Origin of the sequence: Anaerovirgula multivorans (genome assembly GCF_900188145.1) — a bacterium.
Lineage (GTDB): Bacteria > Bacillota > Clostridia > Peptostreptococcales > Natronincolaceae > Anaerovirgula > Anaerovirgula multivorans.
The window spans coordinates 57,672-115,342 of the sequence record NZ_FZOJ01000008.1; the positions used below are offsets into that span (position 1 = coordinate 57,672).

Below are 57,671 nucleotides of genomic sequence, written 5' to 3' on the forward strand. Positions count from 1 at the left end.
TAAAAATGTTTTTGCTTTTTCTAGCTCATTGATCCCTCTATTCAACAGTATTTTTGCAGTGGTTTTAGTTATGTTTAAATCATCCGCCAGCTTCTCTATTTCTGAATTCTGATGATCTCGATAAATCCATTTCTTTTTTTGAACTCCCATGTTGTTTCACCTACAATTTCATTTTTATTAAAATTCAATTCATTGCTTAAAAAATAAATTCTCGAATAATCTCATTGTAGGGAACAGCCCCTGTGTTGTTCCGTCCTGCTATCATCGGAACGCTACCAACCTCCCACATCTAACTTCCAGTTAGGGAGCATTCCCTACAAATTATACCCCATCTATATAACATCATTTTTTTCTAAAGCTGCTAAGTAAAATAGAAATTATAATTGATACGCCTAATATGCTTGCCAATAGATAACCTATGATACCAAAGAGGGATATACCCCACATCATTGGACCGGACGTGTTTTGTATAATTAGAGATGAGCCAACGATAAGAGCTGAACTAATTAAACTTAAAGATAATTTGTTGGTCATCCTATTAACCTCGTCTTGCAGCTTATCGAATCCAATTTGCTCCAGTTGAAATTTTATTTCATTATTTTCAATTTTCTTAATCAAGTTTCTTAGTTGCTTCGGTAAATATTTAACTCCATATAATATTTCCTCTGAATAGTCCTTTACCTCACCCATCAGATTTTTAGGATTCAACCTATTGTAATATATTTCTTTAGCAAAATCCTTTGCAATGTTAGACAAACTAAACTCTGGATTTAGGAATTTTACACTACCTTCAAATGTAACAATAGCTTTTAATAGGACAGTAAACTGTGAAGGAAGTTTAACTTTATTGGTATAGGCTACCTCCATAACCCTTTTTAACGCCTCTGCTAAGTTAAGTTTGTTCAGTGGCATATTATAATAAAGGTTTATTAGAAATGATATATCTTCTTTTAATCTTCTTATATTAGTATTAGGACTTAAAGCATCAATCTCTATTAAATTTGTCACTATTTTTTCAACATCTTTTCTAGTAGCTGCAGTAAATATATTAGAGATAAAGTTCATTGTTCCCTTATCTAAATAACCAACGATACCAAAATCTATAAAAGAAATCTTTGAGTCTCCAATCGCAAAGATGTTGCCAGGATGGGGATCCCCATGAAAAAAACCAAATATGAAAACCTGTTTCATGAAACACTTTGCACTAATTGTTGCTAGGCTTTTTAAATCCCAATGCTTAGATTTTATTTTGGCAGCATCCATAATCTTAATACCATATACCCGTTGTAGTGTTAGTACTTTTCTTGATGTGTAATCCCAATAGACCTTTGGTATTAAAATACTAGAATCATTTTTAAAATTAGCATGAAACTTTTCCGCATTTCTACCCTCTAAAGAATAATCTAGCTCTCTTGTGATAACATGACTAAACTCATCAACAATTTCTAAAAGATTATAGGGTTTTTCTTTGTCCATATGTTCATCTAACAGTTTGGCTAAATTAAATAAGATGTCAAGGTCTCTTTCAATAATTTCTTTTATTAAAGGTCTTTGTATTTTAACAACTACATTCTCTCCAGTTTTTAAAACTGCTTCGTAAACCTGTCCAATGGAAGCAGAAGCTATCGGAGTAAGTTCAAAGCTTTTAAAACAACTTTCTATGGTTGTTTTCATTTCCTTTTCAAAAACTTCTTTAGCTAATTCAAAAGAAAATGGGCTTACGTTATCTTGTAGCTTAGAGAGTTCATTTACAATATCTTCTGGAAAGATATCACGCCGAGTACTCATAATTTGCCCTAATTTAATAAAGGTTGGTCCTAACTCCTCGCAAGCCATTCTCAATTTTTGGCCGTCAGTCAACTGCTGCCCTTGTTGCTTTATTTGTAGCATAAATTTGGGTATATATCCCCTATCACTTAGTTTTTCTGCAGCAAAAGTAAATCCATACTTAACAAGTATTTCTCCTATTTTTTTATAACGTTTCAAATTTTTATACTTTGTTCCAATACCACCCATAAAATCAACTCCAACAAAATACATTCCACAGCGTTAAAACAGTGACCCATGGTAAAAAAATGGTAATAATACCTATGCCTTGTATTATTACCATTTTTTAAAAACTTATCTGTTTGAAAATCTACTTAGGAGATCGTAGTGAACTAAATATTATTCATGATTTGGTTTATAGACAAATTTTCTATTTTGCTTTTCCTTCAGCATTACCCAAACTGGAGCTGCTATAAAAATTGAAGAATAGGTACCACTAAGCACCCCTGCTATCAATGGTAAAGCAAATTCTCTAATTTGTTCAACGCCTAATATATACAGTGCCACAATTGTAACTAAAGTGGTTAAGGATGTATTAATGGATCTTGTAATAGTTTGAGTAATACTATCGTTAGCTACTTGCGCAAAATTAGATTTCTTCATAGTCTTAAGGTTTTCTCTTATTCTATCAAAAACAACGATAGTATCATTGATTGAGTAACCTAATATTGTTAACATAGCCGCAACAAAAGGACTATTTACTGGAATTCTAAAAATAGAGTAAACTGCTACTACCACAAGAATATCGTGTAACAATGCTGCTATAGCAGCTAATCCAAACCTTAATTCAAATCTAAAGGTAATGTAAATCAGCATTCCTATTGCCGAAATAATCATAGAAAGAAAAGCTCTGTTTTGGATTTCTTTACCAATAGCAGGTCCAAATTGCTCTGCTCTTAAAGGTTCGTTTTCTGGCAAATCGTACTTTTCTTTAAATTGGTTGAAGATTTCTGCTCGCACTTGACTATCAAAATCATTGATTGTTCTTATTTGAACAATCGTTCTATCGGGACCTAATAAACTGATATTTGCATTCGTATCATATTGATTTATAATTTCTCTTATTTCTGCTACCTCTATCTGTTGATGTAGTTCTATTTCCATTAATGAACCACCTGTAAAGTCAATTCCAAAGTTCATTCCATTGATTATAGCTAATACTAATCCTAGCACTATAATGATGGCGGATATGGAGAACCATTTCGTTTTGTTTTCTATAATTTTCATCGATTTTTACCCCCCTTATGCTCCAAATAACTTACTATTCTTAGTGAAGTCCATTCCTACAATTAGTTTTAATAGGAATTTTGTAATAATGATAGCAGTGAACATACTTACGAGAATCCCTATAATTAATGTTATAGCAAATCCTCTGATTGGCCCTGTACCAAATTGATATAATACAACGCCTGCAATAAGGGTAGTAATATTAGAGTCAAGTATCGCTCTAGTTGCTCGTTTAAAACCCGACTCTATAGCAGAACGAACTGTTTTACCTGCTCTCAATTCTTCCTTTAATCTTTCAAATATAATAACATTTGCATCTACCGCCATACCGACTGATAAAATCAGTGCTGCTATGCCTGGCAAAGTTAATGTTGCATTTAATGCAACAAGTATTCCTAGTACTAATAAAATATATATTGTTAAAGCTATATTTGCTACAAAACCTGGTATTCTGTAATAAACCAACATAAATAGCAGCACAAGTAGGAAACCAATCGTAGCGGCTGTTATACTTCTTTCAAGTGCATTCACACCTAAAGTAGCAGTAATCGTTGATGTTTGTACTTCTTTTAAGTTAACAGGTAGTGCTCCTCCTCTGATCAAAGCTGCTAATTGTGAAGCAGATTCTACAGTGAAATCTCCACTTATATGGCCTTGTCCATTTGCAATCACGTTTTTAACATTGGGACTTGAAATAATTTCTTCATCTAAAACAATGAATATTGGCTGACCTATATATTCAGCTGTAGCATCAGCAAAGCTTTTAGTTCCTTCACTATCAAATTCTAAGCTAACAACAGGGTTCGCTTCACCTTGTACAAATGTTACATCAGCTTTTTTTACATTGCTTCCTGTTAGAACCACGTCTCCATCAATTGTAATAAACTGTAATTGGGCTGTTCTACCGATCATATCTAATGCTTCCTGTGCATTTTCCACTCCTGGTAGTTCTACTCGGATTCTGTTGTCACCTTCTTTAATAACTAGCGGCTCAGTAAGTCCCATTGCATCTACCCTACGTCTAAAAACTTCAATCGTTTGGCTAATGATTTGATTCAACTCGTCGCTGGTGGCATCTGTTTCCGCCTCGTAAACTACATAAACCCCACCTTTAAGATCTAGACCTTGATTGACTGCTTCTTTAATAGGTCTTATGGTGGTTTCCCCGATTTGCAGACCGTTTAATGCAGTAAAACCTGCCATTGCAACAACTGCTATTATTACAAGAAATATTATTGCATTTTTAAACTTCACTTATTATTCCTCCTATCATTAACTTCATATAATAAATATTATTATATATGGTTGTAGCTTGCTCGTCAACAAGTTGACATTCTGTTTCATTATACTATATTTTTTATGGGTAACCTACTGTGAAAAAATGGTATGCAACTACGCTTTATGCTCTTTTCCATATTGAACATAGCTTTCAGCAGAGTGCACTAAACTTTTCTTTTCTTCTTCCGTTAATTCTCTAATCACCTTCGCTGGCGATCCCATAGCTAATACACCGGATGGTATCTTTTTACCTGGAGGTACTAAACTGCCCGCTCCTATAATGGTTTGATTTCCTACTTCTGCTCCATCCAATATGATAGCTCCCATTCCAATCAGCACATTATTTCCTATGTTACAGGCATGTATAATAGCGCTATGACCTACCGTTACATAATCTCCAATAATAGTAGGATAATGAGGCTCATTGATGTGTACTACTGAGTTATCCTGAATATTGGTATACTTCCCAATTTTTATATAGTTTCCATCGCCTCTAAGAACTGTCTTATACCAGATGCTTGAATTTTCTCCAATGGTTACATCTCCAATGACATCTGCTGTTTCCGCAATAAAGCAGCTTTCATGTGCTTTTACTTTTTTCCCCTCTAAATCCTTAATCATCGTTCTTCCTCCTCCATCAGCCTAGCTTTTATTGTTAATGCGCATTCAATACGTTTTTTTTCCATTTCACATCCAACACTGTAGGGGATTAATATATCTTTGTTGAAATTGTATGCATTAGCGTGACAGCCTCCGCTACAATAAAATTTAGCCCAACATTGATTACATGCTTCTTTATTATATACATGTGCATTAGCAAAGCTGTTATATATGCTGGTATCTAAGTTATCTTCTAAAACATTCCCTAAATTAAAATCATCATTTCCCACAAATTGATGACAGGGATATAAATCCCCCTCTGGAGTAATGGCTAAATATTCTGCCCCAGCACCACAACCAAGTAATCTTTTAACCACGCATGGACCTTGATCTAAATCTATCATAAAATGAAAAAAGTTGAAGCCGCTTCCTGCTTTTTCTCTCTTTATACAGGCTTCAGCAAGATACTCATATTGCTGAAATATTTTTGATAAATCCTCTTCTTGTATTGCATAATCGTTTTCTGCTGCAGCCACAACAGGTTCTACAGAAATATGTTTAAAGCCTAAGTCTGCTAAATGAAGTACGTCTTCCGCAAAATCCAGATTGAATCTTGTAAAGGTACCTCTTACATAATAATTTTCATGATTTCTTCTTTCTGCCATTTTTTTTAGTTTCGGTAGGATGATATCATAAGTGCCATCACCATGTATAGTATATCTCATGGTATCATTAGTTTCTTTTCTGCCATCAATACTTAAAACAACATTATACATATGCTGGTTGATGTAATCCATAATGTCATCATTTAGTAGTACGCCATTGGTTGTTATGGTAAATCTAATGTTTTTATCATATTTTTTTTCTATGCTTCGGCCATACTCGACAATTTCTTTTATTACTTGAAAGTTCATTAATGGTTCTCCACCAAAAAAGTCCACTTCTAAGTTTTTACGGTTTTCTGAATTGTTTATTAAAAAGTCTATTGCTTTTTTTCCAACCTTAGCAGTCATAAGACTTCTATCGCCCTTAAAATCCCCTTGAGATGCAAAACAATATTTGCATCGAATATTGCAATCATGAGCTATATGTAGGCATAGGGCTTTAACTATAGTTTTTTTGTTTTTAAAAGCCGCATGTTTCATATAGTTTTCTTCAGTATATAATAAATTGTTTTTTTTCAAATTATCTATTTCATCAATAGCCTCCAATATACTATTGCCGTTATACTTGTCCTTTAAAAAATCAACGACGATTTCTTTAGTATGATCAGGATAGTAATCTAAAACATCATATACCAATTGATCCACCACATGGACAGCTCCACTATTTACATCTAACACTATGTTGACATTGCCTTGAGAAAATTTATGAATCATTATTTCAAAGTGCTCCCTTCTAATAAATACCTATAATTAATTATTTATATAATATGCGCTTATAAATTTAAATACACGAAAAGCTATAGATATATATCCATACTCAAGAAAAAACAGCAGTGGATACAACTGCTGCCTCTCTTTTATGTATTTATTTGTTTTCACATTGTTGATTAGCAACAGTGCACGAGGTTTTACATGCTGATTGGCAAGAGGTTTGGCATTCGCCACATCCACCCTTTACTGCACTTTTAGGTAGATTTGCTCCTGTTAATGTCTTGATATGCTTCATAATGAAAGCTCCTTTCCAATATAATGTCCCATAAAATTATATCATAATCTATAATGAAAAAAAAGAAAATTATTTCATATTTATACCTATCATACCACCTATTACTCCTGTTATCATACTGATCCCAATTCTATAGTATACAACTCTATCTATTACATAATCGGTAATAAAAATTTTACTTAGTAGCATCAATAGAAGAATATAAATTAAACCTATAGCAGCTCCATGAAACCAACCTCTTTTCTTGATGTGAATTGCTACATAAATGGCAGCATATGCAATACTTAAAACCATTATGATAGAGGTCAAGATTGGTATAATTCCTTCACCTATTCTAGTATAAGTAATTATTACTGCACTAATTAGAAACATGATTAAGGAAACTATATATCCTCTTATTAAACCTTTCCCATAGGTCCATATATTTAAAGTACCTGTTCCACCTCGAATTATACTTCCCTTCATACTCACACCTCCATAAATATTTTTATTAATAGATATGCTTGTGTAGTATAAATATTCCCTTATAATATAAAAACTCAAAAAACCTTAAAGCAGCGGAGAACATCCACTGCTAGTTTAAAAGAATTCATTTTTTAAGAATTTTCATCGTTTAGAACATTTCCAACTGCCCATTTAGCGATTGTTAGTTTTGTTTTATCAGCACCAATTTCAATAGTAAGAATATCATCTTTGATTTTTAAGATGCTACCATGAATTCCTCCAATCGTTACAACCTTATCCCCTACTTTAAGACTATTTCGCATATTTTTTGTCTTCTTTTCCCTCTTCTGTTGAGGACGTATGATTAAAAAGTAGAAAATCGCTAAAAACCCTAAAGGTATAATTAAACCTCCGAAATTTGCTGGCATATCTCTCCCCCTCTCTAGTTTCTAAATTAATTTATTCAACATTTGTATTGAATTTCCTTTTTTTTGATCCAACTTATTTGAAGTTATGACTCTTTTTTATTAGATTATTACTGATAATTTGCCACATTTATCTACTTACTATACTTCATAACCATATTTTTCAAAGAAATTTTTTCTGTAATCTAATAATCTGTCTTTTTTGATAGCTTCACGTATTTCTTCCATTAATTTAAGTAGAAAATATAAGTTGTGATAGGATAACAAACGAAGTCCTAATACTTCGTTTGCTTTAAATAAATGTCTTAAATATGCCTTAGAATAATTCTTACAGGTATAACAACTACATTCTAGGTCTAGGCCTTCAAAATTCTCAGTATATTTAGCATTTTTGATAACAACCTTCCCATGACTAGTCATAGCAGTACCATTTCTAGCTATTCTAGTTGGCAGAACACAGTCAAACATATCAATACCTCTAATAACCCCTTCTATCAAAGCATCTGGGCTCCCTACACCCATTAGATACCTTGGCTTATTTTTAGGCATTAGAGGTGTTGTGGTTTCCAACACTTCATACATAAGAGGTTTTGGTTCTCCTACGCTTAACCCGCCTAATGCATATCCAGGAAAGTCAAGTTCTATCAATTCTTCAGCACTTTGTTTCCTTAAATCAGCATACATTCCACCTTGGATGATGCCAAATAGGTTTTGAGTTTCAGTATTTTTGTGGGCTTCTTTGCACCGTTTTGCCCATCTAGTTGTTCTTTCTAATGAACTTTTTACATAAGAAGTATCAGCAGGATAAGGAGCACACTCATCAAATACCATCATAATATCAGATCCTAAAGCATTTTGAATTTCTACAGCTTTTTCAGGACTAATAAAATGTTTTGACCCGTCAAGATGAGACCTAAACTCTACCCCTTCTTCAGATATTTTTCTAAGGTCTCCTAAGCTAAATACTTGAAACCCCCCGCTGTCGGTTAAAATTGGTTTGTCCCAATTCATGAATTTATGTAATCCACCAGCCTTTTCAATTAGATGGTGCCCAGGTCTTAAATATAAATGGTATGTGTTACTTAATATAATTTGAGATTTTATTTCCTTTAATTCTTCTGGTGCCATTGTTTTCACGGTTGCTTGAGTGCCTACTGGCATAAAAATGGGTGTTTCTATTATACCACGGCTAGTATGGATCTTACCTAGTCTTGCACCACTCTGTTTACACTCTTTTATCAATTCATAAGTTAAAGCCATAAAGCTACCTGCCTTTCTACTTAATAAACATTGAATCCCCAAAACTAAAAAAACGATATTTCTGTTCTACTGCAACTTCGTAGGCTCTGAGGACATTATCTTTTCCTGCTAGTGCGCTTACCAGCATGATTAATGTTGACTCTGGTAAATGAAAGTTAGTAATAAGTTGATCAATTATTTTAAATTGATATCCAGGATAGATGAAAATATCTGTCCAACCGCTACTTTCATTAAGTATACCCTTTTCTATTGCTGCAGATTCTAGAGTCCGACAGCTAGTTGTTCCTACAGCAATGATCTTGCCGCCCTGACATTTAGTTTCGTTAATGGTCTTTGCTGTTTCACTATCAATCATGTAATATTCTGCATGCATTTTATGGTTTTGTAGATCTTCTACTTTCACAGGCCTAAAGGTTCCTAGTCCTACATGTAAAGTAATATATACAATTTTAACACCTTTTCCTTCAATTTTATTTAATAGCTCTTCAGTAAAATGCAGTCCAGCAGTAGGTGCTGCTGCTGAGCCAGTATGTTTTGAATAAACTGTTTGATAACGTTCATTATCTTCAAGACTTTCAGTGATATATGGGGGGAGTGGCATTTTTCCAAGTTGGTCTAAAATATCTTCAAAAATCCCTTCATATAAGAATTTAACTATTCTTGAACCCTCTTCCCGAATATCCATTACCTCTGCTACCAGTAGTCCATTGCCAAATTGAAATTTACTTCCTATCTTAGCTTTCTTCCCTGGCTTTACTAAGGTTTCCCAGGTGTTCAAATCAATTCTTTTCAACAATAAAAATTCTATTTTTCCTCCAGTTGATTCTTTTTCGCCTATAAGTCTTGCAGGTATTACTCGCGTATCATTTAAAACAAGACAATCTCTTGGATTTAAGTAATTAATAATATCATAAAAATGAGTATGATTCATCTCTCCTGTAGTTTTGTCTAATACCATAAGTTTAGAATGATCTCTTTTTTCCAGTGGCCTTTGCGCAATTAACTCTTCTGGCAATTGAAAATCAAAATCTTTTGTTTTCATCAATATTACTCCACCTTTGTTCCTGTATAATAATGGGTTAGTATTTGTACATAATTATAGCCTTCTTCTGCCATTTTTTTTGCTCCCCACTGGCTCATCCCTAACCCATGTCCAAAGCCTTTTCCATCAAACACAAAGGAGTCAGAAGCAACGGTCGAAGATTGTATTGTCTCCCTATAGTTTGTTCCATTATATATTTTTATATTAGATGGATTTGAAATTTGTGATACACCAGATGAAGAAATAATATATTTATTATTTAATGTAATAGGATTAGTCTCACTTGTATTATTTCTTATCATAATATCGTTTGAATTACCTGCACTACCTCCTGTCCCATTAACAGTAAACCAAGTACTCTTCAATCCAAAGATTGTTCTACTTCTTTCTTTTACAAATACTTCTTGTCCATTTGTACCAAACACAGTTAATTCTAATACTCTACCATTCTGAGAAACCGAGGTAACTTTTAGATCTATAACCTCTCCAACAAAAACATTGTTATTTTCTAATAGTGTTTTCACTTGACTTTTCGTCAATACTTCTGTCCAAGTTGAATTTTGATGACCTAAAGAAAAGTCATCCTTTACCCCTCGAATATATGCTACGGTTGAAGACCAAACATTTTCGCTGTTTTCTGTGTATCCACCACTATTTGAATGGTAAAATGCATTAACAAGCTCTCCATTATAGGTCAATACTTTTGAATGGGTTTCATCTACAGCGCGATTACTGTTGGGATGTTCTCTATCAAATCCCCCATAAGCCTGTGATGTGGTTGTGCTACATAAATCAAAGCCTACATTTCTAAATCTGTTCATATTTGCTATAGCATATCCTCTAACCGCTACCGCTTGAGCTTTTAGAGCTTCTAACGACCATAGCGCCGGCATCTCACTTGGTACCACGCCATATAAATACTCTTCTAAAGGTAATTTATTGACAATAGACATATCGCTGTTACTTAATCTTTTAGCAGTAATAGCGCCTCTATAGTTTTTGCCTTCCACGCTAACCACCGATACTGCTCCTTTATTGTCAACTCCCCGAAAATAGACATTTTCAGTCGAATCAAACATAAATAATGGTCTCCCTGATAAATCTAATATCTGTACTCTAGTTATTGATGGCGGAATAACCGTTGTGGCTTGCCCTGTATAATCATTGATTTCATTAGCTTTTATTTGTGCAATCTCCTGCTGAACATATAAACCAATAAAAACCTTCCAACCATTTTCATAAACAAGATAAGGTTGTTCCTCCATAGTGCCTAAGGAAAGGAATTGAATTAGCTGGGTTGCTTCGTTTCTATTGTTAAATAGACCCCCAATTTGAACATGATATGGCCCTTGAATATTTGTTTGATTTTCTATGATGGCTCCTGTATATTCTACATAATTGCCACCTGATCCAATATAAAATGAATCCTTCCGCAGTATAATGTCTTTTTTATCAGATAAATCTAATAAAGGTATAAACTCATCTTGTAGAAATTCCCCTACCTCAAATCCATTATTTGACTTTAAAAGCACTGTGGATTTAGCAGCCCCTTGAAAAAACAGTCCTATTTCTATATTCATAGGGATTTGTGATTTGTTAAAAGCAAAGGCTAATTCGTGGCCAAGCATAACTGTAATTATTGTTAGAAGTATTAATATCATTTGTCTGCTTCTTTTCATTGAATAATTCATCCCCCTTTTATGAACAGCATATCCTTCTACAAACAATTTAATATCATTTCGACAAATGTCAGCAATATTCCTTTATATTGTTTAAATATAAATATGTTGTAACATTATAAATATCCATCGCTGCACTTTAATTTTAATACCTATGGTCTACAGTTTCTTCCTTGACTAAAACACGAAAAACGTTCTTTACACCTTACCTTCTAAAGAACAAGTTAAGGATAGCTGTTAAAAGCAGACTTAGTATGATACTTGAAACTACAGGAAAATAGAAGGTTGTGTTTCCTTTTTGAAAGAACAAATCACCTGGCAATTTTCCTAATCCAAGTTTACCTCCAAACAACAGCATGACACCGAAAATAGTGACGGCTAGACCGATAATTATTATCAACCTTCCAAAGGATTCCATTTCAATCTACTCCTTTTTATATGGAATATTAAAATGTTTGTAAGCTCTTTCTGAGACGATACGTCCTCTTGGCGTTCTATTTATAAAGCCTATTTGTAATAAATATGGCTCATAAACATCTTCAATTGTATTTTTTTCTTCTCCTGTTGAGGCAGCTAAAGTATCTATCCCTACGGGGCCTCCATTAAAGTTGTCGATAATTACTTGTATAACTTTTTTATCGACATTATCTAAACCTAGTTCATCTATTTCTAATAAAGCTAAAGCTTCTTTAGCAACAGATTTTGTGATTCTTCCGTCAGCCCTCACCTCTGCAAAATCCCTTATTCTCTTCAATAAACGGTTAGCTATCCTAGGGGTTCCTCTTGACCGGGAAGCGATTTCTACAGCCCCTTCCTCCTCAATATCTACCCCTAATATATTGGCTGACCGTTTAACAATATCTGTTAATTGTTGTATGTTATAAAGTTCTAGCTTGCAAATAACACCAAATCGATCTCTTAAGGGTGAAGTTAGTAAGCCCGCCCTTGTTGTAGCACCAATTAAAGTAAATCTACATAAATCAAGTCGAATAGATCTAGCACTTGGACCTTTCCCAATAATAATATCGAGTGCATAGTCCTCCATAGCAGGATACAAAATTTCTTCAACAGTTCTATTCAGTCTGTGTATTTCATCAATAAAAAGCACATCATTTTCCGAAAGATTTGTCAGTATCGCCGCTAAATCACCTGGTCTTTCGATGGCAGGTCCAGAGGTGATTCGAATGTTTACGTTCATTTCATTAGCAATAATATTGGATAAGGTTGTTTTTCCTAACCCAGGAGGACCATAAAGTAAAACATGATCTAATGCTTCTCCTCTAGCAACTGCTGCTTCAATAAATATCTTTAGCTTTTCTTTAATTTTATCCTGCCCTATGTAATGGTTTAAGTACTTAGGTCTTAATCCACTTTCTGTTTGATAGTCTTCGTCTCTAGTATTACTAGTTATTATTCTTTCATCACTTTCCATAACAGTTCTTTAACCCCCATGTTTATCCTTCGGTGTATTGCTAGAACTCCCGCTTCTACAAGCAATACATCCTCGAAGTAAATTCGGCTACAATTCAGTGGCAGTAAAAACTCTTCCTGAAATAAGTTCCATTTTATCTCATTAATAGTTTTAATGCTTTTTTTATAGTTTCTTCAGTCGTTAAATTGGTGGTTTCCATAGAGAATAATACACCTTCAGCTTCCTGTTTATTATATCCTAAGGCCACTAACGCATCTAGTGCCTCGTAGCTATTTTCATAATCTTGGATATGCACATTATTGTCTGGTTCAAGATTATAGTTCTTTACTTTATCTCTAAGTTCAACAATGATTCTTTCGGCTGTTTTTTTCCCCACACCTGATGCTTTAGAGATGCTATTAATATCATTACTTAATATATAGTTTGCTAATTTATACGGTGTATATGTAGACAATATGGAAACGGCTAGCTTTGGACCTACTTTTGATACAGAGATCAATTGTTGAAACATAAGAAGTTCTTCTTTGTTGACAAAACCATATAAACTCATTTCATCTTCCTTAAATACGAAATGTGTATATATAGTTGTTATATCTCCCGACTTGAGACTTGCAGTACTATTCATTGTACTATGAATTCGATATCCTATTCCCCCTACTTCTATAATTATTCTATCAATAAACAAGTCCATAACCTGACCCTTTATATACTCAAACAATGAAATCCCTCCATTTGCTATATAGGTATACGTCTCTAAATTTTAATATGCTAAGGGCTACATTTTCAGCCAAGGGCGAAACCGTAGAGCGCATATATTAAAATTTAATTATAAAAGCGTATATCTATATTACTTAAGTTTAAATAAATCTTTAAAATTTCCAGAATGAGCGTGACAAACAGCAACAGCTAATGCATCTGCAACATCATCTGGTTTTGGCACTTTTTCTAAATTTAATATCGTTTTAATCATTTGTTGAACTTGTTTTTTTTCTGCTCTACCATAGCCTACTACCCCCTGCTTAACCTGTAGTGGTGTATATTCATAAAGCTCTTTGTTGTTGTTAGCAGCAGCTAAGACGGCAACGCCCCTAGCGTGTCCTACTAAGAGAGCAGTCTTTACATTGGTATTGAAAAAAAGTTCCTCTATGGCAATAGCCTCTGGATTATACTGAATAATCAAATCATTTAAATCTTGATATATCTTTTTTAATCGTTCAGCTGTGTCCATTTTACTTGAAGTAGTAATCGCTCCATAATGAATTACATTAAATCGATTACCTACATAGCTAATAATACCATAACCCATAATTGCTATACCTGGGTCAATCCCTAAAATGACCATGTTGATTCCTCCGATAAAATTTCAAAATTCAAAATAGGTTGTACGCTATTACATAGTGTATCATATTATCCTATGAAAATCGATATTTCTACAGATGTTATTCCATAGTTATTTATCTGAATTTTACTTTTTCTAGAAAATTAAAACGATATAATCTCTGTTGTAGACTATATCGTTAGACTCATTTATTTTAATTATTCTACTTTAACTGCTGTAATCCTCTAATAATTGGTATGCTTCTTCCTTTGTTTTTCTTAAAATTCCTTTTTGTAATTTTAATTGATCTACTTGAGGTAAAATTGAAACAGGTATTGAAGTAGTTTCAATTAGTATTTTATCTCCTCTATTGTTTATATGATAAATGGCAATGTTACCATCTTTTTCTGTTATTAGGTAATGATTATAATGCTGCGGACAAATCGCATTTTTACTTTGAATCAATACCACTTCATCATTAGAGAAGCTTTCAACACTAAACAAAAGATTGTTTCTTTGCAAATACTCTGTAAAGCCCTCTTCATTTAATCCAATCATAGAACTAATAGGTGTTAATACTTCTTCAATTGTATTTTCACATTCAGTATAAAATGTTTTATAAATGATTTTTGTCTCTTGACCTATGCTATCTTGTAAAGATGTAACAGAAGTATTATTCTCATCTTCTAATGGTATTAAGTCTTCTTGTGATAACATTTCTTCATCTCTATCGTCTATATTTTCATTTTCATTAACAAAAGGTATTTCTTCCTCGTGTGAAGGTCCCATTCTATAGTAACCTATAAAAAAACCCACCAGTACAAAACTAAAAGCCATAACAAAGAAAAGAATTTTAAAAGGAAATCTATTTCTTCTTCTATACATAAAATAACCTCCTCATCTATCTAGAAGGTTATTTTATCCAAATTTTAGGAAATTATACTTTATCATTGCTACAATAAAATTATTATATTATAGATATCGAATTTTCATTGGAAAATGTATGGATTATGTATAAATAATCCATACTATTATTGTATTTAATTATTAAAAACAAGGAGTTGATTAAGTGGATCGATTAGCACTAATTTTAGTTATTATAGGTGCCCTTAATTGGGGATTAATAGGGTTGTTTCAATTTGACCTAGTAGCATCATTATTTGGTGGTCAAAATGCCTTGTTGAGTCGCGCAGTATACACATTGGTAGGTATTGCAGGCGCTTACTGTATTAGTTTATTATTTAGAGAAAGAACCGCAGAGAAAGAATAGTTTATAGTTATAAAAAAAGTTTGACAAATAATTAAGACAACACAAAAGTGTTGTCTTTTTAATATTAAGTATTGGATTGTTTTTCAGAAGATTTCTCATTATTTCTATTGCATTTAATGCAGTAACCATAGATTTCTAGTTTATGATCAATTGGTGTGAACTTTGAAGATTGCTGGATATTCTTATTTATTTCTTCTATAGGACAGTATGTAATGGTCTCAGTATCTCCACATGCTAAACATATTAGATGATGATGATGGTGGTTATCTATATTTAACTCATAGCTATTAACCCCATTATCTAGGTTCACTCTTTTGATTAAGCCAGTTTTCAATAATATTTCTAAGTTTCTATATACAGTTGAAAAATTCAAGGTATTATTGTCTTTGTTTACAATATCATGAACTTCTGCAGCTGTCAGTAGATGTTTTTTCGAATTTAAAAAAGCACTAATGATTGCTTTTCTTTGATTTGTGATTTTAAAGCCTTGCTTTTTTAACAATGCTTCTAACTGTTCCCTCAAGTCAATCCTCTCCTAAAATGGTGGGAGTACTTGGGAATCGAACCCACTTAAGAAGCTCTTAACTCCTCATACTGGTTTTGAAGACCCCATCTCCCCCTATGCTATATATTCGCTGTATTTTCAACATTTTCCAACCTTTTATGTTCAATAATATACAGGTCTGTTCTATATATAGAATAAACTAAACCGACCTAATTGTCAAAACATAGGAACAAAAGATCTCTATCATTTTTTATAGATAGAAGTTTATTAATATTATTTGCTATGTGGATTATGATATTTTTTAACAAAACAAAAGAAATAATTATGCCGTTATTGTTTTAATCACATACCTATTCCTTTAATTAGTTATTTAACAAAATTTTATGCCATGTAAAAAAGAAAATGGTCAGTAGATAGGATTTCTTCCAAACAAAGTAAAATAAATATTAAATTAACCTACCTTTAAGTTGAAAATGGCTCATTATAAATTCTTCTTCATAACTATCCTATTCTCATTTATTACATAGTTATTTTTCAAATAAAAGGCTTTCGCAAGTCCTCCATTGGAGGTTAGTAAATAAAGACTATGAATATCCCTTTTCTTTAGTTCATCTTCTAAACAAAGAAGTAATTTTGAGCCATAACCTTTACCTTGAATTTGATTATTTATACAAAGTTCAGCTAAATAAAAAGTTAATCCCATATACGACTTTTTACTATTTCCTGCAATGAATCCAATTAAATTGTCATTATCGTAAAATAAAAAGCCAAGGAATCTAGGGGTATGTAGTAAATCAGTAAGTCGTTCTTTAGCAGTTTCATGGGTCCAAGTTTCATTCCAAGGTTCACTATTAAAAACTTTAATATAGAGTTCGATGCATTGTTCTAATTTATCATTTGTAATCAGTACTATTGTTTCTGCCACTAAAAAATCTCCTTTCAACAATGAGTGTGTTTTGATTATCTAATCAGATAACCCTTTTTTATTCAACTAAAAAACTGTCTCATTAGTTTAATAATCTCTGAAAATTTGCATATCAGATTATTTTCTAGAAGCCTTTTGCTGTTATACATAATCCATCTATTGTGCCTCAAAACTCCACACTGGTATAACTTCAATTTCTTCTAATATTGGCTTACCATTCTCATCATCGTATTTTATTGCTACCACAATATTATGTTTCCCTCCTAAGCTGATGTACTCCATCATTTCTCGGTGGTACGAAGCACCCACTCTTCCTGCCTTAAAATTCTTTAGTTCTTCAGAGGTATAGATACATCCGCTTATATATTTCTCTTCTTGTCCTGTATTTTTATCTCTCACTCGCACCGTAATAGATATATTCTCTGGCAAATAATATTCCTTTCCTATATAGTCAATTTATAGTCAATTGATTCTATACGGAGGTGTACAAAATCTCTGCTCTCTCTTGATTCAATTGACTTCTCATACTTCGATTATTATTAACCAATATTATGCAGGTAATTAATAAAATGAAACTTATCATAATTAATAGTTTGTTGTTTCTTATATTCACCTATTTTCCCACCTTTTCTATAACTCTTAACCTTAAGCATGTTTTGTAGCATATTTTCATCAAGTATACAATATATGGTTGTTACTAAAAAATAAGTTATAAACCCCACTGCAAGACTCTTAATCCCTTCGCTTCTAAACATAATCTCACCACCACCCTAGCTATCTACTTGGATATATCATATATATTATGCTTCTCCATAATAACTTGCAAAGTATAGATAACCTTTTTTGTTCACCTTCCAAGTATATAGATAACCATCAGTAGCTTTTTCTATTGGAGGTGGGGTAAGTTTATACAGTCTAGAATTTTCTTTTTGAAGCAACTCTCTATTGTACTGATCATAGGGCTCATATTCTTGTATTGTTGTGGTTAGAGCTACAATTGGATAGCCGTGTAAAAACACACTTGTCCTCAATGCTAAAGTAGACATAGAGTGTAAAAAAACTAAAATAAAAATAAACATGCATATTATTATGGCTGTTTTTCTTTTACTCAAAGCTTATCTCCCCTTATTTATCATTTGTCTTTTTATTTCTTCCATTATCAAGCTTAGTACACATTTTCTATCCATTATGCCATATCCTCATCCCAAATAGACCATGTTACCTCTATCAAATTTTCATCTATATCTTTGAATAGAAAATATTTTGCTTGTGCCTCACCACGGATTATAATGTCTGTTACTTCTACACCCTTATCTTTTAATGTCTTGTGGGTATATTCGATATCATTACAGTTGATAGCAAACCTTTGAAAGGATTGTCCATACCTCAGAAAATATCGTGATTTTTATCATTTGTTTCAAAAAGTAGCAAAGGTATTCCTTGCTCCATTATATCGCCCCTATCTTCTTCTACTGGTAATTAGGTCTAAATCAGATGAAAACAACATAAGCTTTTTTTCGCATCAACTATATCCCTGCTTTCTGTGCTAAATTTCTTTCATCTTTTATAAGTACAACACAACATTCATCTGATGAATGAAATACACGCTAGCCTCCTGCTTCTTGATTTGAATTTTTTTAATTTCCTATGGTTTCATCAATTTTATGTTAATGATCTACATTACTATAATAGCCTGCCAAGCTACAAATACTTACTTGCTTCACGCACACTAAGACGAGATAAGGAATTAGAATCTAAAAAAGATTTTACCCATGTTTTATTTGTCTTTGAATATTCTCTTAAAGCCCACCCAATCGCCTTATTTACAAAGAATTCTTTAGAATCATTATTGTTATTGATGATTCGACCTAGTAATTCTGTATCTGTCTTTTCTTTGTACTTTAATTGAAATAAAATAGCAGTCCTAACAAGCCAAATATCTTTACTTTTGTACCAATTTAAGATATATTCTACAATGAGTTCAGGATATTTATTACATAGTTCTCCAACGATGTTCCCTGCCAGTATGTCTACACTATCCCACCAGGCTTTATTTGTTATCAATATCTTGATCTTTTCCATATCAGATTTCTGCAAATAAGATTTTAAAGCAAGTAAATAGTCTAGAGCCAAATACTGAAATTCTCGCTCTGATAGTTCCCAAAGCATAAAAACAAAATTCCAGTCAATATTTTTTTGCTTCTTCTGTTGTTTAATAAATTCTTTTTGTAATTCAGCCCTTTTAGGTTTAGATATTCCTAAAAATGAAAATTTATTCTTCATATAAACCGACATTTGTTCTGCTTGTTTTTGATTTCTGTTACTATAGAATAAATCAATAAGTTCACTATACAAACTATTACTCCCCCTTAGATTGATATATTAAATGTCTATTGATCACGTTATTTCTAAAATCTATTTATAACGTTTTTAAAAGATGATGTGTCATACTTAGCCGTAATAAACAACCTTTGTTGCTAGCACTTTCACATCTTCTGGGTCATGGGTTACTAACACAACTGGGATATTCCATTGTGTAAAAAAAATTTTCATTTCATTGCGTAAAATTTTTCGTATAGGAATATCTCCTGCTGAGAAGGGTTCATCTAATAAAAGCACCTTAGGATTAATAGCTAAAGCTCTAGCAATAGCCCTAGCTGATGCAAATAAGTCAATAGGTGCTCCATTGGCAATTTGTTGAGCTAAATTTCCTGAAGAACCGAATTGAAACACTACCTTTACCCCTTCTTTCTCTTCAAAAATCTCACCGATTTCTTCAAATGCAAATCTTAAATCAGAGGCCGCGGCTATATGTAATTCTTTTTTTCTATTAACTCTTGCTCTTGATTATTAGATGAAGTACAGGCAATAATTATAATGGATAAAGCCAATATAATTATTATTATTTATAATAAGTTTCCTTTTTTCATACTATATACCTCCTTGTAATTATAATATAGGCTATCTACTTACCCTAACCTTGCATAAAATGAAAAGTTCGTTGTTTTTTCAAAAGAATAACAAACAGTAAAAAAATTAATCCTTAATAAAAAGCTTGTATTTCTTCTTCTATTATTGCTTCTATATTACTTTTAAGCACTTCATATTTATGTATAAAATCCCCTGCTTCTTTGGTTATAGTAGAACCACCTCCTTTTTTGCCCCCCCAATATATCGTTCTAATATAGGTATTTGCAGCTCTTCTTCAATATTTTTAATTATCTTCCAAGCCTTACTATAGGACATTTCCATTGAAATTGACGCCTGTCTGAGGAAACCTAATTCTTCAACTTTTTTTAATAATTTCAAGGGACCTTCTCCAAATACCTTTTTATTATTTTGTGTTAACCAAATGCGAAATTTATATTCCATTAAGCAAGCACACTTCCCAAGCATATAATTTTATTTTACTAAATTTACATGAGGTTTGTCTAAAAAAGTTGGCGACTTAATAGTTTACGGTGGTTTATCCTATTGATTTCAATTCTTTTTCTTCCCTTCATAGAAATAGCCATTTTCAATACCTCGCAGATTTTATTTAAGAACAAATCCACTTGGCATACTGGTTATAACTATTTTCAAAAAATAAAAAACAGCTACAACATAAAACGTTGTAACCGTTGAAATCTCCTGAAATGGCGGGAGTACGTGGGAATCGAACCCACCTAAGAAGCTCTTAACCCCTCATACTGGTTTTGAAGACCAGAGGCAACACCAGCCACCATCTACTCCCATATGGTACTGATTATTGACACTTGACCATTATAGCATACTTATTTTTTGTATGCAACTAAAATTTTCTTATTTTGCAAAAGATTATAAGACTTACTTTTTAAATATTATTGGTATTTTTAGTATAATGTTCTTTTATCATCTAATCTTTTTGTAAGTTTTATGTTGTCAAAATACTCTAGTAATGCAACGGCATATTTTCTGCTTGTATTTAACAAATCTCTAAATTCTGCTAAGGTTATGCTGCCATTTTTATTTACATAGTTAGTTAATAATTCTTTTGCCTTTTCATAGGATACCACATGTAGAATTATCTCATTATTGATTTTAATTAGCTCTTTTCCTAACATAGCTTCAACAACCTGCTCTAAGTCCTGTTTTTTATAGGAAATACTTTTTATAACATCTTCGATTTTAGGCGTTCCGTAAGGCTCCTTTAAAAATGCCTTTTCTATTAAAGTTTTTATTTCTAGTTGAGTCGTATTCAATGTAATTTCAAAATCATATAGGGCTACATATTTTCCTAAAACCTTTATTATTTTATCAGCTTCTAACAACTCTAACAAAGTATCTCCTGATTTTCCGGCTGCCTTGGGTAATAGCTTGTTTTTAAATTCTTCCTTAATCATACCTAGTCTCAAAGGATTTGATTGATGGTATTTATTTAGTAGAAGTATTGCATGGTTTGTCAATCCTTTATAATAATTGCTATGCAGAATTGTGTTGTTGTTTAAAAATAATATTTTGTTATCTTCTTCTAATTTAATTATCAGATTATGAATATCTTCCGTCTGTTGTGCAGTTAATTTTGCTAAGAAACCAATATCCGGAAATTCACTACTGTACCTTTCAATATGTTTTTCTAAGATGTCTTCTGGTGTACCTTTTTCTTTTACCATTAGCTCCTTTATAACCTTCTCATCAAACCTTTTATGTTTTTGAGGATTACTGTCTATTACCATTGCTCCACCTATGGTTTCCAGAGGTGAATAAAATCTTACTACAATATGATCCCCCTTTTTAACTGCAATCGACTCCTCTAATCTAAATTGTACAAAGGAACTATCTCCAGATAATAATTCTTCTTTCTCTAACAAAACGATTCTAGCAAATATTTCTGTTGAACCATGATATAGCCTAACTCGATCTCTGTTTTGAACCTTTCTTGAAACATCTGCAAGAACTTTTAACTTTCCATCAATCATCATGGTTGTTTCCATAGAATTCACTTGGGCTAGAACATATCCTCTTTCAATATCTTCCTTTTTAATGTTGGCTAAATTAATCGCTACCCGTTGTCCTGCATAAGCAGTTTCTACTGATTTTCCATGAACCTGCAAATTTCTTACCCGTACCTTTATTCTTTCTGGTAGAATTTCTAGTGAATCTTCTACGTTTATTTTTCCCTCTAATAATGTACCTGTTACTACTGTTCCAAAGCCAGTTATTGTAAAAACTCTGTCTATTGGCATTCTTATTGGTGCGTTTATATCTCTGCTTTCTGTTTCGTCTGTAAGAATATCTATTTCTCTAATTAGCTCTTGTATGCCTACTCCATTGATAGAATCAACAGCTATCATTTCTGCATCTTCTAAAAAAGTGTTTCTTACTTTTTCTCTTATATCTTCTTTAATTAAATCTAACCATTCTTCTTCTACTAAACTTGCCTTTGTTATAACAATGATACCTTTTTTAATATTTAATAGGGAGAGGATATCTAGATGCTCTTTAGTTTGAGGCATAGCCCCTTCATCAGCGGCAATAACCATCATAACAATATCCATTCCCCCTGCACCAGCTAGCATGTGCCTAATAAACTTTTCATGTCCTGGCACATCGATTATCCCTGCTCTTCTTCCGCTAGGTAAATCAAAGTAGGTGAATCCTAATTCAATGGATATACCCCTTTTCTTTTCTTCTTTTAGTCTATCAGTTTCTCGACCTGTTAGTGCCTTTATAAGAGTAGTTTTTCCATGATCAATGTGTCCAGCTGTTCCTATAACTATATTCTTCAATTTATTACTCCCCTTTATTTCACAATTATATGGTTTAATGCTTTATTGATAACATGGTAATCCTTTTCTTGAACCGTTCTTAGGTCGATGATTACTTGTTCTTCTTGAATTCTTGTTATTATTGGTACACTATAACCTCTTAAGCTTTCTTCAAGCTTTGATACAGATAAATTATCATGCTTAATGGCTATTACCTTTGTAGGTAATTTTTCAAGTGGTAAGGATCCTCCACCCACCTGAGAATAGTCATCTTTAATCTCAATACTGAAATCAACATTATTTTCTTTTAAAATAGCATATAGCTCATCTGCTCTTTTACTTATTGATTCCTTCGTCTCGGTTAACATTTTTAATGTAGGTACTTTTTTTGTCATTTCGTCTTCTTTTAAATATAGTTTTAATGTAGCTTCCAAAGCAGCCATAGTCAATTTGTCTATTCTAAAGGCTCTAGTCAGGGGATTTTTCTTCATTTTATCAATCCATTTTTTATTACCAACAATAATCCCTGCTTGAGGGCCTCCAAGGAGCTTATCTCCACTAAAGGTTACAATGTCTACTCCTAAGGCAACACTTTCTTGTACTGTTGGTTCATAGGTTAATCCATATTTTTTTAGATTTACCAAAACCCCACTTCCCAAATCCTCTATAACTGGAATATTATTTCTTTTTCCTAGGGCTACTAAATCCTTCAAATCTACTTCTTCAGTAAAACCTAATATTTTGTAGTTACTGGTATGTACCTTTAATAATGCTGCAGTATCTTCACCTATTGTTTGCTCATAATCCCATAAATGCGTTTTATTAGTGGTACCTACATCTACTAGCTTTGCACCACTTTGCTCCATAACATCGGGGACTCTAAAGGAGCCTCCAATTTCAACTAATTGTCCCCTCGAGACGATAACTTCTTTATTCTTAGCCATAGAGCCTAACACTAACAAAACTGCGGCAGCATTATTATTTACCACCAATGCATCCTCCGCACCTGTTAAGAATTTAATAATATCTACAACATGACTATACCGACTACCTCTCTTCCCAGTTTGTAAATTTAATTCTAGATTTGAATAACCAGATGCTACTGCCCATACCTGTTCTTTTATTTCATCGCTTAAAAGTGATCTACCTAAGTTTGTATGTAATACAACGCCTGTTCCATTAATAACTTCCTTCAGATTCATTTCTATAAAACTTTTACTTTTTAAAACAATTTCATTAACGAGGAAGTTTTTATCTATATGAAAATTTATTAAAGCACTTTCCTCCATCTTTAAAATATGGTTTCTATAATTTTGTAGGCATGTCCTAATGTTATTTACCACTACAATTCTTGGAATTTTTTTAATTAGCGATATTATCTTATCATTATTTAATATTTCATCAACAGAAGGTAGGCTGCTTAAAATATTTTTTTTATTCATTCATCATCTCTCCTTAGGGAAAAGCTAGATTTTTCTAAAGTATAACATATTTTATATTATAATATACTAACTGTAAAAACTACAACCTCGTTAGATATTGCGCAATATTATAAATAATCTTAAAATTTGTTTCATTTTTTTTGCAATTATGATAAAATTGTATTAATTAACTAGTAAATTTTGCCATTATTTTTTTTGAAATAATTTATGATAACGTTACCAAGTTTGATTTTTTACCTTTTTTATATTAGTTCAATCTTTTTATAATATTATATGATAACGGAGGTGATACTACTTAAAAAAGGTGTTTAATATTTGTTTTTCTAATTTACTATGAGGAGGAGTTTTTTTATGTTTGGCTTTGTAAACACTATTGAAAGTATTAATGGTACTATTAATGGTCTTGTTTGGGGTCCTTATATGCTGATTCTTCTTGTTGGTACTGGTATTTATTTTACTTTTAGAGCGAATTTCCTTCAAGTTAAAGAATTTGGTTTTACTATGAAGGAAACTTTAATGAAAATTTTTGCGAAGGATGAGTCTGCAGAAGAAGGAGATATCACACCTTTCCAAGCCTTAGCTACTGCTTTAGCTGCTACAATCGGTACTGGTAATATCGCTGGTGTCGCTACAGCTATCGCTCTTGGTGGTCCTGGTGCAATTTTCTGGATGTGGGTTTCTGCTTTCTTCGGAATGATGACAAAGTATGCAGAAGTTGTGCTTGCCATTAAATATCGTGAGAAGAAAGAAGGCAGCTGGGTTGGCGGACCTATGTACTATATCGAAAAAGGTCTAGGCTTGAAGTGGTTAGCGATTATTTTCTCAATATTCGGTGCTTTAGCTGCTTTTGGTATAGGCAACATGGTTCAATCAAACTCCGTGGCTGCTGCTTTGGCTGGATATAATATTCCTCCATTAGCCACTGGTATTGTATTAGCAGTAGCTGCTGGATTAGTAATCCTTGGTGGATTAAAAAGAATCGCTTCTGTAACTGAAAAAATCGTACCTTTTATGGCAGTATTTTATATTATTGGTGCTGTTATCATTTTGATTATGAATATTACTCAAATTCCTACAGCTTTTGGTTTAATATTTAAACACGCGTTTACTCCTGCTTCAGCTTTAGGTGGTTTCGCTGGTGCTGTAGTAATGGATGCGATGACTAGAGGGATTGCCCGTGGAGTATTCTCTAACGAGGCTGGTTTAGGTAGTGCGCCTATCGCCCATGCTGCTGCTAAAACAGATCATCCTGTACGCCAAGGTTTATGGGGTATCTTTGAAGTATTTGCAGATACAATTGTTATCTGTACCTTAACGGCTTTAACAATTATTTCTACAGGAGTTTGGACTAGTGGTGAAACAGGTGCAGCATTAACAACAGCTGCTTTTAACACTGGATTGCCAGGACCTGGTGGAGTTATTGTTGCAATTGGAATTCTTTTCTTTGCCTTCTCAACAATACTTAGCTGGGCGTACTACGGAGAAAAATGTGCAGAGCACCTCTTAGGATCAGGCATCAACAAAGTATATCGAATTGTATGGTTACCATTGATTGTTGTCGGTGCGGTAGGTAGCTTGGATTTAATCTGGGATATCGCGGATACGTTAAATGGATTAATGGCAATACCAAACTTAGTTGGTTTGTTAGGACTGAGTGGTGTTGTACTATCCTTAACAAAAGAATTTTTCACAGAAAAGCTTGGCAAATAATTTAAAACTTTAACAATTACATAAATAAAAGACAGGGAATCAGATTTCCTGTCTTTTATTTATGTAGATAAATAGCGTATTGATCTTTACTAGCTATTCTCCCTACTACTGAAAATTCATTTTTCTTGATTTTCTTTAAATTTTCTAAAGCCTTTTCTATATCCTCGGGATGAATGGCAAGGAGTAAGCCTCCTGATGTTTGTGGATCAAATAAAATATCTTGTATTGCTTCTCTAATTGAAGCATCAATAAATACATTGTCTTCGATATGCTTTTTATTAGCATACATTCCTGCTGGAATTACCCCCATTTCAGCGAAATCTAATGCACCTTCTATTAAAGGAACTTTTCCACTATATATTTCTAAAGATACTCCACTACCCTTTGCCATCTCATAAGCATGTCCTAAAAATCCAAAACCAGTAATATCTGTACATGCAGAAATATTAAAATCTTTTACTGCTTCAAAAGCATATTTGTTTAAGGTAATCATTGTCTTCACTGCTGCATCATATTGCATTGGAGTAGCTAAATCAGCTTTTATAGCAGTATTTAATATCCCCGTACCTAATGGTTTTGTTAAGACAAGATAATCTCCTACTCTTGCTTTACTGTTAGCCCATACTTTGCTGGGATGAACGACTCCTGTAACAGAGAGACCATATTTAGGTTCATCATCTTCAACCGAGTGTCCTCCTACTAATAATGCACCAGCTTCAATTATTTTGTCTGCTCCTCCTCTTAATATATCTTTTAAAACATCAGTAGCTAGGCAACTGGGAAAGCAAGTAATATTCATAGCAGTCAAAGGGGTTCCTCCCATAGCATAAACATCACTAAGGGAATTAGCGGCGGCTATTTGTCCATAGGTATATGGATCATCTACAACTGGTGTGAAAAAATCTAAGGTTTGTACAAGGGCAATCTCTTCGTTTAACCTATAAACAGCAGCATCGTCCGATGTTTCTAATGTAACCAGTAAGTTTTCATTATTCATTTTAGGTAAATGACACAGCACCTGTGTCAGGACGTCAGGTCCAATTTTTGCGGCTCAGCCAGCACTTTTTGTTAATTCAGTAAGTCTCTTATTGCTCATTTCATTTCCTCCCTTCAATACAATATAGTTATACGTCCTTATAATATAATTAAATTTTAATATACCAAAGGCTACATTTGCAGTCCTCGGCTATGATTGCACTCTGTGAAAGTGACTGACACAAAATCATAGATTTTGGTCATCTACTTTTCAGTCGAGGGCGAAACCGTAGACCGTGTATATTAAAATTTAGAGACATATAACCATATACCTACTAATATAGTTATAATCTATTTTACTGTAATTCTATCTTTAATATCAGCATATTTTTTTTCTCCTATACCACTAACATTCTGTATATCCTCAATAGAATTAAAAGTTCCCATCTGATTTCTATGTTCTATGATTCTATCTGCTAACGTAGTACCAATGCCAGGTAATCCTTCTAGCTCACTTTTACTAGCTTTATTAATATTTATTAATCCTCCATTGTCACTGTAGACAAAAGTATTGGAACCCAATTGTATGTTCTGAAATTCTTCATCACCTTCTGCAGATATATATATAAATTCTTCATCGATGACTTTTTTTGCAAGATTAGTTTTTCTCCTGTCGGCTGTATCCTTTAGTCCTCCAGCTGCTTCAATGGCATCAAAAACCCTTGCTTCCTCTGATAATGTATAAATCCCTGGATTTACTACCTCACCTTCAACATGAACCATTATCTTTTTATTAGTATACTTTATATTGTTCATATCTTCTATGCTTGTTAGTTCGTTATTTTCATTTCCTTCATTCAACTCACTTAGTATGTATACGGTTTTTCTTTCTCTTACATAGTTATTGTATACAGTAAATAACAATAGCAAAAGGATAAAGACAATCATGATGGTCTTGTGCTTATTGTTTATATTTGGCAACATACTTTCCCCACTCCCCTTTTATATCATACTCTATTCATTAATTCAATCGAATTTTTATGCAGTTATAGTTTTCTAGTTTTTTCCATATGTGATTTCTACAAGTTATTTCTATATATTTTATTAATTTCCCTTTATATTCTTCAAATTTATTCTTAAAAAATAGAGTTCTATCTGTTATACTAATTAAAGTAATGTATTTCATTCATAAAAGGCTGGTGAAGAAAATGACGAAAAAGCTTAGTTTTATCTTTATTTTTATTTTTACGCTGATTATTTTTTCAAATGGTGTTGTAGTTTATGGATCGCCTGTAATACCTGAAGTATCGGCTCCAAATGCCGTATTAATCGACTATACTACCGGGAAAGTATTGTTTGATAAAAATGCCCATGAAATAACTTATCCTGCTAGTACAACAAAGGTAATGACAGCAATTTTGGTTTTAGAAAATGCAAATTTAAATGATGTTATTACAGTGACTGATGATTTATATGTAGATGGTTCTAGTATGTATCTTCTAAAAGGTGAATCTTTTACTGTTAAGGAACTGCTTCAAACTTTATTAATTAGATCAGCTAATGATGTTGCTGAGGTATTTGCAGTGCATATATCAGGATCAGTAGAGGCATTTGCTGAACTAATGAATAAAAGAGCTAAAGAATTAGGTGCGTTGAATACCCATTTTACCAATCCTCATGGCCTTCCTGATGAAAATCATGTTACTACTGCCTATGATTTAGCTGTTATTGCAAAGCATGCGATGACCTTTGATCTGTTTAGAGAGATTGTGTCTACTGAAAGACTAACTCTTGAACCCACTGAATTCACTCCTGAAACTAGATATTATAGAAATACAAATCGGTTTTTATGGGGTACTGGTGGAGGTAATCAAATCCTACATAATGGTGCCTATACAAATGTAAAATATGATATTATTGATGGAATTAAAACAGGATATACTAATGATGCAGGAAACTGTTTAATTACTTCTGCTAGTGTGGATGGTCAAAGACTTATTGCAGTTGTTTTGGGAGCCCAAGGACTAAATGTTTATGCTGATTCAAGAGCTTTAATAGATTACGGCTATGATAATTTTCAATTGGTTCAATTGGCCGAGAAGGATTTACTAAAAACCACTACCCCTATAGAAGCTGGTGTTGAGGAAAATGCTTCTCTTTATATAGCTGAATCGCTAGATGTAGTTATACCCAAAAATGTTGATATCACTAGCATAAATGAAGAAATTATTATTTATGAAAATATTAAAGCACCTATATTGTCAGGAGATGCTTTAGGGAAGGTTATTTATTCAATTGAAGATGAAGTCATTGGAGAAACTAGCTTAGTTATTAAAGATGCCATTGATAAAAAAACTTTATTTAAAAAAATATTAATACCTTCTAAGCTTCTAATAGGATTTATTATAATATTTATATTATGGCAGATTTTTGTTATCTCCTTAAGATTTAAAAGAAAAAGAGCAAGAAATATATATGGTAGAAGATATTCTTCTTATAAATTTAACAAAAGTATTATAAAACCTTTATTTTACAAAAAAAAGTAGGGCATATCTCAACCCTATTTTTTTCTGCTATTTTCCCCAAATATCTGTTCATGCAACCTTCTACCTGTAGGTGTGGCTGCTAAACCTCCTAATGCAGTTTCTCTAAGCTCTACTGGTAAACACCTTCCCACTGTATACATTGTGTCAACAACCTCATCAAAAGGTATAATGCTTTTCACACCTGATAGGGCCATTTCAGCTGATATTAATGCATTCGCTGCTCCTATGGCATTTCTGCCTTCACAGGGTGCTTCAACTAACCCTGCTATGGGATCACAGACCAATCCTAATACGTTTTTCATACACATAGATGCTGCATCTAATGACATTTGAGGTGTACCCCCCATCATTTCTACTATTGCGGCTGCTGCCATAGCTGAAGCTGCACCTGTCTCTGCCTGACAACCTCCCTCAGCTCCTGCAACTGTTGCATTTCTAGATATCAGCATTCCCACAGCACTGGCCGACATTAATCCTTCTATCAGATTTTCCTCCGTAAGATCAAACTCTTCTGCTACAGTAATCAAAGTACCAGGCAGAATGCCACTTGAGCCGGCCGTTGGGGCAGCAACTATTTTACCCATAGCTGCGTTTACTTCTAATACTGACATAGCTCTACTTATTGCTTTACTCATAAGTAATCCACATACTGGATTCTCTTTTTCACTTCTCAATTTTACTTTTTTTGCATCCCCTCCAATAAGGCCGCTAACAGATTTAATATCTTCTGTTAATCCTTTTTCAGTAGAAGATTTCATTATTCCCAAACTAGCTTTCATTCTATTTATAATATCTAATTCATTGCTATTTGTAATCTTTTTTTCTCTCTCTATCATGATTTCAGAAATTTTTTTATTATGGCTTTTACATAGCTCTAACAACTCTTCGCCTTTGGTAAAGTTCATCTATAACACCCACCTTCTCATTTTATACTGACTAAATATGCATTAGCAACGTCTGTTACATGTTTAAGATCATCTATAACATTGGATATGATATCATCGTCTGTTTCGATAATCATGAAGGCTTTCTCTCCTTTTCCATGTCGATATACTCTCATAAAAGCAATATTAATATTGTGTTCAGCTAAAATAGTTGAAACTTTTGCAATAATCCCAGGCTTGTCAATATGGGATATAATCAGTGTTACATATTCTCCTGTAAACTCTAATTCCAATCCATTTATTTCTTTGATAACAACGTTTCCTCCACCAATAGAAGATCCTAAAACCTCAACCTGACTTCCATCATGCTTTTTTACCATAATTTTTGCAGTATTGGCATGGACTTCCCCTAAGTTCTCTTCAATAAATTTGAAGTGAATACCTTCTTTTTCTGCTATCTCAAAAGAATTTCGAATTCTTTCATCATCAGGATCAAAGCCTAAAATTCCTCCCACCAGTGCTTTATCTGTACCATGTCCCCTATAGGTTTTTGCAAAGGATCCATGAAGAAGAAATGTAACTTCCTGTATACCTTCACCTGCAATTTTACAGGCCACTTTCCCTAATCTACAGGCTCCAGCAGTATGGGAGCTTGATGGTCCTATCATGTTTGGACCTACGACATCGAACATACTATAATCTTTCATTTTCACATCCTCCTACATATTACTAGGGTTAGTATTAGCAAATATTTGATATTTAAACAATGCATTACTAACATCTATACCTATATCCACAAAAACTAAAATAGTGGTCATGTATTATGACCACCATTCATAAGTATTATTCTACCACAGCAATAGCTTCAATTTCAACCCCAACATCCTTAGGTAATCTTGCCACCTCTACACAAGCCCTAGCCGGCTTGTTTTCAGTAAAATAAGTAGCATATACTTCGTTGATATTAGCAAAGTCTCCCATATCCTTTATGAACAATGTTGTTTTTACTACATTATTTAGGTTGGATCCAGCTTCTTCAAGGATTGCTTTCAAATTTTCTAATGCCTGTTTTGTTTGTTCTTGAATATTTCCTTCCACAATTTCCATTGTATCAGGATTCATAGGTAGTTGACCGGAAATAAACAAAAGTTTATCTAATCTAATTGCTTGTGAATAAGGTCCAATGGCTGCTGGTGCTTTTTTAGTATTAATAACTTGTTTCATTTTTTTTCCTCCTTTAGTTATTCATTTTTATCCATTCACTCTTATTTCGTCTAAATAGTTATAGATTGTATATCTCGAGACACATAAAATTTTTGCTACGTAATCAATAGCTCCTTTTATCAGAAAAGCTCCTTGATCATCTAACTTCTTAACAATGCTTACCTTTTCTTCTTTATTCATATAGGAAACTGGTTTTCCATAGCTATCTAAGGTCTCAGCTACAATGTTCATTAAAACATCGTTTACATTATTATTAGGAAATTCATTCATATTTACTTCTTCTTTTGTTTCAGTTTTAAAGAAGTCGTCTAGTGCTTTTTGTGCTACTATCATTTCTGAGATATCTGTATTGATACATATACACCCGATAATGTCGTCATCCTCATCCCTAATAAACATGGTTGATGATTTTAATATTCTACCATCTGAGCTCTTATTTTTGTAGTTTAAAATATTATCTGCATCATTTCCTTTTCTTATAGCTTCTATTCCCACATCTAACATTGTACTACCTATCGTTCTTCCAGTTACATGTCCATTATATATTGCTATAATAGACTTTTTAGAATTTTTTAACTCATGCAATACAACCTCGCAATTCTTACCAAAGGTTTTAGAAATACCTTCCACTAAAGGAATCATACTTTTTAATATGGGGTGTAAGTTCTTATCCATAATCTCCTCCTGTACTTTTATTACTTCACAACAATGTTTACAAGCTTTTTAGGGATAGCTACCACTCTTACTATTTCTTTTCCCTCAAGTAACTGTTTCATTTTTTCACTTTCTCCAGCCATTTTTTCTAGTTCTTCCTTAGAAGTAGCTAAAGGTACTAACATTTTTTCTCTTACTTTTCCATTTATTTGTATTACTATTTCTACATCTTCCTTAACAATAGCTTGTGGATCATACTCTGGCCATTCCATTAAGTAAGCACTAGTCTTATATCCTATTTTTTGCCATAGCTCCTCTGTAACATGAGGCGCAAATGGAGATAGTAATAATATAACCGTTTCAATACCTTGTTTAAATAATAGGTTGTTTAAGGAATTTTTGTCGATTTCTTTATATTTATATAGATCATTTACCAATTCCATGACGCCACTTACAGCGGTATTAAAGTTAAATCTTCCTTCTATATCTTCTGTGACTCTTTTTATGGTTTTGTGAATCATATAATTTAAATCTTTATCTTCTTTTGTTAGTGGCTTTTCCGCACCCTCTAGCATGTTATTTGCTAAAGCTTCCTCTACAAGGCGCCATACACGGTTTAAAAATCTTGAACAACCTTCTACCCCTTGGTCACTCCATTCTAAATCCCTTTCAGGAGGTGCTGCAAACAATACAAATAATCTAGCTGTATCTGCTCCATATTTTTCTATTATTTCTTCAGGACTTACAGTATTCCCTTTTGATTTTGACATTTTTGCACCATCTTTTAAAACCATTCCTTGAGTTAATAGGTTTTTAAAGGGCTCATCCACATCAAGTAGTTCTAAATCTTTTAATACCTTTGTAAAAAACCTTGAGTACAAAAGATGTAGTATAGCATGCTCAACTCCACCTATATATTGATCTACAGGCATCCAATAATTTACCGCCTTTTTGTCGAAAACAGTATCATTATTTTTAGCATCTGTATATCTTAAAAAGTACCATGAGGAATCAACAAAAGTATCCATTGTATCGGTTTCTCTTTTTGCCAACTTTCCACATGTTGGGCATGGTGTATGAATATAGGATTCGCTAGTTGTTAATGGTGATAGCCCAGCACCAGTGAATTTCACGTCTAAAGGTAGGTTTACTGGTAAATCTTCTTCTTTAACAGGAACAATACCACAAGTATCACAATAGACGATTGGTATTGGTGTACCCCAATATCTTTGTCTAGATAACAGCCAGTCTCTAAGACGATAGCTAATGGTTCTTTTTCCCTTACCATTTTTTTCTAACAGATCGCAAATCTTATCAAAGGCTGCCTTGCTGTCTAATCCATTAAAATCACCTGAATTTGTCATCATGCCTTCTTCAGTATAAGCCTCATCCTTTATTTCGAAATCTTCATCACCTTGAGGTTTTATAACAGGTAATACCTCAATATCATATTTTCTTGCGAAATCTAAGTCCCTCTGATCATGAGCAGGTACCGCCATAATTGCTCCTGTGCCATAGTCTACCAAAACATAGTTGGCGATATAAATAGGTACCTTTTTACCTGATAGGGGATTAATACAATACCTACCAATAAACAAGCCTTCCTTTTCTGTATCAGTAGATGTTCTATCAATATCAGATAAATGCTGTAATTTATCGACAAAAGCCTTCGCTAGTTCTTCGTATTCTGTATCTTTAACGAGATCCTTCACATAGGGATGTTCTGGTGCTAGAACCATATAAGTTGCACCAAATACTGTATCCGGTCTTGTAGTAAATACTTTTAGAGTTTCTGAAAAATCTTCAATAGTAAACTCGATCTCTCCACCAACACTTTTTCCTATCCAATTTTCTTGCATTATTTTTACCTTATTGGGCCAACCTTCAAGTAATTGTATATCTTCCAATAGTTTTTCAGCATAATCAGTAATTTTAAAATACCACTGATTTAACATTTTTTTCCCAACAGCACTATCACATCTCTCGCATTTTCCTCCCACTACTTGTTCATTAGCTAAAACAGTTTCGCAGGAAGGACACCAATTTACCCTTGACTCTTTTTTATAGGCTAATCCTTTATTGTAAAACTGTAAGAATAGCCATTGGGTCCACTTATAATAATCTTCATTGCATGTTGCTACTTCACGATCCCAATCATAGCTTAACCCTAATGAATTCAATTGTTTCTTCATATCTTCTATATTTTGTTTTGTCCAGATAGCAGGATGGATGCCATTTTTTATTGCTGCATTTTCAGCAGGTAATCCAAAAGCATCCCATCCCATGGGATGTAGTACATTAAAACCTTTCATTTTTTTATATCTTGCTACAACATCTCCAATAGAATAGTTTCTAACATGTCCCATATGAATTTTCCCTGATGGATATGGAAACATCTCTAAAACATAATATTTAGGATCATCCTCGTTATATGTAGCAAATAGTTTCTTTTCACTCCATTTTTGTTGCCATTTTGTTTCGATTTTCTTATAATCATAAGTTGCCATCTATTTGTTCTTCCTCCTTATAGGTCCATTATTTTTTCTATGATAAAACAAAAACTTTCAAGTCTATTTAGGGACGGAATAGATTCCGCGGTACCACCCTAATTGACTGAAAGTCCTCTTAATTGGTTTTTAAAGGATACCATCCTATATAGTATTCATTAGAATAAGGCAAGTTCCACAGCGTACTTTGTTGATTTTCACCAATCATCAACTCTCTAAAAAAGCAATTATCTGTGTACTACTCCTTAACTATATTAAATATATATTTCAAAATACTAGGTTCTTGGTAATAACTATATTTTTATATTATATATTATCTTCAATTATTTTGTCAATATTTATAATTTTAGCATCTTTCCAAATTCCTTCTATATTATAAAACTCTCTATCTTCTTTATGAAATATATGAATAATAATATCTCCATAATCTAATAATATCCATCTAGCTGAATCATATCCTTCTTTATGAAAAATATGAATGTTTTCATTTTCCAGTTGCTTCTGCACTTCATCTGCTATTGCTTTTGCTTGACGCTCAGATGAAGTATTCGTAATAACAAAATAATCACAGAGAGTAGATATGCCTTGTAAATCTAGTACAGTTATACTCTGACCTAACTTATCATCAATGTATTTAATTATTTTTGCTAATAAACCATCGGTTGTATTTTTCATTAATTTCCTCCTTTTCATTTATATAAATAATTTAGCTAGTATACCTAGGTAAGCTAAATATATTCCCAAAACACTTGCGCCTATTGAACGACTTATAGAACCTTTTAGGGTACCGCCGATTACTAGTATTAACATCATTAGTAATGCTATAGGTATATCTAAATATAAAGCTTGTGGTACATTGTGAATCGTTGCACCAAGCATGATATTCTGATAGTTAATTACAATCCCCTGTTCCCCTAGCTTTGAGGATATACCCAACACCATAACTATGTCAAGTATATTGGCACCTAAAATATTTCCAACAGATATCTCACTATGCCCCTTTACAATAGAGCTAAATGCTGTAATCAATTCTGGAAGGGAGGTTCCTAATGCAATTAGCGTTAAACTAATTACTTGTTCTGGAACACCTATAAGCTTTGCAATAGCCACACCGTTATTTACTAATAATCTTGCACCAATCACTATAAATAGTGCACCTAAGATGAATTTGGTTACATTTATTTTTATCTTTTGTTTATTTAAATCCACTGCATGATTCTGTCCAGTAGTATTTCGTCCGCTACCTTTAAATTCCAGTATATTCAAAATAATATATGCTATAAACATTAGTAAAAAAACATTTCCCTCTTGCGGCGTAATGATTGTATCTTTTGCTAAAAAAAACATCATAACTCCACATAGAAGCATAAAAAAACCTTTGATAGAAAACTTAGTAGTATGTATTTTTATAGGAGAAATCAAAGCCGTTAGTCCTAATATAAGTCCTATATTGCATACCATTGAGCCAACCACATTACCAATAGCAACATCATAATAATGTTGGTAAGTAGCAATAGACGATACTAACAACTCAGGCAGAGTTGTTGCAACACTTACTAAAGTCGCTCCAATTAAAACGTTTGGTACACCTGTTACTTTAGCGATCCAAACTGCAGATTCAACAAACCAATCTCCGCCTTTTATTATTATGATAATCCCCAGTACAAAAAAAAGTAATGTCCCAAAGCTTCCCATAGTGCCCCCCCTATTACTTTGTTAAGTTACATATACTTATTTGATAAAAAGAACATTATACAACTATACATCGTTATAATATATTTTCCTCTTTAAAATATATGCCAATTTCACTTAAACAAAATGATACAAAAAACCTCTTAGGAAGTTAAGTCCTTGCCAATTATTACTTTTACATCTACTTCATTTGTTGCTTCTATCAGATTTTTTATACCTAATATCTTACCAATTTTTTTAGCATCTTTTTTATATTTGGGATTGTATTCTATAAAAGATTCTATTATATTATTTGATTCATAATTATTTATTGATTCTACTGATATCTTAGATTCCTCCAGTTTTTCTGCAAATCTAGCAGCTGTTCCACTAATTCCACAGCCATTCAGTACTTCTACTCTAGAAGCATTGACTGATTTCGTTTTATTTGTTAAATAATTTTCTTTAAGCTGTTGGATATCACTATCATCTACTACATAATAGGAAACGCCATTGATCATTGCAGGTCTTCCTGGCAAAGTCATTTTTGTTAGTTCATTGGACCTTCCAATAAAATTTTTTAATCCCAGGTAAATCATTTTTGTTTTTGGTATATTTGTATCTACATTTCTATAAAATATTTTAGTTAATGTAGGGGCTTTAAATACCGTAAGCGGTGACATAGCTTCCTTGATTAAGACATTAGCAAATTGTTGCTGTGCTTCTACTCTTCCTAAGTCTTGATTAGCATAACCACTTCTAAATCTTAAAAACTGTAGGGCTTGTCCACCATCTAAGGTCTGTAAACCTTTAGAAATATCAATCTCTAGAGGAGGATCAGCATAAGGATCTTTATATTTCATATCTACAGGTACTTCTAAGGTGATTCCTCCTAAAGCATCTACTATCTCTTCTACAGCCTTATAATTTATTTTAGCATAATAATCTATTGGAATACCTAAGAAGTCTTCAACTGTATTTGTTAACAGTTCAACACCTCCATAAGCATGTGCATGATTGACTTTTTCTTGAGATTTTCTACCATCGATTGCAACTCTTGTATCTCTTGGTATAGAAATCAATACTGGGTTTTTAGCAGAAGAATCTATACTTAGAAGCATAATAGAATCAGCTCTAGTTCCTTTGGTGTTGGATGAATCCTGTGCATCAACTCCAAATATTAATATATTTATCCTACCATTTGTAGCATATATATTGCCACTGCTTATGGTAAAAAAACCAATGATTGCAATCATAAAAAATGATATAATCAACGTACCCGCTATTTTTTTTCTTTGTTTTTTCATAATTCACCTCTGTCATTCAAAAATTTTATGACTTCATCTTTAATAACAATTCATTTCGTGCATACAAGGTATTGGGATGTAATAGCTTTTCTATGCTTAGTACATAGATAATCGTATTATTCAAAGCCTGTAACACCGCTTTATCTAAATCTTCAGCAGCAATTTTTCTTAATTCATTGACACCAGGATAATTTCTTCCTTCTTCTATAAAATCAGCTAAGTAAATGATTTTTTCTAGCTTACTCATTCCTTCTCGGCCAGTTGTATGGTTTTCAATAGCATTTAAGATATTTTCGTTATTTATATTAAATTCTATTTTTGCTATGGAAGCTGCCACTTTCCCATGTAATAATTCATGAGCCTCCATGATGATGTTATCTGTAACTACTCCATAAGTTCTAACGCATTCCATTAGTTGTTGTCTAGTATAGTCTTTTGCAAAGTCATGTAGTAATGCAGCTATTTTAGCATTCATGGTATCTTCATGATACTTTTCCGCTAAATATATAGATGCTTTCACTACTCCAAGTGTATGTCTATACCTTTTAGGATTGATTGTTACTTTTAGCCTTTCTTCAATTTTCGTTATTAATTGATTTTCCATATACTGCACTCCTATTTATCGTCTTTTTTATTTAATCACAAACTTTCATTTATGTTTTTAACATATAAATGATGCTTTTTTATGTATTTCTCAACACCTTCTGTTACCAAGTACTTGATTGATAATTTTTGTCTTATTCGCTCTCTAATATCACTAGAGGAAATCTCTAAAATTGGTATAGACATGTTGATGATAGATGCATTATACTTTTTATTAAAGAAGTGTACTTTCTCATTGAAACTTTCATCATCATAACCTAATCTGGTTGCAACTACAGTTTTCATAGTTCTAAATAAATAAGCACAATCCTTCCACGTACTCATTTCCATGAAAGCATCAGTTCCAGTAATAAAATATAACTCTATATTCTCACCATATTGCATTAATAACTGCTTTATGGTATCAGCTGTATAGGATTGTCCTCTTCTCATAACTTCTATATTAGACAATTCAAATTTGGGATTGCTATTTATAGCTACAGCTGTCATGATTAATCTATGATGGGCAATGGTAATGTCTTTACTATTTTTATGTGGCGGATTACCAGTAGGAATGAAAATAACTTTATCTAAATTCAAGTTATATAATGCTGTTTCTGCAACAAATAAATGACCTAGATGAATAGGATCAAAAGTTCCTCCCATAATGCCATATCTATGTGTTATTTTTCTGTCCTTATTATTCATTCATTCACCATCTTTCATCCTTTGTTTCTAATTCAATGATTATACTATATTTTACAATAGTTGAAAAGTCAATTGTTTTGTGTAGTAGTAAAGTATTCCATCGCTTCCTTATTATTAAATACATACTTAAGGCACCTTTACAAAACGCTTAGGTGCCTTAATATATTAATGTTTTGGCAATTGAATTTTAGGATTGTTTCTTGATGGTCTATAGATGGTGAATTTGTTCCCTATAGCTTGTACAAATTCAGCATTTAAAGCTTTAGCAACATCATTTGCTGTTTTTTTAGCATCTAATAGACTGGTTTCTAAAATATTAATTTTAACAATTTCTCTAGTTTCTAATACATTATCTAACTGTGATAAAAAGTTGTCTGTAACTCCTAATTTGCCGATTTGAGTAATTGGCTTTATACTATGGGCCATGCCTTTAAGATATGTTCTTTGTTTACCTGTTAACATTTACCTACTCCTTTTTTAAATTTCTACTTCTTTTCGAAGTTTTCTTCTATGAATTTCGTATTCCTTTACTCCCTTTTTCCAACCAGTTCTTGTTTTTTCCATTACTGTAGATTTTTCGCTGACGACAAAGTCATTTTTAGCAAAGCAATAATAAGCTTTTGTGTCTAATTTGCAATTTTCACAATGTATGCAGCTCATGTTACCTATAAACCCCCATCTCTTAGTCGTAATACTCAAATTCAAATTCGTCAATTTTCACAGTATCTCCATCCTTAATACCCAGCTCTTTTAGTTCATCAATAACGCCCCTCTTTCTTAAAACTTTTTGAAAATAGCTTAATGAATCCATACTATCAAAGTTTGTAGAATGAAGTAACCTTTCTACAAATTTTCCTTCTATGATAAAGATATCATCTTCTTTGTGAACTGTAAATCGGTATTTATCTTCTTTTTCATACTGATATATTTTTTCTTCTTCTTCAATTTCGTTATTCTTAATATCTTCTTCAACTTCTTTTAGTTTTTTAGATACATATGTAAACAAATCTTCTAATCCTTTATTCGTAGCTGCAGAAATCGCAAACACTTTTATGCCTAGCTTCTCTAAATTTATTTTTAATGCTTTTAAGTTTTCATCTACCTCAGGCAAATCTGTTTTATTTGCAGCTACAATTTGTGGTTTGTCTGCTAACTTAGGACTATATAATTTTAATTCTTCATTTATTTTATTAAAATCTTCTATAGGATTTCTTCTCTCTAAGGCAGCCACATCTATAACATGAATTAATAGTTTTGTTCTTTCTACGTGTCTTAGGAATTCATGACCTAACCCAACTCCTTGATGCGCACCTTCAATAAGACCAGGGATATCTGCTAAAACAAAGCTGTCTCCATACTTTGTCTTTACCACACCTAGATTTGGGGTTAAGGTAGTAAAATGGTAATCAGCAACTTTAGGGTTTGCACTAGTAACAACAGATAATATAGTGGATTTACCTACGTTTGGAAATCCTATTAGGCCTACATCAGCAATCATTTTTAGTTCAAGGACAACGGTTAATTCGTCTCCATACTCTCCTGCAATAGCAAAATTGGGGGCTTGTCTAGTAGACGATTTAAAGTGTATATTTCCTTTTCCACCTTTTCCACCTCTAGCAATTATTTTTTTATCTCCACCTTTAACTAAATCTGCAATGACAGCACCTGTTTTTTCATCTCTTATCAAAGTACCTGGTGGAACCTTTAATACTAAATCCTCTGCATCTTTCCCATACATATTTTTATTTTTACCATCTTCTCCATTCTCCGCATGATAATGCTTTTTATATCTAAAATCCATTAAGGTTCTCATGCCTTCATCTACTTCAACTATAATACTTCCACCTTTTCCTCCATCACCACCAGAAGGTCCTCCTGCTGGCACATAAATTTCCCGTCTAAAAGCTACGGCACCATTGCCACCTTTACCAGCTTTCAAATTGATTATCGCTTTATCAACAAACATATGTTTTTCACCCTTATTTTCAAATTATATTTCTCTATTTCCTTTTAATCTATATAGATAACCAATTGATATAATAATTTCATTATATCAACTAAAAAGAAACTGTCAACTTTATTTATTATTCCAAAACAAACAATAAATTAAACAAAAAAACCGCCGTGTTTTGGCGGTTTATAATTAGTTTGCTGCATAAATACTAACTTGTTTTTTATCTTTGCCTTTTCTTTCGAACTTAACAACACCATCTATTAATGCGAATAAAGTGTCATCTCCACCTTTTCCAACATTTGTTCCTGGATGGATTTTAGTACCTCTTTGTCTTACTAAAATGTTTCCAGCAGTTACAGATTGTCCGTCGGATTTCTTAACGCCTAATCTTTTAGCAGCACTATCTCTACCGTTTTTGGAGCTACCTACTCCTTTTTTACTAGCAAATAACTGAAGATTAATTTTAAACATGACTTACACCTCCTTGTCATGAACAATTATATATTGAGAATAACTTTCTTGAATATTTCTAATTCCAAGTACCATCGTGTCAAGTAGATTATTTACTTGTTGTCTATCCCGTTGAGATAAACCCTCAGGTATCCAACAAGCTAAGTATCCATCAGCTATCTCATAAGAAACTTGGATTTTTAGCACTTCACTTAATCCTAGAATTATTGTTTGTGTTAACATAGATACAGCAGCACAAACGATATCCTTGCCAGGTTCATCTGCATATGCATGACCTGTAATCTTAAATTCGCTAATGTATTGATTGTGATCTCTTTCTATTCTTATCTTTATCATAGCTCATATCCTAAGCATTGATTTTTTCAATAACTAGTTTTGTGTAAGGCTGTCTATGACCTTGTTTCTTTCTAAAATCTTTTTTAGGTTTGTATTTAAAGATAATGATTTTTTTACCTTTACCTTGTTCTACAACCTTTGCTTCAACCTTTGCTCCATTTACTAATGGATTTCCAACTGTTAAGCTTCCTTCTTTAGAAACAGCTAATACATTTTCAATTGTTACAACATCGCCTTCAGAAGCATTTAGCTTTTCAACAAACAATGTATCTCCTTCTTGCACTCTGTATTGCTTTCCACCTGTCTCAATGATTGCGTACATATTTACACCTCCTCAACCCAGTCTCGCCGAACCCAAGGTACTTTCGTTTAAAACCCGATCCGTGCGGCTACTTACAGATATATATATTATCATAGGAGTATACTGATGTCAAGCTCTATAGTTCTATTTCCATAGCTAGCTTTTCAATAACCTCTAGTCTCCCCATTGTTTTTATTATTAAGTCATTATAATGTGCTTCTTTTTTGGGTAGAATCCATATTTTTATGTGGTAAGTCTCTTCTAGCTCCTTAATAACAAATTCATTATTAGATAGTTCATTTAGCACTTCAGGATGCACTTGAAAAATAACGGCTTCTGCATTAGTATGATCGTGCATTCTTTTTATTTCTTTTTCTATTTTATGTATTATTACATCTTCATTTAAAACCCTGCCAGTACCTTCGCAGTATGGACATTTTTTTTGCAATAATGATTCTAACCTTTGTCTTACCTTTTTCCTAGTAATCTCCACTAAACCTAAAGAAGTTATTCCTAGTATCTTAGTTTTTGTACGATCTTTATTTAATGATTCTTCTAAAACCCTTAAGACCTTCTCAATATATTTTTCGTTTGTCATGTCTATCAAATCTACAATAATTATTCCGCCTATATCTCGAAGCCTTAATTGCTTTGCAATTTCTCTTGCTGCTTCTATATTTGTTTTATAAACTGTATCTTCTAAATCTATACTTCCCACATATTTACCAGTATTCACATCAATGACTGTCAATGCTTCTGTAGAATCAATAACAATATACCCTCCGCTTTTAAGCCAAACCCTTCTTGAGATTCCATTCTTTATTTGAGATTCAATATTATAATATTGAAAGATCTCTAAATCATCTTTATATAGCTTAATTCTATCCTTTAGGTGGGGAGAAATTAGTTCTACTAATTCTAATACGTTTTTGTATTCTTGTTTATTATTAATAATGAACTCATTAATTTCTTTACTGAATACATCGCGGATTATTTTATCCACTAAATCAAAATCTTTATAAATCATTCTTGGTGCAAACCCTAGTTTTTTTTCTTTTTCTATCTTTTGCCATAGCTTTAGCAAAAACTTTATATCATCGCTAAAAGCTTCTTTGTTCTTAGCTTCGGCAGCTGTTCGAATAATAATTCCCATGTTTTGAGGCTTTGCTTCTTCTACTTCTTTTCTTAGTCTCTCTCGTTCTTCTTCACTAGTAATTCTTCTAGATACTCCAAGATAATCTGTATAAGGCATTAAAACTAAGTAACGTCCTGGTAAAGTAATGTGGGTAGTAACTCTTGCTCCCTTTGAACCAATAGGTTCTTTTATAACCTGAACAATGATTTCTTGTCCTTCTTTTACAATATCTTTAATAGATATATTTTTATAATTTTCATTATCTTCATATTGATATTCTTGAGGTATAGCATCTCTTACATATAAAAAACTATTTTTTTCTAAACCGATATCTACAAAGGCTGCTTGCATACCAGGCAATACATTTGTTACCCTACCTTTATAGATATTACCTACTATTCTTTTATTATTCTTTCTTTCAAGATAGAATTCAACCAGTTCTTCAGATTCTAATAAAGCTAGTCTAGTTTCATTAATACTAACATCTACAATAATTTGATTCATGTAACCAACTCCTAATTTTATAACCAAAGTATCGATAGGTTATCTTCTTACTTACTTATTCTATACTTAAAGTATTATTTCCTTTCTAACTATGGGTAACCAACTACGGAACTTAAGCAGATAACTGAAATCTATGATTTCATGTCAGTCGCTTATACAAGGTGAAATTTTGATATGCTAAGGGCTACATTTGCGGCCCATGGTTTTGGGCGAAACCGTAGATGGTGTATATCAAAAGTAGATGACCCAAATCTTTGATTTGCTGTCAGTCACTTTCACAGAGTGCAATTAAAGTTTAAAATTGGTTATCTGTATAATGTTGCAATGTCTAAAGGTGTTAGAAAATGTGGTTCTATTTCTTTAAAAAGTTCAATCCTATGTACTCTAGTCTTATCAAGTTCAATAGGTAATTCCATTTTTTCTTGAAGCTTCTTCACCACTGTTTCAGGCTTTAAATTACCGCTGCTGCCTGTAGCTAAAAGCATATCTAACAGTACCTGATTATCTTCCTTTTTTACTATGTTTATGTGCTTTATATGATCTCGAATATTTATTTCCTGCACTTGATTTTTATAAGATTTTTTGTAGCTTTTTTTCTTTTTCTTTTCTTTAATTTCTATAATCTCTTTTAAATCTAGAAAGGAGTTTAACTTGTCTTTTAATTCCTCAAGATCTATTTTCTCTGTAAGAATAATTTTTACAGCATAGCTAGAAAATTGAATAATCGCCATTAATGAGTCTTGATCCTTCGAGATATATTGACTGTTAATAACTTCTAGACCTTTCGGCAATACATTGTTTAGCCTATCCATAAACTCTTTTAATTCAATTTTTTCTGTTACTTCAATATCGATATATTCACCTTCACTGGATATTCCAATCCCTAGCGCTGTAGCAAAGGCCATAATGGGATGGGGATTAAAGCCTTGGGTATATGCAATAGGGATTCTTGCTCTTCTAAAGGCCCTTTCAAAAAGACGAACTAAGTCCAAATGAGAAATAAATATCATATCGTCTTTTTTATAAAATTTTGATCTTATTCTATACATTAACAGATTCCTCCTATAAACCCTTGATTCATCCCACAGCCTGAGCAATTGATCCTGCAATCTTCAGTTAGTTTAGCAGTTTTTGCTTTTTCATTTTCTTTGATTAGAAATTTTTTTGTGACTCCCACATCGATATGATCCCATGGTAATATTTCCTCATACTCTCTCTTTCTATTAACATAAAACTCAGGATTCATGCCCACTTTTTCAAATATTTCCTTCCATTTCTGGAAATTAAAATGTTCATTCCAGCCATCAAACTTGCAACCTTCTTCAATGGCTAATTCTAAAACTTTAGAAAGTTTCCTATCCCCCCTAGCGAAAACTGCTTCTAAGAAACTGGTTTCAGCATCATGATAACTATATGTAATATTTTTACGATTTAACTGTTTTTTCAAGAGTTGTTGTTTATCTTCTATTTCTTCTAATGTTATTTGTGGTTCCCATTGGAAAGGAGTAAAGGCTTTAGGAACAAAGGTAGATGTGCTAACAGTCACATTTAAACCTTTCCCTCTTTGTTCTTTTGGGGTTTCATAATATAAATCAACAACCTTATAGGCTAAATCCTTAATCCCTATTAAATCTTCTTCTGATTCAGTTGGCAGCCCTAACATGAAATAAAGCTTTACACTACTCCAACCAGATTCAAAAGCTTTTTTAGTTGCCTCTGTTAAATCTTCTTCAGTTAATCCTTTGTTAATTACATCCCGTAGCCTTTGACTCCCTGCCTCCGGAGCAAAGGTTAATCCAGTTTTCCTTACTTTTTGTATTTCTTTTATTAATTCTAAAGAAAAATTATCAAGTCTTAAAGATGGTAATGATATTCCAACTCGATCTTCACTGTATTTGTCAATTAAATGCTTTACAAAGTCATGTAGATTCGAGTAATCACTAGTACTTAGGGATGCTAATGATATTTCTTCATAACCAGTTGATGTTAATAAACCCTCAGCCAAATTTGATAGTGTTTCAACTGATCGCTCTCTAACAGGCCTATAAATCATTCCTGCTTGGCAGAAACGACATCCTCTTGTACAACCTCTGAATATTTCCAATGCAACTCGATCATGTACAACGTTTAGGTAGGGAACAATCATCTTATCAGGATAATATGTTTCATTAAGATCTTGAATGATTCTTTTCTTAATTTTAGTGGGGATTTCATCTATTCTAGGCTGAAAAGAAGCTATCGTCCCATCATTACTATATTTTACTTCATAAAAGCTTGGAACATAAACACCTGTTATTTTAGCAGCTTCTTTCAAAAAATTTGACTTGCTATAGTTTTTTTCTTTATACTTTTTATATAAATCTAATACTTCAATCTGTACTTCTTCTGCCTCTCCTAAAATAATAATATCTGCAAAATCTGCAATCGGTTCAGGGTTATAGGCACAAGGTCCTCCAAAAATAACAATAGGATTATTTTCATCTCTGTCTTTACTGTAAATAGGAATATTTGCTAAGTTCAACATGTTCAATATATTTGTATAGCTCAATTCATATTGTAGTGTGAAACCAACAAAATCAAAGTTTTCAATAGGTTCTCTGCTCTCTAGTGCAAAAAGTGGGATATTGTTCTTTTTCATTTCTTCTTCCATATCAACTGCAGGTGCAAATACTCTTTCACAAGAAACACCGTCTAGCGTATTCAGAAGATGATATAATATTTGCATGCCTAAATGGCTCATCCCTACTTCATAAATATCAGGGAAACAAAATGCATAACGTATCATTTTTCCATCAACTTCTTTATGTATACTGTTTAGCTCGTTTCCTAAGTATCTAGCAGGCTTTTCAACTTTATATAGTACATCTTGAATTTCAATTTTTTTCATAAACGTGCCTCCAATCCTTTTTTTCTTTAGTGTCTATATTCATTGATATAGGTTATACCTCCCTAAATTTTAATATACTAAGGGCTACATTTGCAGTCCTCGACTATGATTTTCGGCCGAGAGCGAAACCGTAGACCGTGTATATTAAAATTTAATTATAAAGGCTTATATCTATAAGATATAGATGTTGTTAATTCATAATTTTTGTTAATGAATACTATGTATAAGTATATGATAACATAAACGTTTTGAAAATATGTTATTATTCTCTTATTATTTTTCTAATACTTCTATTAGCTCCCCTAAAGTTAGCTTATTATTATATTTAATGTTTGCATCTAAAATTTCACTTTCCGAAAGATTTCCTAAGACTTTCCCTTTGGGATTAATAACAGTTATAAAATGGTATTTATTTGAAGAAAACTCATGAAAAACTTTATTTATATGTATAGATTCTAAAGCTGTAAGATGTTTCACTTCCATAAAACCTTTATCTAACAATTGCTTCTTTTTCATTACAACATGATAAATAAAGGTATATCCAATTACTTCTTTTTCCTTATTAGCTTTAATAAATAAATATATTGCTATTCCACATAAAAAAAAGTATTCTTCTCTCCTAATTCCTAAATGAATACTAGTGAAAAATAGTAGTAAAGATAATATTTTACTTATTTTTATCATGATCATAGTTGCCTTTTTAAATCCAACTTTGCTATTTATATAAGCTCTTAAGATTCTCCCTCCATCTAATGGAAGAATTGGTAGCATATTAAATAAACCAATCGTAAGATTTGTAAAAATAAAGAAATATATAAGATCTATTTGTAACTTTATATAAGATTGTATAATAATCGCTAATAATAACATGATATAATTAGAGGACGGTCCCACAATAGAAATAATAATTTCTTTAAAAGGATCTACTTCAAAAAAACTTTCTGTTCTTGCTACTCCTCCAAAAGGAAAAAGTTCTATTTCCAAAACTTCAATCCCATAATATGCAGAAGCAAAAGAATGAGCTAATTCATGTATCATGATAATCATCATAACAATAATTAACTCAAAAAAATATTGGTAATAGATGCTTATAATCCATATGGGAATTAACGTATAATTAATTTTTATTTTAATGCCAAATATTTCAAATAATTTCATTATCTATGCCTGCCTTATCTAAATGTCTACATACTTTTAAATTCTAGATTGATATACACTAAAGGATCTACCGGTTCCTTATTGTTCCAAACCTCAAATTGCAGCTTGCCAGAGCTTGTTCCAATAACTTCACCAGTCACAACTTTTTGGTTTTTTTCCACCATGCTTTTTTCAATGTTTTTATACACTGATAATAATTCCCCCTTATGCTTAAGAACAATATAATTTCCACTAGACTGGTTGAATCCAGTTTCTATAATTACCCCCTCTTGGGTAGCTAATATATCCCCTCCTGTTTCACCTTCAATGATAATCCCTCTTGAGGTTCTATTGGTTTCTTCTATTATATCTTCAAAATAGGTAATAACCCTTCCTTCCATTGGTAAAGTGAATTGTAATTCTGAAAAATTTCCAATGTTTATTACTGCTAAAGCCTTTTCGCCTTGCTTTGTAAGTCTCACTAGTGCACCTTTTGCTTTTTCATAGTTTTCACCTACTTTAAATTCTTGGTTTAATCTATATTCCACTTGATCAATAAGATAATTTGTTGGTCTACTGTTAATATTCTTAACAAGTAATATTAGCAAAAATATAAAAAAGCATATTGTTAACTTTATGAAAGTTTTTAAAATCCATTGTTTAAAATCAAACTCTTGAAAATTCATACTACTTCTATCTATTCTATTTTGAAAAATACCTATTGGTTGTATTGGATTATTGCTTTTTCTTACACTCATTCTCATACTACCTCCTTTGTTTGGATTTAGTATAAATATATTGTGTATAATTAGATTTTATTACATGGTAGCTTGTATTTAGAATAAAATGTAAGACAAATAAACAAAAAACCATTTATTTTGGTTAAAAATAAATGGTTTAAAGATACTGGTTAATTTTTTTTTACATAATTTCTCCACTGCAAGTCTCCTCGTTCTAAAGATCTTATTAGAATTTCAGCTGTTGCAATGTTAGTGGCAACAGGTATCATTCGAACATCACATAATCTTATAAGAGCTTGAATATCTGGTTCATGAGGTTGTGGTGTAAGTGGATCTCTAAGAAATATTACAACATCCATTCTATTGTTTGCTATTTCTGCTCCTATTTGTTGATCACCACCCAAAGGTCCTGACTGAAATCTATGGACTTTTAGTTCTGTAGCCTCCATTATTCGTTTTCCTGTAGTGCCTGTAGCAAATAATTTATGATTCTTTAAGATGTTTTCATATGCTGTTACAAAGTGTATCATCATATCCTTTTTCATATCATGGGCTATTAGAGCAATATTCATACTGTTCCTCCTATGTTTATCATGTACGACTTTTATCCTTCATCTTTTTAATTGGAATATTAGCTACTAACGCTGGCATCATTGTATCATCACTATCTCGTTTTGTTTTGGTCAATTTAACCTCTAATCCACTTTCATCAATTTCAACATAATCTGATATGATTTTTATAATATCGTCTTTAACCATATCTAGAAAGTGAGGAGAGCAATTTGTTCTATCGTGAACCAATACTAGTTTTAATCGTTCTTTTGCAACATTTTTACTGGGTCCCGTGTCTCTATTAAAAAACTTTAAAAAATCCATTGTTTTCCTCCTTCCATGAAAGTTATTTTGCTAAACCAAAGAGCTTTCTTAGTTTAGATACAAAGCTTTCATTTGATTCCATATTCATAAAGGGAACATTTTCTCCAGCGATTCGTTTGGCAATATTTCTATATGCTTGTCCTGCTAGTGAGGTGTTTTCATTTACAACAGGTTCCCCTTTATTTGTAGATATAACGATAGCTTCATCATCTGGTACTACCCCTAAAAGATCAATGGCTAATATATCAATCATGTCTTCAATATTCATCATGTCTCCTCTTTTCACCATATCTATTCTAATACGGTTTATAACTAAAAGAGGATCTCTTAGCTCGGATGCTTCTAATAATCCAATAATTCTATCTGCATCCCTAACTGCTGATATTTCTGGCGTTGTAACAACAATGGCTTTATCGGCACCAGCAATAGCATTTTTAAATCCCTGTTCAATACCTGCAGGACAATCTACTAGTACATAATCGAACATTTCCTTTAAATCATTGGTTAGCTTACGCATTTGTTCCGGTGATACCGCGTTCTTATCTTTTGTTTGTGCTGCGGGTAATAAAAACAATCCTTCATATCTCTTGTCTTTAATAAGAGCCTGTTTTAGCCTACAGACCCCCTCCACCACATCAACCAAGTCATAAACAATCCGATTTTCTAAACCCATAACTACATCAAGATTTCTTAGACCGATATCTGCATCTATAACTGCAACTTTATAGCCTAGTTGAGATAAACCTGTTCCAAGGTTTGCTGTCGTAGTTGTTTTGCCAACCCCACCTTTTCCTGATGTAATGACAATTGCTTCGCCCATTTTGTTATTAACCCCCTATTCGTTGCTTTATTTTTTATTTAAGTAAGGTTCAATGCATACCATGTTTTCCTTAATCCGTGCCAATTCCGGATTATTTGGTTTTTCATAGTCTCCATCTGGTGCTCGTGCTATAACATCTGCTATCCTCAACTGAGTAGGGTCTAAATATAAGGCTGCAACACAGGATTTGGTATTTCCATTGGATCCCGCGTGTGCTATACCTCTCAGGCTCCCCATAACAACGATGTTTCCCATAGCAATAATTTGTGCGCCTGGATTAACATCACCTAGAATAACTACATTACCATCATAGTCAATTTTTTGTCCTGATCTTATGGTGCCTTTTACAAATTTTGTTTTCCCTTCAACAATTCCTTCAAAGACTTCTTCTTTTGAATTAACTGACTTAGATGGTTTCTCACAGCTAGAAATATCCATCTTGTATCTAGTTGTCATAATACTTGCTAGTTCTTCTTTTTCCTCATGAGTTAACATATCGCCCTTTATTTCAAATATTTTAGCACCCTTGAAGAAAGATTGTGTTTTTTCTAGCTTCTCAATCAAATGCACCTTTATGGTTTGGAAATCATAATTAGGTTTAATACAAATAGAAAGCCCTTGTTTTGTTCCTTTAAACTCAATGGCATTTTCTTCAGTCATGGAATAATACCTCCACTAGTGAATTGAATTGGCTGTATATTTTGAAAAACATACTGTATCATAATATAAGATTCTCCATATGAGTCGTAAATCCTTCTTGATTTCATAAAAAAACATAGGACTCTAGTACAGTTATAGTATACATCCTTACATTCACTTGTTTTTTTAGTGTTGATTACTTTTGAAAAGTACCCTATATTTAAGCAGACATTATATGAAAACAGACTAGCAACTATCTTGCTAGTCTGTTTTCAATACTAAACCCATCCTCTTCATTAACTGTATTTAAGCCCATATATTCAGCAACAATTTCTCTAAATATTGGAGCTCCATATCCTCCAGATCCTCCGTTAAATATCAATACAGATATAGCTATTTGAGGATCCTCATAGGGTGCAAAACCTGTAAACCATGCATAGTTATCGTAGTCACGTTTAAACTGATCTAAATTTGCTTTAGGATTAAGACTTTTAATAGCTTCTCTCATAGCGTATCCTTCATCTTGATACCTAGGATTATCTTTATTTTCTTCCATTAACTGTAGCGTCTTATGCTCTACAGCTGCTTGTGATACACCAAAAGATCCAAGATGCTTTTTTAGATATTCTACTTCGTCAAGAGGAGGTATTTTACCTTCTCTTTGAGCTGTTCCAGTTTTTCCCGCTATATTTATAGGCAATTTATTAAAATAGCTTCTTGCACTCCCAGTTGTTTGCACTAAATGCATGGCATAATTAATCTCATCTAAGTTATTATAATCTTTTAATGGAATACGTTCTACCAGCTCTGGGGGATACTCTATTATATTTTCTTCATCATAGCTTTGCGTTTTCCTAATTAAACTTAAGTTATACCTATAGCCTCCGTTTGCTAGCATAGCCATATAGTTAGTCATTTGGATGGGTGTATAGGCGTGTTCTCCTTGTCCTATAGAAAAGTTCATGGTATCTGCTGTGCTCCATCTTGCTTGAGTAAAATAACTATATTTTGAAACATCAGTATAAATACTTGCTTTGTCTTCCTTTATCCCTAATTCCAGCATTTTATTATAAATAACAGATCGTGCTGGATTTTCTTCAGCCCAACTAACTATTTCTTCTATTACCTCTAGTAATAGTTCAGGTGTAGGTTCTACCATTGTATCATCTAAATCATCTATTCTCATTTGTCTTCTTAGATGATTTCTCAGCATAGCCTTAACCGTTTTAGTTTTGTTTTCGATACTTGGTACTCCACCTGATCTTTCTCTCGGTATCTCTATCTCAATTCCAGTTCTATCATTTAATCCAAACATTTTTGTATACTCTGTCAAAATATCCATATTCATTTGAATTGGAAGATTCCTACCTACACCATAATCATAGCCATTTCCTACTGAATAAAAATAGAAATTATTAGAATCAGCAATAGCCTGATGTAAGCCTTGATATCCCATTGTCCTCCTGCTTTGATTCCATAACCAGTTACCAAAGCTATGCCCCCCTATTTGGATAAAACCTCGATCTAATATTTTGTAATCCGGACTAAGCCCTTGTTCAAGACCTGCTAATCCAACTATCATTTTGAATGTAGATCCAGGTTGAATAGCTGTATTAGTAGCCACATTCAATAGAGGTCTTGGTGCTATTGGATCTCTTTCATTTTCCGGCATAAGATTTTGCCAATCTGTCATGCTAATGCCAGTTGCAAAAAGATTTGGATCATAGGCAGGATAATTGGCTAATGCTAGAACCTCCCCAGTTTTAACATCAGTTACGACAACAGCACCTACAGTAGCATTAGTCAAAGGACCACCTTTTGCCGGCAGTAACCTATTAGTACCCCATTGGGTCTCGTAGACACCACCAACTTGAAGGGTTTCTAGCACTTTCACTAAAGTTTCTTCAGCTACTCTTTGTAAATTGACATCTAGCGTTGTATATACTGTATCCCCTGGAATAGGATCTTGTCTTTCTAAAACTTCTCTAAGTCTTCCAAAGGAATCAACAATAACTCTTTGTGAGCCATCAGCTCCCTTCAGTGTTTCCTCAAAACTGTGTTCGATACCCGTCTTCCCAATAATATCGCTGGGCAAATAGTTTAATTCCTTAATAAATCGATCAATTTCATTTTGCTGAGATATTTTTCCTAAATAGCCTAGTACATGGGCAGCCATTTCACCTTCGGGATAGTATCTTATTGGCTCAACGGCGATATTCACTCCAGGTAAACTCATGATGTTTTCTTCAATCTCTGTAACAGAAACCTCTGATATATCTTGAGCAATTCTAACAGGCTGGTATTGGAGATAGCCTTGTTTTCTTAGCTGTTCTCTTACAACCATAATTTTTCTAGCTTCAATATCAGAATAATTTTCTGGTATCTCATAAGTTCTATTTTTAACAGCTTCAAAAGCTTCGTAGGCTGACATCTCCATATCTTGGATATTATAGCTTTGCAGCCATTGCTCTTTTCTCATTTCGTCTGTAAATTTCCATGTTTTAATAGAAATTGGCACGCTTAAGTTTGGTATTTTAATAAACTGCTGTTGGACCTCTGCAGGATCAGTTTCTTCAATATTGTATCTTCTTCTTAATACCTCAAAGGCTTCTTGCGCAGTCTCAATATCTAAAAGGTCGTTGGTTTCCTTCCACGTTTGAATTTCTAAGTCATAAGAGAATACATATTCGCCTTTTTCTGTGAAAATAACGGGAAATTCATCGTTATATCTATCCTCATTTTTTTCCAATATATTAATTATAGTTAAAGCGACTTCATTGATTTGTTCATCTATAACTTCATTTTTCATCATTTGAATTGTAAAGCTTGGGCGATTACCTGCCAAGAGTCTTCCATATCTATCGCGAATTTCTCCTCTGGCAGCAGGCAACGGTATCGTTTTAATAATTCTATTTTCTGCTTGATCTCTATATTCCTCACCTTGCACTATCATAATAGTAGCTAATCTAAACTGAATGATTACCAAGATTACGATAAAGACTAAAATAATAATATTATATCGATCTTTTAATTTATTTAATATCATAAGTCATCACCATTCTAATACCTATTTCTAGTTGGCTTATAAATTTTATATACATACTTATAAACAAAAATAGAAATAATAGCGTTATATAAAACTTCCATAATAAGCATGTTTTTGAAAATATTAAAAAAATCCATGTTAAACCCTAAAAAATATATAAAAAACGTGCCAAAAATATAATAGGAGACAGTTCCTAAGACTGTAAACAAAAAAGGAATAATATAGTTTTCCTTAAATATGTTTTTATTAGCCAAGGTAATTAAATAACCCATTAACATATAGATTAATGCATTTAATCCTAATATCTTTCCAAAAATAATATCTTGAAGAATGCCAATAATAAACCCTATCAATGCACCTTTTTTCTTATCACTGTTTATAGCAAAGCATACTACCAAAATTAAACTAGTATTTGGAATAATATTATATATGCTCGTATATTTTAAAACTGTGGATTGCAAAATAAAATTTACAATTATTATTATACCAATAATCAGTGTTTTCACTTTATTAAAACCCCTTTTATTCCTATCTTGTATTCGGAGTTATGACCAATACTTTATTCATACTTTTAAAGTTTACTGCTGGTTCTACAGTAATAGTTTTTAATAATTGATCACTAGATTTAGAAACCTCTATTATTTCTCCTATCATAATTCCCTGTGGATATATTCCCATTCCTGAAGTAATCAATTTGTCCCCAACTACAACTTCCACCATAGGGTCAAATAAATAACCTGACAATTCATTTGTTATACTTCCAGAAACAATTCCCTGATAATTTTTATCTCTTAATACTTGAAAGCTTACTGAACTATTGTTATCAATAATTGAAATAACCTTGGACCAGTTTCCTCCAACTTCATATACCTTTCCTATTAATCCGCTAGACGCTAAAACAATACTGTCTTTTGTTATACCTCTGTCCTCACCAACATCGATTGTGAAAACGTCAAACCAATTACTTGGAGATTTTGCTACAATATTAGCAGCAATTGGTTCATAATCGGTAGTTTCCTCTAAGTAGTTTAGTGCAAACCTTAAACCCCTCAACTCTTCTAACTCATCTCGATTTAATCTAGCTTCTACTAACTGTTCCTGAAGATTTTCCATCTCTTCTTTTAGCTTCACATTTTCTCTAGCAATTTTAGAAAAGTTAAAGATTGAATAAACGCTTTCCCCTACTGTTGTTGCACCAATATTGACAACCTTCTGTGCAGGGCTTAGTATATTCCCCACCCATTTTTCTACTACGGTAATTTCATCTCTTTGTTTTGATGTGAATCCAATAATTATAATGAGAATGATAGCGACAATTGTCACTATCATTGCTGATTTATCTTTAACTGCTTTTTTTCTCATCTAATTCACCATCTTTATTTCATTTTTCTTCTTGTTGCTGCTCTGATACTATCAATATCTTCTATCATTTTACCCGTTCCTAATGCAACACAATCTAATGGCTCTTCAGCTATTTGTACTGGCATACCAGTTTCTTTTCTTACCAACTGATCTAGACCTTTTAGCAATGCACCTCCACCAGTTAACATGATGCCTATTTCCATAATATCTGCTGCTAGCTCTGGAGGCGTTTTTTCTAAGGTATATTTGATTGCATCTACAATTTGACTTACAGGTTCTTTTAATGCATCCAAAATCTCATTTGAGGATACTTCTATTGTTTTAGGTAATCCTGAAACTAAATCTCGTCCTCTAACTAACATTTTTTCTGCGGTCTCTTTTGGGAAAGCAGAGCCAATATTTATTTTTACTTCTTCTGCAGTTCTTTCTCCAATCATCAAGTTATATTGACGTTTAATATATTGTACAATAGCCTCGTCTAGTTCATCTCCACCTACTCTAATAGACTTAGCAGTAACGATTCCTCCTAAAGAAATGATTGCCACTTCAGTAGTCCCCCCACCAACGTCAACTACCATGCTGCCTGTTGGTTCTTCGACCGGCAGGCCGGCACCAAATGCTGCTGCCATAGGTTCTTCGATTAAATAGGCTTCTCTGGCTCCAGCTTGAAGAGCAGCTTCCTCAACAGCACGTTTTTCTACTTCGGTAACTCCTGATGGAACACAAACAACAACTCTTGGAGATACTAGGGTTTTCCTAGAATAAATCTTTCTTATAAAATATTTTAACATATTTTGAGTAATATCGAAATCTGCAATTACACCATCCTTCATAGGACGAATGGCTACTATATTGCCTGGCGTTCTTCCTATCATTCTTTTAGCTTCTTCACCTACTGCTAAAACAGTTTTTGTATCATTCTGTATAGCTACAACCGAGGGCTCTCTTAAAACAATACCCTTACCTTTTACATATACTAATGTATTTGCTGTACCTAAATCGATTCCCATATCTCTAGAAAATAATTTGAAAATACCCATTTATACTGCTCCTTCCTGAAATGTACATTTATATGATATTTTTTTCCTTTAAACTGCTGTATACATTATCTCCTATAATAATGTGATCTAACACTTCAATTCCAATGACTTTTCCTGCCTCTACCAATCTTTTTGTAATATTAATATCCTCTTTACTAGGATCTGGATCACCACTAGGGTGGTTATGAACTAGAATAATGGAAGAGCTTGTACGTTTTATTGCTCTAACAAATACTTCTCTTGGATGTACAATAGACGCATTTACACTGCCAATAGAAATATTTTCAACAGCAATAACTTCATTTTTAGTGTTTAATAGTATGATGTTAAAAAACTCTTTTTTCAAATATCTCATTTCTTCCATTAGTAGATGACTCACATCATCAGGGCTCTTTATCTTATAATTATTTGCTTTTGAGGTCAAAGCTATACGTTTTCCAAGTTCTATAGCAGCGATAATTTGTGATGATTTTGCTAAACCAACACCTTTTGTTAGGCTAAGTTCTTCGATTGTACAATTAGTAAGAACTCGTAAACCTTCTTTAGAAGAATGTATAATATGATTAGCTAGATCAATAGCGGACATTTCCTTTGTTCCAGTTGAAAGAATAATTGCTAAAAGTTCAGCATTTGATAGTGCATTTACACCATGCGTTAATAGCTTCTCTCTTGGCCTCTCACATTCTGGCATTTCTTTTATGGTAGTGTATAAATTTTCCCTACTCACTTTCATTCACCCCAATAACTTATCTATAATATTATAGTATTTTTCATAAGGTGGTTTTAAGTATGATTCACTATGATCAATAGTAAAATATTTAATTAGTCATATGCTATTAAAGTCTGTAGTTGATGCCCTTTAACTACAATAAATTATAATTAAAATGTTCTTGCATCAATTTACCCAACTTATATATAGGCAATCCAACCACATTAAAATAATCGCCATCAATTTTCTTAATGAACAGTGAAGCTTTGCCTTGTATGCCATAAGCTCCTGCTTTATCCATAGGCTCTCCTGTAGCTATATATTTATATATTTCTTCATCGCTGATTTCTCGGAAGTATACCTTAGTCACTTCATAATCAGTTATCTTTTTATTTCTTTTACAATCTATTATTGCTACGCCAGTAACCACTTCATGAGCATTGCCTGATAATTTCTTCAGCATTTCATAAGCATCCTGTTGATTTTGAGGCTTTCCCAAGACATTATCCCGGATAACGATCGTATCTGCAGCAACAATAAGCCCATCAGCATAATTATTACTTGCGACATTTTCTGCCTTTTGAAGTGCTAGATTACTGGCAAGCTTATAGGGATGTATATTTTCCTTTAGTATCTCATTAATCTCACTATTAACTACATGAAATTGCAAACCCAAATTTTCCAATATTTCTTTTCTTCTGGGAGAATTTGAAGCCAATATTATTCTAGACAAATGATCACCTACAGTTTATTAAATATTAATACTGCCAATAATAGCCCTATCAAGCTTGATACATTTATATCAAGCAAAAGCGTAAGCTGAACGTATAAAACCCCTAAATCTACTTGAAAATCTTTTAAACCTAAGGGCCCAG

At 32.7% G+C, this 57,671-nt stretch carries 65 protein-coding genes, 1 tRNA gene and 1 other annotated feature (2 of these 67 cut by a window edge); of the genes, 3 read left to right on the forward strand and 63 right to left on the reverse strand.

Annotation, left to right across the window (positions count from 1 at the left end; all coding sequences use genetic code 11):
* From recJ to CHB72_RS09985, 17 genes are all read right to left on the reverse strand, one after another.
* A protein-coding gene (gene recJ, locus CHB72_RS09910; RefSeq protein WP_089282735.1) for a single-stranded-DNA-specific exonuclease RecJ crosses the window boundary here: on the reverse strand, positions 1-150 show its beginning. It extends 2,403 nt beyond the left edge of the window; only the first 150 of its 2,553 coding nucleotides appear in the window; its start codon is at positions 148-150; the stop codon falls past the left edge of the window.
* Between the two features lie 192 nt (positions 151-342).
* Positions 343-2,016: an ABC1 kinase family protein gene (locus CHB72_RS09915; RefSeq protein ID WP_176431303.1), complete on the reverse strand. Its 1,674-nt coding sequence runs from the start codon at positions 2,014-2,016 to the stop codon at positions 343-345.
* Positions 2,017-2,166: 150 nt separating this feature from the next.
* The gene (secF, locus tag CHB72_RS27310; RefSeq protein WP_242975093.1) at positions 2,167-3,054 is read right to left on the reverse strand and encodes a protein translocase subunit SecF; all 888 of its coding nucleotides are present in this window, start codon (positions 3,052-3,054) and stop codon (positions 2,167-2,169) included.
* A 15-nt stretch (positions 3,055-3,069) separates the two neighbouring features.
* A complete protein-coding gene (gene secD, locus CHB72_RS27315) occupies positions 3,070-4,308 on the reverse strand; it encodes a protein translocase subunit SecD (protein ID WP_242975094.1) in 1,239 nt (412 codons plus the stop codon).
* Positions 4,309-4,446: 138 nt separating this feature from the next.
* Entirely contained in the window at positions 4,447-4,953 is a 507-nt protein-coding gene (locus tag CHB72_RS09925; protein ID WP_089282737.1) for a gamma carbonic anhydrase family protein, read from the reverse strand.
* Entirely contained in the window at positions 4,950-6,311 is a 1,362-nt protein-coding gene (gene scfB / locus CHB72_RS09930) for a thioether cross-link-forming SCIFF peptide maturase (RefSeq protein WP_089282738.1), read from the reverse strand. Before scfB ends, CHB72_RS09925 begins: the two co-directional genes overlap by 4 nt.
* Before the next feature lie 151 nt (positions 6,312-6,462).
* A complete protein-coding gene (scfA, locus tag CHB72_RS09935) occupies positions 6,463-6,603 on the reverse strand; it encodes a six-cysteine ranthipeptide SCIFF (RefSeq protein ID WP_089282739.1) in 141 nt (46 codons plus the stop codon).
* 69 nt (positions 6,604-6,672) lie between these two features.
* Entirely contained in the window at positions 6,673-7,068 is a 396-nt protein-coding gene (locus CHB72_RS09940; RefSeq protein WP_089282740.1) for a TIGR04086 family membrane protein, read from the reverse strand.
* Between the two features lie 131 nt (positions 7,069-7,199).
* Complete coding sequence (yajC, locus tag CHB72_RS09945) at positions 7,200-7,475, reverse strand: preprotein translocase subunit YajC (RefSeq protein WP_089282741.1); 276 nt, start codon at positions 7,473-7,475, stop codon at positions 7,200-7,202.
* A gap of 138 nt (positions 7,476-7,613) precedes the next feature.
* On the reverse strand, positions 7,614-8,732 hold the full coding sequence (tgt, locus tag CHB72_RS09950; RefSeq protein ID WP_089282742.1) for a tRNA guanosine(34) transglycosylase Tgt: 1,119 nt from the start codon (positions 8,730-8,732) through the stop codon (positions 7,614-7,616).
* Positions 8,733-8,748: 16 nt separating this feature from the next.
* Positions 8,749-9,774, reverse strand: a complete 1,026-nt coding sequence (gene queA / locus CHB72_RS09955) for a tRNA preQ1(34) S-adenosylmethionine ribosyltransferase-isomerase QueA (protein ID WP_089282867.1) — start codon at positions 9,772-9,774, stop codon at positions 8,749-8,751.
* 5 nt (positions 9,775-9,779) lie between these two features.
* Positions 9,780-11,453: a SpoIID/LytB domain-containing protein gene (locus CHB72_RS09960; protein WP_176431304.1), complete on the reverse strand. Its 1,674-nt coding sequence runs from the start codon at positions 11,451-11,453 to the stop codon at positions 9,780-9,782.
* Positions 11,454-11,658: 205 nt separating this feature from the next.
* Positions 11,659-11,871: a DUF2905 domain-containing protein gene (locus CHB72_RS09965; protein WP_089282744.1), complete on the reverse strand. Its 213-nt coding sequence runs from the start codon at positions 11,869-11,871 to the stop codon at positions 11,659-11,661.
* 6 nt (positions 11,872-11,877) lie between these two features.
* Positions 11,878-12,885 carry a Holliday junction branch migration DNA helicase RuvB gene (ruvB, locus tag CHB72_RS09970; protein ID WP_089282745.1) on the reverse strand — a complete coding sequence of 336 codons (1,008 nt, stop codon included), beginning with the start codon at positions 12,883-12,885 and terminating at the stop codon, positions 11,878-11,880.
* Between the two features lie 133 nt (positions 12,886-13,018).
* A complete protein-coding gene (gene ruvA, locus CHB72_RS09975; RefSeq protein WP_089282746.1) occupies positions 13,019-13,603 on the reverse strand; it encodes a Holliday junction branch migration protein RuvA in 585 nt (194 codons plus the stop codon).
* A 129-nt stretch (positions 13,604-13,732) separates the two neighbouring features.
* Positions 13,733-14,227 (reverse strand): crossover junction endodeoxyribonuclease RuvC, encoded by a 495-nt coding sequence (ruvC, locus tag CHB72_RS09980; RefSeq protein WP_089282747.1) that lies wholly within the window; start codon positions 14,225-14,227, stop codon positions 13,733-13,735.
* 204 nt (positions 14,228-14,431) lie between these two features.
* Positions 14,432-15,088: a BofC C-terminal domain-containing protein gene (locus tag CHB72_RS09985; protein WP_089282748.1), complete on the reverse strand. Its 657-nt coding sequence runs from the start codon at positions 15,086-15,088 to the stop codon at positions 14,432-14,434.
* A 184-nt stretch (positions 15,089-15,272) separates the two neighbouring features.
* On the opposite strand from CHB72_RS09985, the gene CHB72_RS09990 reads away from it, so the two are divergent.
* Entirely contained in the window at positions 15,273-15,473 is a 201-nt protein-coding gene (locus CHB72_RS09990; RefSeq protein WP_089282749.1) for a DUF378 domain-containing protein, read from the forward strand.
* Between the two features lie 64 nt (positions 15,474-15,537).
* Here the strand turns inward: CHB72_RS09990 and CHB72_RS09995 are convergent, their stop codons facing one another.
* From CHB72_RS09995 to selA, 12 genes are all read right to left on the reverse strand, one after another.
* Positions 15,538-15,996 carry a Fur family transcriptional regulator gene (locus tag CHB72_RS09995; RefSeq protein ID WP_176431305.1) on the reverse strand — a complete coding sequence of 153 codons (459 nt, stop codon included), beginning with the start codon at positions 15,994-15,996 and terminating at the stop codon, positions 15,538-15,540.
* Positions 15,997-16,459: 463 nt separating this feature from the next.
* Positions 16,460-16,903: a GNAT family N-acetyltransferase gene (locus CHB72_RS10000; protein ID WP_089282751.1), complete on the reverse strand. Its 444-nt coding sequence runs from the start codon at positions 16,901-16,903 to the stop codon at positions 16,460-16,462.
* 156 nt (positions 16,904-17,059) lie between these two features.
* Entirely contained in the window at positions 17,060-17,332 is a 273-nt protein-coding gene (locus CHB72_RS10005) for a hypothetical protein (protein WP_089282752.1), read from the reverse strand.
* Positions 17,333-17,442: 110 nt separating this feature from the next.
* Positions 17,443-17,658, reverse strand: a complete 216-nt coding sequence (locus CHB72_RS10010) for a hypothetical protein (protein WP_089282753.1) — start codon at positions 17,656-17,658, stop codon at positions 17,443-17,445.
* A 45-nt stretch (positions 17,659-17,703) separates the two neighbouring features.
* A complete protein-coding gene (locus tag CHB72_RS10015) occupies positions 17,704-18,015 on the reverse strand; it encodes a hypothetical protein (protein WP_089282754.1) in 312 nt (103 codons plus the stop codon).
* A gap of 74 nt (positions 18,016-18,089) precedes the next feature.
* A complete protein-coding gene (locus CHB72_RS28260; RefSeq protein ID WP_089282868.1) occupies positions 18,090-18,293 on the reverse strand; it encodes a VOC family protein in 204 nt (67 codons plus the stop codon).
* A gap of 311 nt (positions 18,294-18,604) precedes the next feature.
* Positions 18,605-19,258, reverse strand: coding sequence for a DNA alkylation repair protein (locus CHB72_RS10025; protein ID WP_242975095.1), 654 nt, complete (start codon positions 19,256-19,258; stop codon positions 18,605-18,607).
* A 96-nt stretch (positions 19,259-19,354) separates the two neighbouring features.
* On the reverse strand, positions 19,355-19,714 hold the full coding sequence (gene modA / locus CHB72_RS27745) for a molybdate ABC transporter substrate-binding protein (protein ID WP_089282755.1): 360 nt from the start codon (positions 19,712-19,714) through the stop codon (positions 19,355-19,357).
* A 324-nt stretch (positions 19,715-20,038) separates the two neighbouring features.
* On the reverse strand, positions 20,039-20,212 hold the full coding sequence (locus CHB72_RS10035; protein ID WP_176431307.1) for a winged helix-turn-helix domain-containing protein: 174 nt from the start codon (positions 20,210-20,212) through the stop codon (positions 20,039-20,041).
* A 327-nt stretch (positions 20,213-20,539) separates the two neighbouring features.
* Positions 20,540-20,636 (reverse strand) — tRNA-Sec (locus CHB72_RS26500).
* 118 nt (positions 20,637-20,754) lie between these two features.
* Positions 20,755-22,650, reverse strand: coding sequence for a selenocysteine-specific translation elongation factor (gene selB, locus CHB72_RS10040; protein ID WP_089282757.1), 1,896 nt, complete (start codon positions 22,648-22,650; stop codon positions 20,755-20,757).
* 14 nt (positions 22,651-22,664) lie between these two features.
* On the reverse strand, positions 22,665-24,071 hold the full coding sequence (gene selA / locus CHB72_RS10045; RefSeq protein WP_089282758.1) for an L-seryl-tRNA(Sec) selenium transferase: 1,407 nt from the start codon (positions 24,069-24,071) through the stop codon (positions 22,665-22,667).
* A 351-nt stretch (positions 24,072-24,422) separates the two neighbouring features.
* On the opposite strand from selA, the gene CHB72_RS10050 reads away from it, so the two are divergent.
* On the forward strand, positions 24,423-25,781 hold the full coding sequence (locus CHB72_RS10050; protein WP_089282759.1) for an alanine/glycine:cation symporter family protein: 1,359 nt from the start codon (positions 24,423-24,425) through the stop codon (positions 25,779-25,781).
* 55 nt (positions 25,782-25,836) lie between these two features.
* On the opposite strand, the gene selD is transcribed toward CHB72_RS10050, so the two are convergent.
* On the reverse strand, positions 25,837-26,877 hold the full coding sequence (selD, locus tag CHB72_RS10055) for a selenide, water dikinase SelD (RefSeq protein ID WP_089282760.1): 1,041 nt from the start codon (positions 26,875-26,877) through the stop codon (positions 25,837-25,839).
* Positions 26,878-27,107: 230 nt separating this feature from the next.
* The gene (locus tag CHB72_RS10060) at positions 27,108-27,740 is read right to left on the reverse strand and encodes a helix-hairpin-helix domain-containing protein (RefSeq protein WP_089282761.1); all 633 of its coding nucleotides are present in this window, start codon (positions 27,738-27,740) and stop codon (positions 27,108-27,110) included.
* 224 nt (positions 27,741-27,964) lie between these two features.
* On the opposite strand from CHB72_RS10060, the gene CHB72_RS10065 reads away from it, so the two are divergent.
* Positions 27,965-29,302 (forward strand): D-alanyl-D-alanine carboxypeptidase family protein, encoded by a 1,338-nt coding sequence (locus CHB72_RS10065; RefSeq protein ID WP_089282762.1) that lies wholly within the window; start codon positions 27,965-27,967, stop codon positions 29,300-29,302.
* 14 nt (positions 29,303-29,316) lie between these two features.
* Here CHB72_RS10065 and sdaAA read toward each other — a convergent pair whose 3' ends face one another.
* The 32 genes from sdaAA to CHB72_RS10225 form a co-directional block, all read right to left on the reverse strand.
* Positions 29,317-30,207, reverse strand: coding sequence for an L-serine ammonia-lyase, iron-sulfur-dependent, subunit alpha (sdaAA, locus tag CHB72_RS10070; protein WP_089282763.1), 891 nt, complete (start codon positions 30,205-30,207; stop codon positions 29,317-29,319).
* 17 nt (positions 30,208-30,224) lie between these two features.
* Positions 30,225-30,893: an L-serine ammonia-lyase, iron-sulfur-dependent subunit beta gene (sdaAB, locus tag CHB72_RS10075; protein ID WP_089282764.1), complete on the reverse strand. Its 669-nt coding sequence runs from the start codon at positions 30,891-30,893 to the stop codon at positions 30,225-30,227.
* Positions 30,894-31,029: 136 nt separating this feature from the next.
* A complete protein-coding gene (locus CHB72_RS10080; RefSeq protein ID WP_089282765.1) occupies positions 31,030-31,410 on the reverse strand; it encodes a RidA family protein in 381 nt (126 codons plus the stop codon).
* Between the two features lie 27 nt (positions 31,411-31,437).
* Positions 31,438-32,085 carry a helix-turn-helix transcriptional regulator gene (locus tag CHB72_RS10085; RefSeq protein ID WP_089282766.1) on the reverse strand — a complete coding sequence of 216 codons (648 nt, stop codon included), beginning with the start codon at positions 32,083-32,085 and terminating at the stop codon, positions 31,438-31,440.
* A gap of 20 nt (positions 32,086-32,105) precedes the next feature.
* Positions 32,106-34,571 (reverse strand): leucine--tRNA ligase, encoded by a 2,466-nt coding sequence (leuS, locus tag CHB72_RS10090; protein ID WP_089282767.1) that lies wholly within the window; start codon positions 34,569-34,571, stop codon positions 32,106-32,108.
* 66 nt (positions 34,572-34,637) lie between these two features.
* Positions 34,638-34,826, reverse strand: a binding site (T-box leader).
* 51 nt (positions 34,827-34,877) lie between these two features.
* Positions 34,878-35,246, reverse strand: a complete 369-nt coding sequence (rsfS, locus tag CHB72_RS10095) for a ribosome silencing factor (RefSeq protein WP_176431308.1) — start codon at positions 35,244-35,246, stop codon at positions 34,878-34,880.
* Between the two features lie 18 nt (positions 35,247-35,264).
* On the reverse strand, positions 35,265-36,266 hold the full coding sequence (locus tag CHB72_RS10100) for a calcium/sodium antiporter (RefSeq protein WP_089282769.1): 1,002 nt from the start codon (positions 36,264-36,266) through the stop codon (positions 35,265-35,267).
* Between the two features lie 140 nt (positions 36,267-36,406).
* Positions 36,407-37,549 (reverse strand): LCP family protein, encoded by a 1,143-nt coding sequence (locus tag CHB72_RS10105; RefSeq protein ID WP_089282770.1) that lies wholly within the window; start codon positions 37,547-37,549, stop codon positions 36,407-36,409.
* Positions 37,550-37,574: 25 nt separating this feature from the next.
* On the reverse strand, positions 37,575-38,153 hold the full coding sequence (gene yqeK / locus CHB72_RS10110; protein ID WP_089282771.1) for a bis(5'-nucleosyl)-tetraphosphatase (symmetrical) YqeK: 579 nt from the start codon (positions 38,151-38,153) through the stop codon (positions 37,575-37,577).
* Between the two features lie 35 nt (positions 38,154-38,188).
* Entirely contained in the window at positions 38,189-38,839 is a 651-nt protein-coding gene (gene nadD / locus CHB72_RS10115) for a nicotinate-nucleotide adenylyltransferase (RefSeq protein WP_089282772.1), read from the reverse strand.
* A 165-nt stretch (positions 38,840-39,004) separates the two neighbouring features.
* Positions 39,005-39,301, reverse strand: coding sequence for a ribosome assembly RNA-binding protein YhbY (gene yhbY / locus CHB72_RS10120; protein WP_089282773.1), 297 nt, complete (start codon positions 39,299-39,301; stop codon positions 39,005-39,007).
* 15 nt (positions 39,302-39,316) lie between these two features.
* Positions 39,317-39,499, reverse strand: a complete 183-nt coding sequence (locus tag CHB72_RS10125) for a hypothetical protein (RefSeq protein ID WP_089282774.1) — start codon at positions 39,497-39,499, stop codon at positions 39,317-39,319.
* Positions 39,500-39,521: 22 nt separating this feature from the next.
* Positions 39,522-40,805: a GTPase ObgE gene (gene obgE / locus CHB72_RS10130; RefSeq protein WP_089282775.1), complete on the reverse strand. Its 1,284-nt coding sequence runs from the start codon at positions 40,803-40,805 to the stop codon at positions 39,522-39,524.
* A 177-nt stretch (positions 40,806-40,982) separates the two neighbouring features.
* Positions 40,983-41,264 carry a 50S ribosomal protein L27 gene (rpmA, locus tag CHB72_RS10135; RefSeq protein ID WP_089282776.1) on the reverse strand — a complete coding sequence of 94 codons (282 nt, stop codon included), beginning with the start codon at positions 41,262-41,264 and terminating at the stop codon, positions 40,983-40,985.
* 3 nt (positions 41,265-41,267) lie between these two features.
* On the reverse strand, positions 41,268-41,600 hold the full coding sequence (locus tag CHB72_RS10140) for a ribosomal-processing cysteine protease Prp (RefSeq protein ID WP_089282777.1): 333 nt from the start codon (positions 41,598-41,600) through the stop codon (positions 41,268-41,270).
* Positions 41,601-41,610: 10 nt separating this feature from the next.
* Positions 41,611-41,922 carry a 50S ribosomal protein L21 gene (gene rplU, locus CHB72_RS10145; protein ID WP_089282778.1) on the reverse strand — a complete coding sequence of 104 codons (312 nt, stop codon included), beginning with the start codon at positions 41,920-41,922 and terminating at the stop codon, positions 41,611-41,613.
* A gap of 115 nt (positions 41,923-42,037) precedes the next feature.
* Positions 42,038-43,540: an Rne/Rng family ribonuclease gene (locus tag CHB72_RS10150; RefSeq protein ID WP_089282779.1), complete on the reverse strand. Its 1,503-nt coding sequence runs from the start codon at positions 43,538-43,540 to the stop codon at positions 42,038-42,040.
* A gap of 305 nt (positions 43,541-43,845) precedes the next feature.
* Positions 43,846-44,589, reverse strand: coding sequence for a TIGR03936 family radical SAM-associated protein (locus CHB72_RS10155; RefSeq protein WP_089282780.1), 744 nt, complete (start codon positions 44,587-44,589; stop codon positions 43,846-43,848).
* Complete coding sequence (locus CHB72_RS10160; protein ID WP_089282781.1) at positions 44,589-46,427, reverse strand: TIGR03960 family B12-binding radical SAM protein; 1,839 nt, start codon at positions 46,425-46,427, stop codon at positions 44,589-44,591. The genes CHB72_RS10155 and CHB72_RS10160 overlap by 1 nt, the downstream gene beginning before the upstream one ends.
* 273 nt (positions 46,428-46,700) lie before the next feature.
* Positions 46,701-47,585, reverse strand: a complete 885-nt coding sequence (locus tag CHB72_RS10165; protein WP_089282782.1) for a M50 family metallopeptidase — start codon at positions 47,583-47,585, stop codon at positions 46,701-46,703.
* Between the two features lie 26 nt (positions 47,586-47,611).
* The gene (locus CHB72_RS10170) at positions 47,612-48,322 is read right to left on the reverse strand and encodes a murein hydrolase activator EnvC family protein (RefSeq protein ID WP_176431309.1); all 711 of its coding nucleotides are present in this window, start codon (positions 48,320-48,322) and stop codon (positions 47,612-47,614) included.
* A gap of 152 nt (positions 48,323-48,474) precedes the next feature.
* Complete coding sequence (locus CHB72_RS10175; protein ID WP_089282784.1) at positions 48,475-48,876, reverse strand: methylglyoxal synthase; 402 nt, start codon at positions 48,874-48,876, stop codon at positions 48,475-48,477.
* Positions 48,877-48,895: 19 nt separating this feature from the next.
* Positions 48,896-49,180: a cell division topological specificity factor MinE gene (gene minE, locus CHB72_RS10180; RefSeq protein WP_089282785.1), complete on the reverse strand. Its 285-nt coding sequence runs from the start codon at positions 49,178-49,180 to the stop codon at positions 48,896-48,898.
* A 22-nt stretch (positions 49,181-49,202) separates the two neighbouring features.
* The gene (gene minD, locus CHB72_RS10185) at positions 49,203-50,000 is read right to left on the reverse strand and encodes a septum site-determining protein MinD (protein ID WP_089282786.1); all 798 of its coding nucleotides are present in this window, start codon (positions 49,998-50,000) and stop codon (positions 49,203-49,205) included.
* A gap of 27 nt (positions 50,001-50,027) precedes the next feature.
* Positions 50,028-50,660 carry a septum site-determining protein MinC gene (minC, locus tag CHB72_RS10190; RefSeq protein ID WP_089282787.1) on the reverse strand — a complete coding sequence of 211 codons (633 nt, stop codon included), beginning with the start codon at positions 50,658-50,660 and terminating at the stop codon, positions 50,028-50,030.
* Positions 50,661-50,892: 232 nt separating this feature from the next.
* Positions 50,893-53,685 (reverse strand): penicillin-binding transpeptidase domain-containing protein, encoded by a 2,793-nt coding sequence (locus CHB72_RS10195; RefSeq protein ID WP_089282788.1) that lies wholly within the window; start codon positions 53,683-53,685, stop codon positions 50,893-50,895.
* A 14-nt stretch (positions 53,686-53,699) separates the two neighbouring features.
* On the reverse strand, positions 53,700-54,191 hold the full coding sequence (gene mreD / locus CHB72_RS10200; protein WP_089282789.1) for a rod shape-determining protein MreD: 492 nt from the start codon (positions 54,189-54,191) through the stop codon (positions 53,700-53,702).
* 22 nt (positions 54,192-54,213) lie between these two features.
* Positions 54,214-55,047 carry a rod shape-determining protein MreC gene (mreC, locus tag CHB72_RS10205; RefSeq protein ID WP_089282790.1) on the reverse strand — a complete coding sequence of 278 codons (834 nt, stop codon included), beginning with the start codon at positions 55,045-55,047 and terminating at the stop codon, positions 54,214-54,216.
* Positions 55,048-55,061: 14 nt separating this feature from the next.
* Positions 55,062-56,087 (reverse strand): rod shape-determining protein, encoded by a 1,026-nt coding sequence (locus CHB72_RS10210; RefSeq protein ID WP_089282791.1) that lies wholly within the window; start codon positions 56,085-56,087, stop codon positions 55,062-55,064.
* Positions 56,088-56,115: 28 nt separating this feature from the next.
* A complete protein-coding gene (radC, locus tag CHB72_RS10215; RefSeq protein WP_408606563.1) occupies positions 56,116-56,778 on the reverse strand; it encodes a RadC family protein in 663 nt (220 codons plus the stop codon).
* A 172-nt stretch (positions 56,779-56,950) separates the two neighbouring features.
* Positions 56,951-57,529 carry a nucleoside triphosphate pyrophosphatase gene (locus CHB72_RS10220; protein ID WP_089282793.1) on the reverse strand — a complete coding sequence of 193 codons (579 nt, stop codon included), beginning with the start codon at positions 57,527-57,529 and terminating at the stop codon, positions 56,951-56,953.
* Between the two features lie 8 nt (positions 57,530-57,537).
* Positions 57,538-57,671: the 3' portion of a DUF4321 domain-containing protein gene (locus CHB72_RS10225; protein ID WP_089282794.1), read on the reverse strand. Its footprint extends 115 nt past the window's final position; only the last 134 of its 249 coding nucleotides appear in the window; its start codon lies off the right edge, out of view; it ends in the stop codon at positions 57,538-57,540.

Bases quoted from the DNA above. Each gene is read 5' to 3' on its own strand.
- CHB72_RS09915 (WP_176431303.1), bottom strand. From the start codon at position 2,016: ATGGGTGGTATTGGAACAAAGTATAAAAATTTGAAACGTTATAAAAAA.
- secF (WP_242975093.1), bottom strand. From the start codon at position 3,054: ATGAAAATTATAGAAAACAAAACGAAATGGTTCTCCATATCCGCCATC.
- CHB72_RS09925 (WP_089282737.1), bottom strand. From the start codon at position 4,953: ATGATTAAGGATTTAGAGGGGAAAAAAGTAAAAGCACATGAAAGCTGC.
- scfB (WP_089282738.1), bottom strand. From the start codon at position 6,311: ATGATTCATAAATTTTCTCAAGGCAATGTCAACATAGTGTTAGATGTA.
- scfA (WP_089282739.1), bottom strand. From the start codon at position 6,603: ATGAAGCATATCAAGACATTAACAGGAGCAAATCTACCTAAAAGTGCA.
- CHB72_RS09940 (WP_089282740.1), bottom strand. From the start codon at position 7,068: ATGAAGGGAAGTATAATTCGAGGTGGAACAGGTACTTTAAATATATGG.
- yajC (WP_089282741.1), bottom strand. From the start codon at position 7,475: ATGCCAGCAAATTTCGGAGGTTTAATTATACCTTTAGGGTTTTTAGCG.
- tgt (WP_089282742.1), bottom strand. From the start codon at position 8,732: ATGGCTTTAACTTATGAATTGATAAAAGAGTGTAAACAGAGTGGTGCA.
- queA (WP_089282867.1), bottom strand. From the start codon at position 9,774: ATGAAAACAAAAGATTTTGATTTTCAATTGCCAGAAGAGTTAATTGCG.
- CHB72_RS09960 (WP_176431304.1), bottom strand. From the start codon at position 11,453: ATGAAAAGAAGCAGACAAATGATATTAATACTTCTAACAATAATTACA.
- CHB72_RS09965 (WP_089282744.1), bottom strand. From the start codon at position 11,871: ATGGAATCCTTTGGAAGGTTGATAATAATTATCGGTCTAGCCGTCACT.
- ruvB (WP_089282745.1), bottom strand. From the start codon at position 12,885: ATGGAAAGTGATGAAAGAATAATAACTAGTAATACTAGAGACGAAGAC.
- ruvC (WP_089282747.1), bottom strand. From the start codon at position 14,227: ATGGTCATTTTAGGGATTGACCCAGGTATAGCAATTATGGGTTATGGT.
- CHB72_RS09985 (WP_089282748.1), bottom strand. From the start codon at position 15,088: ATGTATAGAAGAAGAAATAGATTTCCTTTTAAAATTCTTTTCTTTGTT.
- CHB72_RS10010 (WP_089282753.1), bottom strand. From the start codon at position 17,658: ATGTTTAGAAGCGAAGGGATTAAGAGTCTTGCAGTGGGGTTTATAACT.
- selA (WP_089282758.1), bottom strand. From the start codon at position 24,071: ATGAATAAAAAAAATATTTTAAGCAGCCTACCTTCTGTTGATGAAATA.
- CHB72_RS10050 (WP_089282759.1), top strand. From the start codon at position 24,423: ATGTTTGGCTTTGTAAACACTATTGAAAGTATTAATGGTACTATTAAT.
- CHB72_RS10060 (WP_089282761.1), bottom strand. From the start codon at position 27,740: ATGTTGCCAAATATAAACAATAAGCACAAGACCATCATGATTGTCTTT.
- CHB72_RS10065 (WP_089282762.1), top strand. From the start codon at position 27,965: ATGACGAAAAAGCTTAGTTTTATCTTTATTTTTATTTTTACGCTGATT.
- sdaAA (WP_089282763.1), bottom strand. From the start codon at position 30,207: ATGAACTTTACCAAAGGCGAAGAGTTGTTAGAGCTATGTAAAAGCCAT.
- sdaAB (WP_089282764.1), bottom strand. From the start codon at position 30,893: ATGAAAGATTATAGTATGTTCGATGTCGTAGGTCCAAACATGATAGGA.
- CHB72_RS10080 (WP_089282765.1), bottom strand. From the start codon at position 31,410: ATGAAACAAGTTATTAATACTAAAAAAGCACCAGCAGCCATTGGACCT.
- CHB72_RS10085 (WP_089282766.1), bottom strand. From the start codon at position 32,085: ATGGATAAGAACTTACACCCCATATTAAAAAGTATGATTCCTTTAGTG.
- leuS (WP_089282767.1), bottom strand. From the start codon at position 34,571: ATGGCAACTTATGATTATAAGAAAATCGAAACAAAATGGCAACAAAAA.
- rsfS (WP_176431308.1), bottom strand. From the start codon at position 35,246: ATGAAAAATACAACCGATGGTTTATTAGCAAAAATAATTAAATACATT.
- CHB72_RS10100 (WP_089282769.1), bottom strand. From the start codon at position 36,266: ATGGGAAGCTTTGGGACATTACTTTTTTTTGTACTGGGGATTATCATA.
- CHB72_RS10105 (WP_089282770.1), bottom strand. From the start codon at position 37,549: ATGAAAAAACAAAGAAAAAAAATAGCGGGTACGTTGATTATATCATTT.
- yqeK (WP_089282771.1), bottom strand. From the start codon at position 38,153: ATGGAAAATCAATTAATAACGAAAATTGAAGAAAGGCTAAAAGTAACA.
- nadD (WP_089282772.1), bottom strand. From the start codon at position 38,839: ATGAATAATAAGGACAGAAAAATAACACATAGATATGGCATTATGGGA.
- yhbY (WP_089282773.1), bottom strand. From the start codon at position 39,301: ATGTTAACAGGTAAACAAAGAACATATCTTAAAGGCATGGCCCATAGT.
- CHB72_RS10125 (WP_089282774.1), bottom strand. From the start codon at position 39,499: ATGAGCTGCATACATTGTGAAAATTGCAAATTAGACACAAAAGCTTAT.
- obgE (WP_089282775.1), bottom strand. From the start codon at position 40,805: ATGTTTGTTGATAAAGCGATAATCAATTTGAAAGCTGGTAAAGGTGGC.
- rpmA (WP_089282776.1), bottom strand. From the start codon at position 41,264: ATGTTTAAAATTAATCTTCAGTTATTTGCTAGTAAAAAAGGAGTAGGT.
- CHB72_RS10140 (WP_089282777.1), bottom strand. From the start codon at position 41,600: ATGATAAAGATAAGAATAGAAAGAGATCACAATCAATACATTAGCGAA.
- rplU (WP_089282778.1), bottom strand. From the start codon at position 41,922: ATGTACGCAATCATTGAGACAGGTGGAAAGCAATACAGAGTGCAAGAA.
- CHB72_RS10150 (WP_089282779.1), bottom strand. From the start codon at position 43,540: ATGAATCAAATTATTGTAGATGTTAGTATTAATGAAACTAGACTAGCT.
- CHB72_RS10155 (WP_089282780.1), bottom strand. From the start codon at position 44,589: ATGTATAGAATAAGATCAAAATTTTATAAAAAAGACGATATGATATTT.
- CHB72_RS10160 (WP_089282781.1), bottom strand. From the start codon at position 46,427: ATGAAAAAAATTGAAATTCAAGATGTACTATATAAAGTTGAAAAGCCT.
- CHB72_RS10165 (WP_089282782.1), bottom strand. From the start codon at position 47,585: ATGAAATTATTTGAAATATTTGGCATTAAAATAAAAATTAATTATACG.
- CHB72_RS10170 (WP_176431309.1), bottom strand. From the start codon at position 48,322: ATGAGTGTAAGAAAAAGCAATAATCCAATACAACCAATAGGTATTTTT.
- CHB72_RS10175 (WP_089282784.1), bottom strand. From the start codon at position 48,876: ATGAATATTGCTCTAATAGCCCATGATATGAAAAAGGATATGATGATA.
- minE (WP_089282785.1), bottom strand. From the start codon at position 49,180: ATGGATTTTTTAAAGTTTTTTAATAGAGACACGGGACCCAGTAAAAAT.
- minD (WP_089282786.1), bottom strand. From the start codon at position 50,000: ATGGGCGAAGCAATTGTCATTACATCAGGAAAAGGTGGGGTTGGCAAA.
- minC (WP_089282787.1), bottom strand. From the start codon at position 50,660: ATGACTGAAGAAAATGCCATTGAGTTTAAAGGAACAAAACAAGGGCTT.
- CHB72_RS10195 (WP_089282788.1), bottom strand. From the start codon at position 53,685: ATGATATTAAATAAATTAAAAGATCGATATAATATTATTATTTTAGTC.
- mreC (WP_089282790.1), bottom strand. From the start codon at position 55,047: ATGAGAAAAAAAGCAGTTAAAGATAAATCAGCAATGATAGTGACAATT.
- CHB72_RS10210 (WP_089282791.1), bottom strand. From the start codon at position 56,087: ATGGGTATTTTCAAATTATTTTCTAGAGATATGGGAATCGATTTAGGT.
- radC (WP_408606563.1), bottom strand. From the start codon at position 56,778: ATGCCAGAATGTGAGAGGCCAAGAGAGAAGCTATTAACGCATGGTGTA.